This window comes from Streptomyces sp. V1I1, assembly GCF_030817355.1.
In the GTDB taxonomy this organism is placed as follows: Bacteria; Actinomycetota; Actinomycetes; order Streptomycetales; family Streptomycetaceae; genus Streptomyces.
The window spans coordinates 2,217,844-2,274,420 of sequence record NZ_JAUSZH010000001.1 but is presented as its reverse complement, the minus strand read 5'-3'; the positions used below and the strand labels follow the sequence as shown (position 1 = coordinate 2,274,420).

Sequence of the window (56,577 nt, the reverse complement as noted above, 5' to 3'; positions counted from 1 at the left end):
AACGTCGACACCGACCAGATCATCCCGGCCCACTGGCTGAAGAAGGTCACCCGCGACGGCTTCGAGGACGGGCTCTTCGAGGCCTGGCGCAAGGATTCGTCGTTCATCCTCAACCAGCCCGAGCGGCAGGGCGCCACGGTCCTGGTGGCCGGCCCGGAGTTCGGCACCGGATCCTCCCGCGAGCACGCCGTGTGGGCCCTGCAGAACTACGGCTTCAAGGCCGTCATCTCCTCCCGGTTCGCCGACATCTTCCGGGGCAACTCGCTCAAGAACGGCCTGCTGACGGTGGTTCTGGACCAGAAGGTCGTGGACGCGCTCTGGGAGGTCACCGAAGCCGACCCGACCGCCGAAATCACCGTGGACTTGGAGAAGCGACAGGTTCTGGCCACCGGAATCACGGCCGACTTCGACCTTGACGAGAACGCCCGATGGAGGCTGCTGAACGGTCTGGACGACATCAGCCTCACCCTTCAGAACGAAGCGGACATCGCGGCTTACGAGGCATCCCGACCGGCCTTCAAGCCCCGCACAATTGAGGCCTGAGCAGCGCTTTTCCCGTACTGCGCCCCCCACCGTCCGGTGGGGGGCGCAGTCGGTTGTTGAGACCCCGTCGGGCGACAACTCGCCTCAGATGGCACAATCGGTGCATGGAACGCGACAGCCAACTCGAGCTCTACGAGGCAGTCGCCGCCCGATTGAAACAAGCGCACACACGGGTGCGTGAGCTGCAAGTCCCGGAGGGCGTAAGGATGGCGCTGTCCCGGAAGCTGCTGGTCGTCACGGCCGCGGCGAAGCACGATCTCCCGGATGCGGCAAGGCGTCTGGACCGCTTCATGAAGGACCTCGACGAGGGCCGATTCCCTGAAGGCGACTGACACCCAAAGTTCCGCGACGGTCGACTTCGTTGCGGCACTAGGGTGATTAGCCCGTTTCGTGTTTGATTTGCGGTATATATCTGCCTAACGTGCGAAAAAGCCTGGACGCATTCGTTCCGGCAATGTCTCCGAAGGGGAAGACGTGAACAAGGCGCAGCTCGTAGAAGCGATTGCCGACAAGGTCGGCGGCCGTCAGCAGGCCGCCGAGGCTGTCGACGCGGTACTTGACGCGATCGTCCGCGCAGTTGTCGGCGGAGACCGGGTTTCGGTCACCGGCTTCGGCTCGTTCGAGAAGGTGGACCGTCCTGCTCGTTACGCCCGCAACCCGCAGACGGGTGAGCGCGTACGGGTCAAGAAGACCTCGGTGCCGCGATTCCGTGCGGGCCAGGGCTTCAAGGACCTGGTGAGCGGCTCGAAGAAGCTCCCGAGGGGTGGCGAGGTCGCCGTCAAGAAGGCTCCCAAGGGCAGCCTTTCGGGCGGGGCTCCCAGCCGTACGACCGCCAAGGCCGCGGCCAAGAAGGCCACCGCCAGGAAGGCGGCTGTGAAGAAGGCCGCCGTCAAGAAGACGGTGGCGAAGAAGGTCACGGCGAAGAAGGCCGCCGTCAAGAAGACGGCGGCGAAGAAGGCGACCGCCAAGAAGACCGCGGCCAAGAAGACCGCCGCCAAGAAGGCGACCGCCAAGAAGACCGCGCCGGCCAAGAAGGCCACGGCCAAGAAGGCGCCCGCCAGGAAGACGACGGCGCGCAAGACGACCGCCAAGAAGACCACTGCCAGGAAGAAGTAAGCGGCAAAGGGTCACAGAGCCACTCACGCGCCGGGCCGGGCTTCCCTTCGGGGAGCCCGGCCCGCGGCGTTGAAAAGGGCAGAGGGGGCAGCGGTCAGAGGGTCTGCAGCGTCACCAGGGTGATCCGCAGGGACGCGCCCTCGCCCTCGGTCTCGATGCGCACGCGCTGGCCGGGCCGGAGCAGCCGCAGACCGCCCGCGTCGAAGGCCGCGGCGTCGAACTCAACCGGGGTGCCGTCGTCGAGCAGCACGCTCCCGCTGCGGGTCTCGGAGTCGTAGGTGTACGAGGTCGCCTGCATGCGGGCCAGCCTAGCCGTCGCGTCAGCCGTCCAGAGCGTGGGCGCCGGCCGCCCAGCGCTCCGCGGTCCGCGGGCCCACTCCCAGGGCAAGCGCGGCCGCCAGATCGTCCCCCGTGTCCACGTCCTGCCGTACCGAATCGACGCCTTCGAGCAGGATTTCCGCGGCTCCCGATGCCGAATGCCGACGCCGGGAACGGCCGCCGAAAGCGGGACACAATTCCATGCCGGGTGCCGCCGAGAGCAATGTCGTACCGATTCCTGCCGCATCCGCCAGAAATGCCCGGGGAAATACCGAAGCGCGCGCAAGGACCCGTGCCAATTCCGCGGGACGCAATGCGGGCAGATCAGCGTTGAGTGCGGCTACCGCCGCCGCGGGCCGCAGGGCGCGCACCGCGTCCGCCCCGTGTGCCAGCGCCGCGTTGAGGCCCGCTGCCGGGGAGTCCGGCACGATCCGCGCCCCCAGTGCCGCCAGCTCGGCCGTGGCCGCCGGGTCGTCCGTGACGACTGCCACATCCCGCACGGCTTCGCAGGCCAGCGCCGCGGCCACGGTGTCCTGGGCGAAGGCGAGCGCGAGATGCGGCCGCAGAATGTCGTCCGCGGCCCTGGCGAGCCTGCTCTTGGCCAGTACAAGGGGTTTCAGCGGGACCACCAGGGACCAGCGGACCTTCGAGTCGGTGTTCGTGGCGAGCTCTCCGTCCATGCGCATCGGGCTCCATTGTGGCGCGTGCCCGCGAAGGTCCTGAGGACCGGGCCCTGGACCGGGGCGTACCGTGTCCTCGACAGACCAGGGGCCTGGGGCGACACTTGACCCCCAGCAGCCGGGCGGTGACCCGGCAATAGAGGAGGGTGTCCGAGTGTCCCGCCGTAGAATCGGCTTCTGGTACCGCCTGGCGGCGGTCATCTCGAAACCGCCGCTGTTGGTTCTGTTCAAGCGGGACTGGCGGGGGATGGAAAACATTCCGGCGGACGGCGGATTCATCACCGCCGTCAATCACAACTCGTATCTCGATATGTTCTCGTACGGCCACTTCCAGTACAACACCGGACGTGTGCCCCGATTCCTCGCCAAGGCGGTGCTCTTCGAGGCGCCCGTTGTCGGGACCCTGCTGCGAGGCACCGGCCAGATTCCCGTCTACCGCGAGTCCTCCAACGCCGTCGGCGCCTTCCGCGCCGCCGTGGATGCGGTGGAGCGCGGTGAATGCGTCGCCTTCTACCCCGAGGGCACTCTCACCCGCCATCCCGGCATGTGGCCGATGACTGCGAAGACCGGAGTCGCACGCGCGGCTCTGCTGACCAAGGCGCCCGTCATTCCGATCGCGCAGTGGGGCGCCAACTTGGCGATGCCGCCGTACGCGCAGGAGAAGAAGGTCCGCTTTTTCCCGCGTAAGACGCTTCAGGTGAAGGCGGGCCCGCCGGTCGACCTCGACCGTTTCTACGGCGAGGAGCCGACGCCCGAGGTGCTGAGGGCGGCGACTGAGGCCATCATGGCCGCGGTCACCGGTCTGCTGGAGGAACTGCGCGGCGAGCAGGCCCCCGCGGAGCCGTACGATCTGCGCCAAGTACTCGCACAGCAGCGCCGCAAGGCCGCCGAGGAGGGCACCAAGTGACGCGCGCAGCCACCAAGGCAGCGGTATTCGGAACAGGCTCGTGGGGTACGGCCTTCGGCATGGTGCTCGCGGACGCGGGCTGCGATGTGACCCTCTGGGGCCGTCGCGCCGAACTCGTCGACGCCATCAACACCACCCGCACCAACCCCGACTATCTGCCGGGAATTGAGCTCCCCTCCTCGCTCCGGGCCACCACCGACCCGGCCGAGGCGTTGCGCGGCGCTGACTTCACCGTCCTCGCCGTCCCCTCCCAGACGCTCCGCGGCAACCTCGCCGAATGGGCGGCCAAGCTGCCCGCCGAGACCGTCCTCGTCTCCCTGATGAAGGGCGTCGAACTCGGCACCGCCAAGCGCATGAGCGAGGTCATCGAAGAGGTCGCCGAGGTCCCCGCCGAGAGCGTCGCGGTGATCACGGGCCCCAACCTCGCCAAGGAGATCGCCCAGCGCCGGCCTGCCGCGGCCGTCGTCGCCTGCCGCGACGAGGCCGTCGCCCAGCGGCTCCAGTCGGCCTGCCACACCCCGTACTTCCGCCCGTACACCAACACGGACGTGGTGGGCTGCGAACTCGGCGGCGCCGTCAAGAACGTCATCGGCCTCGCCGTCGGCATCGCGGACGGCATGGGACTCGGCGACAACGCCAAGGGCTCGCTGATCACCCGCGGCCTGGCCGAGACCACCCGGCTCGGCCTCGCGATGGGCGCGGACCCGCTGACCTTCTCCGGCCTCGCCGGACTCGGCGATCTGGTGGCCACCTGCTGCTCGCCGCTCTCCCGCAACCACACCTTCGGCACCAACCTCGGCCGCGGCATGACCCTCCAGGAGACCATCGCGGTCACCAGGCAGACCGCGGAAGGCGTCAAGTCCTGTGAATCGGTGCTCGATCTGGCACGCCGGCACGGCGTCGACATGCCGATCACCGAAACGGTCGTCGGCATCGTCCACGAGGGCAAGCCGCCGGTCGTCGCGCTCAAGGAGCTGATGTCACGCGCCGCCAAGCCCGAGCGCCGCTGACCTCTTTTCGACGCACCTCTCGCACCGCTTCGCGGCTTCGAGCTGCTGCGGCGGCCTCCAGCCACCGGCCGGGGGAACCCGGACAGTCCGCCGCGCCCTGCCGCACTGGGCGACCCAGCGCGCCCCGTGCCTGCACTCCACGGCACGGGACGTGCACGGTAGTCTCATCGCGATATGAGCAGCGAGAACCTCCCCCAGAGCCCTGAGCAGCAGCTCCGCAAGCCGCGCGTAGCCGTCGTCTTCGGCGGTCGCAGCTCCGAACACGGGATCTCCGTGGTCACCGCCGGCGCCGTCCTGCGCGCCATCGACCGTACGAAGTACGACGTACTGCCGATCGGCATCACTACGGACGGCCGCTGGGCGCTGACCGCTGACGAACCGGACCGGATGGCGATCGCCGACCGGCGGACGCCGAGCGTAGACCAGCTCGCCGACTCGACCGAGGGCGGTGTCGTGCTCTCCGTCGACCCCGCCAACCGCGAGGTCGTCTACAGCGAACCCGGTGCCGTGCCCAAGGCGCTCGGCGAGGTCGACGTCGTCTTCCCGGTGCTGCACGGCCCGTACGGCGAGGACGGCACCCTCCAGGGCCTCCTCGAGCTTGCCGGGGTCCCGTACGTCGGCTCGGGCGTCCTCGCCTCGGCCGTCGGCCAGGACAAGGAGTACATGAAGCGCGTCTTCATCTCCTTCGGCCTGCCCGTCGGTCCCTACGAGGTGATCCGCCCCCGCGAGTGGGAGCTCGACCCGACCGCCGCCCGCAAGAAGATCATCGACTTCGCGGGCGAGCACGGCTGGCCGCTCTTCGTGAAGCCGGCCCGCGCCGGGTCCTCCATGGGCATCACCAAGGTCGACGACCTCTCCGGCCTGGACGAGGCGATCAGTCAGGCGCAGCGCCACGACCCCAAGATCCTCGTGGAGTCGCTGCTGCGCGGCCGCGAGATCGAGTGCGGCGTCCTGGAGTTCGAGGACGGCCCGCGCGCCAGTGTCCCGGCCGAGATCCCGTCGGTCACGGCCCATGAGTTCTACGACTTCGAGGCCAAGTACATCGACTCCGCGGCCGGTCTCGTACCCGCGCCGCTGACCGACGAGCAGACCGCCGAGGTGCGCCGCCTCGCGGTGGAGGCCTTCGACGCCGCGTCCTGCGAGGGACTGGTCCGCGCGGACTTCTTCCTGCAGGAGAACGGCGAGTTCGTCATCAACGAGATCAACACCATGCCCGGCTTCACGCCGATCTCGATGTACCCGCGGATGTGGCAGGAGAGCGGCGTCGGCTACTCCGAGCTGGTCGACCGGCTGATCCAGGCGGCGCTGCGCCGCCCGACCGGGCTGCGCTAGCGATCAAAGGGCCTACGGAACGTCGAGCGTGGCCGGCACCGTCTTCTTGACGGCGTCGGCCAGTTCGGCGAGCGGCGTGATGTCGTGGGCGTACCGCTTCTCCATCGAGACCTCGACATAGGCCTTGCGGTACGTCGTGGTGAAGCGGGGGCCCTCGGGCTCCTCCTCCAGCAGCCAGTTGACGCCGTTCGCCTCCACTCCCTGTGACTGGGGGGCGCTCATCTTCTCCGGCCGGGGGACGCCGCAGCGCAGTACGATCGCGGCATCGCCCCAGCCGGCGGTCAGTTCGGAAGCCGGCTCAGGGTCGTTACGGTCCTGCCCGGCCACGGACTTCGGAAGCTCCTTGTGCAGCGCGCCGCACAGGGCGGCTTCCTCCGCCGGGGGGCTGGGAACCGTGATCGACACCGCTGCGTCCGTGGAGGAGCAGCCCGCGGCAGCCAGCAGCATCAGCGCGGCAGCGGACAGACAGAGGGGCCGACGGCGGGAAATCGTCACCGGCCAAGCGTAGACGGGGGCTACAGGTGCACGACCGGGCAGGTCAGGGTGCGGGTGATGCCGTCCACTTGCTGGACCTTGGCGACCACCATGCGACCGAGATCGTCGACCGTCTCGGCCTGGGCACGCACAATCACGTCATACGGACCGGTCACGTCCTCGGCCTGGATCACTCCCGGAATCTTGCCGATGGTCTCGGCGACGGTCGACGCCTTGCCCACCTCGGTCTGAATGAGGATGTACGCCTGTACCACGGAACCTCCAGGGCGGCCACGAGGATCATGTGGGGGGAAGGGACGCCACGGTATCGCGTCGCCGCGGGCCGCGGGGAGACCCGCGCGCGGGGTGACGCCCGCAGCGTGGCGTACGGGAAGAAGAAGTTGACGTATCGCTTGACGGTACATATGCCGCAGACGGCTCGCGACCGCAAGCAAGCAGCACTGCCGGGCACTCCGGCAGGACGACGGAGAGGTGAGACTCGGTGAAGGGCACTGTGGGCGAGTTGGGGGAGTTCGGGCTCATCAGGGAGCTCACCTCACGGCTCACCTCCACCCCCGCGGTCCGGCTCGGACCCGGTGACGACGCCGCGGTCGTGGCCGCACCCGACCGCAGGGTGGTGGCGAGCACGGACGTCCTGCTGGAGGGACGGCACTTCCGCCGTGACTGGTCGACCGCGTACGACGTCGGCCGCAAGGCCGCCGCCCAGAATCTGGCCGACATCGCGGCTATGGGCGCGGTCCCGACCGCGCTGCTGCTCGGCCTGGTCGTACCTGCCGAACTCCCGGTCACCTGGGCCACCGAGCTGATGGACGGCATCCGCGACGAGTGCCAGGTCGCCGGAGCCGCGGTGGTCGGCGGCGATGTCGTACGCGGCGATGTCATCACCCTCGCGATCACCGCGCTCGGCGATCTGCGCAACCACGAACCGGTCACCCGGGCCGGCGCCAAGCCCGGCGATGTCGTCGCGTACACCGGCTGGTTGGGCTGGTCGGCCGCCGGGCACGCGGTGCTCTCCCGGGGCTTCCGCTCGCCGCGCGCCTTCGTCGAGGCACACCGGCGGCCCGAGCCGCCGTACCACGCGGGACCCGCGGCGGCGGGCCTCGGCGCCACCGCCATGTGCGACATCAGCGACGGACTCGTCGCCGACCTCGGGCACATCGCGGAGGCCAGCAAGGTCCGGATCGACCTGCGCTCGGGCTCCATCGACATCCCCTCGCAGATGAACGACATCGGCCAGGCCGTCGGCGTCGACCCGCTGCAGTGGGTGCTGACCGGGGGAGAGGACCACGCGATCGTCGCGACCTTCCCGCCGGACGTGAAGCTGCCGGCCCGCTGGAAGGTGATCGGCGAGGTGCTCAACCCGTCGGCGCTGCCGCAGGTGACGGTCGACGGTGCGCCGTGGACCAGCAAGGGCGGCTGGGACCACTTCGGAGACATCGAGGACGGCAAGTAGATTCGGGCGCATGGACATACCTCCCCGCGTGCCTCCTCGCGTGCTCACCGTCGCCGGGTCCGACTCCGGCGGCGGCGCGGGCATTCAGGCCGACCTCAAGACGATGCTGGCGCTCGGCGTGCACGGCATGAGCGTGCTCACCGCGGTCACGGCGCAGAACTCCCTGGGTGTGCAGGGCGCGTGGGAGCTGCCGGTCGATGCGGTACGGGCGCAGTACCGCAGCGTCGTCGACGACATCGGCGTACAGGCCGTGAAGACCGGCATGCTGGCGTCCGCGCCGCTCGTCGAGACGGTCGCCGAGCTGCTGGCCGATGTGGACGCACCGGTGGTCGTCGACCCGGTGGGGGTCTCCAAGCACGGCGACCCGCTGCTGGCCGCCTCCGCGCTCGACTCCGTACGCAAGAAGCTGCTGCCGCTCGCCACCGTCGCCACGCCGAATCTGGACGAGGTCGGTCAGCTGACGGGTGTGGTGGTCGAGGACGAGACGGGGATGCGGCGGGCCGCGGAGGCCGTGCTCGGCTTCGGGCCGCGATGGGCGCTGATCAAGGGCGGGCATCTCGCGGGCGATGCGGTGGACCTGCTGACGGACGGCGCGGAGGAGCACTGGCTGCGCGCGCCCCGGCACGACAACCGGCACACCCATGGGACGGGCTGCACCCTGGCGTCCGCGGTCGCGTCGGGTCTGGCCAAGGGGATGGGGGTCCCGGAGGCCGTGCGGGCCGCGAAGGAGTACGTCACCGGGGCGATCGCGGCCGGGTTCCCGCTGGGAGGCGGGATCGGCCCGGTCGATCACGCCTGGCGCTTCAGGTGACCGTCGTACGAGTACGAGTACGAGTACGGGCACGGGCACGGATACGGGCACGCTGAAAAGCCGGTCCACCGAGGTGGACCGGCTTTCAAGGCAACCGGAGGGGCTGCGCTACGACGAACAGTCGGCGTTAGCGCGAGACCTTGCCGGCCTTGATGCACGAGGTGCAGGCGTTGAGCCGCTTCGGCGTCCCACCGACCACGGCACGCACACGCTGGATGTTCGGGTTCCAGCGACGGGACGTACGGCGGTGCGAGTGCGAGATGCTGTTGCCGAAGCCCGGCCCCTTGCCGCAGACGTCGCAGTTGGCAGCCACGGGTCACTCCAAAGACTTCAGATGCACTTACAGTGAATTCCGGCGCGCCGGAAATCAGTGACCTGATTGGTGGCTTTGCCGGGGGAATGGCCCGACTCTCATCGGGCAACCGGAGCAGCATACAACGACTGCGTCCGAGATACGAAACTACCATGGCTTCTCCCGCCCCCGCCCCGGACCCCGCTCCCGCCCGGGGTCTACCCTGCGGTGCAACCCCGCTGCCCACGGCCCTTTCCGGGCCGCTCAAGGAGGATCACCAGGTGCCGCAGACCCTCGACGCCGCAGCGGTACGCACCTGGTGCTCACTGGCGCTGGAGGCCCTGGGCCGTGAGCGCGAGGAGATCGACGCGATCAATGTCTATCCGGTCGCGGACGGGGACACCGGCACAAATCTGTACCTGACCGTGGAGTCCGCGGCCCAGGCCGTGGAGGCGGTCTTCGCCGCGCACGAGACCGGGTCATCGGCGCCCGCGCCGGCCGACGTGGTGCGGGCGATGGCCCACGGGGCGCTGATCGGCGCCCGCGGGAACTCCGGGACGATCCTGGCGCAGCTGCTGCGGGGCATGGCGGAGCGGCTGGGAGACGGAGATCACCTGGCCGGTGCGCTGCAGCGGGCCGCCACTCTGGCGCGCGAGGCCGTCGCCCATCCCGTCGAGGGCACGATCCTGAGCGTGGCGGGGGCGGCGGCGCAGGCCGCGGACGCGTTCCCGCAGGATGCGGTGCGGGCTGCGTACGAGGGGGCGCGGCAGGCACTGGACGCCACCCCCGGGCAGCTCGCCGTGCTGGAGCGCGCGGGGGTCGTGGACGCGGGCGGGCGCGGGCTGCTCATGGTGCTCGGGGCGCTGGTCGAGGCGGTGACCGGGGAGGCCCCGGTCGCGCCCGTGCTGGCTCATGTAAGCCATGAGATCGGTGACCCGGGCTCGGAGCCGTGCGCCGACGGGGGCCCGGCCTTCGAGGTGATCTACCTCCTGGAGGCGGACGACGCGGCGGTGGCCCGACTGCGGACCCGGCTCGACGGGCTCGGCGACTCGCTCGTCGTCGTCGGCGGGGACGGCCTGTGGAACGTCCACGTACACGTCGACGACGCGGGCGCGGCGGTGGAGGCGGGCGTCGAGGCGGGGCGGCCGTACCGGATCCGCATCACACACTTCGACGCCGCGGCGGTGTCCCGGGAGCGGGAACAGGTGCAGCGGGCGGTCGTCGTGGTCGTTCCAGGGGAGGGACTGGCGGGCCTGTGCGCCGAGGCGGGCGCCACAACGGTCCTCGCCCGCCCGGGGGAGCCGCCGGCCAGCGGCGAACTCGTCGACGCGATCCGGCGCGCCCACGCGCGCGAGGTGGTCCTCCTCCCGAACTCCGCGGAGCTCCGCCACACCGCCGCGGCGGCCGCCGAACAGGCCCGCACGGAGGGCGTTCGGGTCGCCCTCATCCCGACCCGCGCGGCCGTCCAGGGCATCGCGGCCCTCGCCGTGCACGAGCCGGACCGCCGATTCGACGAGGACGTGGTCGCCATGACGGCGGCGGCGGGCGCGACGCGCTACGCCGAACTCGCCGTCGCGGAACGGCAGTCGTGGACGTCGGCGGGCGTGTGCCAGGCCGGAGACGTCCTGGGCCTGATCGACGGCGACGTGGCGGTGATCGGCGTGGACCTGGCAGCCACCGCGGAGGCGGTGCTGGACAGGATGCTGGCGGCAGGGGGCGAGCTGGTGACGCTGGTCCTGGGGGAGGACGTCCCGGACGGCGACGCGGTGGCGGACCGCCTGGAGAGGTATGTACGCGACGGCTACCTGGCGGTGGACACCCTGGTGTACCGGGGCGGGCGGGGGTCGACCCCGCTGCTCGTCGGCGTGGAGTAGGGACGGCGCAAGGGCGGCGCAGGGGCGGCGCAGGGGCGGCGCAGGGGCGGCGCAGGGGCGGCGCAGGGGCGGCGCAGGGGCGGCGTAGAGCGGCTCGCGGCACCGTGGTGACCAGCGGATATCCACAGGTGCGCGACGTCTGTCAGTGGTGTGGTGTGCAATGGATCGCGTGCCCGCGCTCGACGAACCTCTGAAGAACACGCTCGGCGCCGCCACCGCGAAGGTGATGGCCGAGCATCTCGACCTGCATACGGTCGGTGATCTCCTGCACCACTACCCCCGCCGGTACGAGGAGCGCGGCCAGCTGACCAGGCTGGCCGATCTGCCGCTGGACGAGGACGTCACCGTGGTCGCTCAAGTCGCCGACTCCCGGGTGCTGAAGTTCAACCACGGCCGGGGCCAGCGCCTGGAGGTCACCCTGACCGACGGAAGCGGCCGGCTTCAGCTGGTCTTCTTCGGACGGGGAATCCACAAGCCGCACAAGGACCTGCCGCCGGGCAGCCGCGGGATGTTCGCCGGCAAGGTGTCCGTCTTCAACCACAAGTTGCAGCTCGCGCACCCCACGTATGTACCGCTGGGCGCGGACAGCGGCGACGACGCCGTCGACGCCTTCGCGGGCAAGCTGATCCCCATCTACCCGGCCTGCAAGGGCCTGGAGTCCTGGAAGATCACCAAAGCGGTGGACGCGGTGCTGCCCAGGGCCGTGGAAGCCGTCGATCCACTGCCGCCCGCGCTGCGCGAGGGACGTGGGTTCGCATCGCTGCCCGAGGCACTGCTCAAGGTCCACCGGCCGGACACCAAGGCGGACATCGAGGACGCGCGGCAGCGCCTGAAGTGGGACGAGGCGTTCGTCCTCCAGGTCGCCCTCGCCCGCCGGCGGTACGCCGACACCCAACTCCCCGCCGTGGCACGCAGGCCCAGGCCGGACGGACTGCTCGACGCCTTCGACGCCAAGCTGCCCTTCACCCTCACCGAGGGCCAGCAGAAGGTCTCCAAGGAGATCTTCGACGATCTGGCGACCGAGCACCCGATGCACCGCCTCCTCCAGGGTGAGGTCGGATCGGGCAAGACGATGGTCGCGCTGCGGGCGATGCTCACCGTCGTTGATTCTCGCGGCCAGGCCGCGATGCTCGCGCCCACCGAAGTCCTCGCCCAGCAGCACCACCGCTCGATCACCGAGATGATGGGCGAGTTGGCGGAGGGAGGGATGCTCGGCGGCGCCGAGCACGCCACCAAGGTGGTCCTGCTGACCGGCTCGATGGGCGCGGCCGCCCGGCGGCAGGCGCTGCTCGACCTGGTCACCGGCGAGGCCGGGATCGTGATCGGCACGCACGCGCTGATCGAGGACAAGGTGCAGTTCCACGATCTGGGTCTGGTCGTCGTCGACGAGCAGCACCGCTTCGGCGTGGAGCAGCGTGACGCCCTGCGCTCCAAGGGCAAGCAGCCGCCGCACCTGCTCGTCATGACCGCCACCCCCATTCCCCGTACGGTCGCGATGACGGTCTTCGGCGATCTGGAGACCTCGGTCCTGGACCAGCTGCCGGCCGGGCGTTTGCCGATCGCCAGCCATGTGGTCCCCGCCCAGGACAAGCCGCACTTCCTTGCGCGCGCCTGGGAGCGCGTGCGCGAGGAAGTGGAGAAGGGACACCAGGCGTACGTCGTCTGTCCCCGTATCGGCGACGGCGAGGACGATCCGAAGAAGAAGTCCGCCGAGGACGAGGCCGAGAAGCGCCCGCCGCTGGCCGTGATCGAGATCGCCGAGCAGCTCGCCAAGGGGCCGCTGAGCGGCCTGCGCGTCGAGGTGCTGCACGGGCGGATGCAGCCCGACGACAAGGACGACGTCATGCGCCGGTTCGCCGCCGGCGATGTGGACGTCCTGGTCGCCACCACCGTCATCGAGGTCGGTGTCAACGTTCCCAACGCCACCGCCATGGTGATCATGGACGCGGACCGGTTCGGCGTATCGCAGCTGCACCAGCTGCGCGGCCGGGTCGGCCGTGGCTCGGCCCCCGGTCTCTGTCTGCTGGTCACCGAGATGCCCGAGGCGAGCCCCGCCCGGGCCCGGCTCGGCGCGGTCGCCGCCACCCTCGACGGCTTCGAGCTCTCCCGTATCGACCTCGAACAGCGCCGCGAGGGCGATGTGCTCGGCCAGGCCCAGTCCGGCGTGCGCTCCTCTCTGCGGATGCTCACCGTCATCGACGACGAGGAGGTCATCGCGGCCGCCCGCGAGGAGGCAGTGGCAATCGTCGCCGAGGACCCGGACCTCGAACGGCTGCCCGAACTGCGTACGGCGCTGGACGCGCTGCTCGACACGGAGCGGGAGCAGTACCTCGACAAGGGCTGAGGGCCCAGGAGGAGAGCGGTCCGCCCCGCACCGGCCGCCGCCGAAGCAATATCCTCGGGTGTGCACCCCGCCGTATCCGCACCCCCCACAACCCGACGAGGACCGACAGCCATGACCCGCGTGATCGCCGGCGCGGCCGGCGGACGCCGTATCGCCGTCCCGCCCGGCACCGGCACCCGCCCCACATCCGACCGCGCCCGCGAGGGGCTCTTCTCCAGCTGGGAGTCGCTCCTCGGCACGCTCAGCGGCATCCGAGTCGCCGATCTGTACGCGGGCTCCGGCGCCGTCGGCCTGGAGGCGCTCTCCCGCGGCGCGTCCCACGCCCTGCTCGTCGAGGCCGACAGCCGCGCCGCCCGTATCGTCCGGGAGAACGTCCGGGCGCTCGGCCTGCCCGGCGCCGAGGTGCGTAGCGGCAAAGCGGAACAGATCGTGACGGGTCCCGCCCCCGACGCCCCGTACGACGTCGTCTTCCTCGACCCTCCGTACGCCGTCACCGACGACGATCTTCGCGAGATTCTGCTCACACTCCGCGCTCAGGGCTGGATCGCGGACGATGCTCTCGCCACCGTGGAGCGCAGCACCAGAGGCGGCGAATTCATATGGCCGCAGGGCTTCGAGCCATTGCGGGCCCGTCGTTACGGCGAGGGCACGCTTTGGTACGGTCGCGCCGCCTCTACGTGCGAAGACGCACGATGACCGGACCGGAGAGCGAGGGACGTAAGTTGCGCCGCGCAGTCTGTCCGGGGTCATTCGACCCCATCACCAATGGACACCTCGACATCATTGCCCGCGCCTCCAAGCTGTACGACGTCGTACATGTCGCGGTGATGATCAACCAGTCCAAGCAGGGACTGTTCACCGTCGAAGAGCGGATGGACATGATCCGCCAGGTCACCAGTGAGTACGGGAACGTCGAGGTGGAGTCCCATCACGGCCTCCTCGTCGACTTCTGCAAGCAGCGCGACATCCCGGCCATCGTCAAGGGTCTGCGGGCGGTCAGCGACTTCGACTACGAGCTGCAGATGGCCCAGATGAACAACGGCCTCTCGGGCGTCGAGACCCTCTTCGTCCCGACCAACCCCACCTACAGCTTCCTGTCCTCCAGTCTGGTCAAGGAGGTCGCCGCCTGGGGCGGCGACGTCTCCCACCTGCTGCCGCCCGTGGTCCATGAGGCACTGACCCGGCGCCTCGCCGAGAAGTGACGGGCTGACAGTCCGTCACCCGGTGTCGGACGGGCGCCGACTGCCCGTACAGTCGTCCCGTCCGTCTCCCATCAGCTGTAGAGAGTGGCGAACACACGGTGGACGTCCAAAAGAAGCTCGACGAGATCGTCGAGGCGGTCGGGAACGCCCGGTCGATGCCCATGTCGGCCTCCTGCGTGGTCAACCGCGCCGAGCTGCTCGCCATGCTCGAAGAGGTCAGGCAGGCCCTGCCGGGATCCCTGGCCCAGGCCCAGGAGCTGATCGGCGGCCGTGAGCAGCTGGTCGAGCAGGCCCGCCAGGAGGCCGAGCGGATCATCGAGAGCGCCCACGCCGAGCGCGGCTCGCTGATCTCGGACACGCAGGTCGCCCGCCAGTCCCAGGACGAGGCGGACCGCATCCTCGCCGAGGCCCGCAGGGAAGCCGAGGAGATCCGCGCCGAGGCCGACGACTACGTCGACTCCAAGCTCGCCAACTTCGAGGTCGTCCTCACCAAGACCATCGGCTCCGTCGACCGCGGCCGCGAGAAGCTGCTCGGCCGCGGCCCCGGCCTGGACGAGCAGGGGTACGCCGACGAGGACGCCCCGGAGTACAGCGCGGACCCGCAGACCCTCATCCAGCGCGCGGACGAGTACGTCGACGCCAAGCTCGGCGCCTTCGAGGCGGTGCTCTCCAAGACCCGTGACGCGGTCGGCCGGGGCCGTCAGAAGCTGCACGGCCGGACCACCAGCGACGCTCTCGGCGAGCACATGGCCGCCCAGGACGCCGCGGGCCCGCAGCAGCACGCGAGCGACGCGGACTATCTGGCCGGTCTCGCGGAGCTGGCCGATCCGCAGGCCCAGCCGCAGCAGCACCAGTACCAGCCGCAGGCCGAGCCGCAGCCGCAGATCCCGGCCCAGGTCCCGGCCCAGGTCCCGCAGCAGGATCCGTACGCCTATCAGCCGCAGGAGGCGTACGCCGGCTATCAGACCGATCCGTACGCCGCGTACCAGCAGCAGGGCTACGACCAGCAGTACGTCCAGCAGGATCCGTACGCCTACCAGCAGCCGGTGCAGCAGCAGGACCAGCACCAGCAGCAGGTCCAGCAGGGCGCGGCCCTCGACGAGACCAGCCTGTTCGACACCAGCATGATCGACCTCGAGCAGCTGCGCCGTTATGAGCAGGGGCGCTGAAGAAGCCGCCCGGAAGTACCGGATTGGGTCTACAGCGGCCCGTCCAGTATCCTGGCTCTTCGGTCGCGCGTAGTTCCGCGATCCCGGCTGCCTGCTTCGTATCCGAATCGGGACGGCCCCTCCCCACGATCCGAAAGCAGGAAAAGCCCTGAGCACGCGCCTTGACCACCGCAACCCCCTCGTGTTCGACACACACGAGCTGGGGCGGCGTCCCGGTGCGCTCCAGCGGCTGACCCGCTCGGTCCCGGCCCCCAAGGACTTCGGTATCGAAGGGGTCATCGGCGTGCCTCTGGGCTCGCCCGTGGAGCTCGGCCTCCGCCTGGAGTCGGTCATGGAAGGTGTGCTTGTCACAGGCACCGCCCGTGCGTCGGCCGAGGGGGAGTGCGTAAGGTGTCTGGAGCCGCTCAGCCAGGAGGTTGCGGCGGATTTCCAGGAGATGTTCACGTACCCCGACGCCGATGACCGGGGCCGCAGTCGCACTGCGGAGCCGGTCGACGACGCCGAGGACGAGGACACGCTTTTCCTCGAGGACGGCCTGTTCGACCTCGAGCCCGTGCTGCGTGATGCGGTGGTGCTCGCACTGCCGATGCAGCCGGTGTGCCGGGAGACCTGTGCCGGCCTGTGCTCCCAGTGCGGGGTCAGGCTGGACGAGAACCCGGGTCACCACCACGATGCCGCCGACATTCGTTGGGCGGCTTTGCAGGGACTCGCCGAGACCATTCAGGACGGCGAGAAGGACAACATGGGCGGCGCCGAAGCGGGCGTCGACGAGAAGCAGGAGAAGTAGCCGTGGCTGTTCCGAAGCGGAAGATGTCGCGCAGCAACACGCGCCACCGCCGGTCGCAGTGGAAGGCTGCGGTCCCCAACCTGGTTTCGTGTGAGCGTTGCCAGGAGCCGAAGCTCCAGCACATCGCGTGCCCGAGCTGCGGCACCTACAACAAGCGCCAGGTCCTCGAGGTCTGAGCGGCCGGTGAGAGGCACGATGTCTGAGCTGTCCAATGCCAAGAAGCAGGCAGACGCAGTAAACACAGCCAACGCAGCCTCGTCCCACACGCTTCTGGAAGGGCGGCTCGGGTATCACCTCGAGTCCGCCCTTCTGGTGCGTGCGCTGACCCACCGTTCGTACGCGTACGAGAACGGCGGTCTGCCCACCAATGAGCGGCTCGAATTCCTCGGGGATTCGGTGCTCGGTCTGGTGGTCACCGACACGCTGTATCGCACTCACCCCGACCTGCCCGAAGGCCAACTGGCCAAGTTGCGGGCCGCGGTGGTCAATTCGCGTGCGCTGGCGGAGGTCGGTCGCGGCCTCGAACTCGGCTCCTTCATCCGGCTCGGCCGGGGCGAAGAGGGCACGGGTGGCCGGGACAAGGCGTCCATCCTCGCCGACACCCTGGAAGCGGTGATCGGTGCGGTCTATCTCGACCAGGGCCTCGAGGCGGCCTCGGAGCTGGTGCACCGGCTCTTCGACCCGCTGATCGAGAAGTCCTCGAACCTTGGCGCGGGCCTGGACTGGAAGACCAGTCTCCAGGAGCTCACCGCCGCCGAGGGGCTCGGAGTCCCGGAGTATCTCGTCACCGAGACCGGCCCGGACCACGAGAAGACCTTCACTGCTGCCGCCCGCGTCGGTGGTGTCTCGTACGGCACCGGCACCGGCCGCAGCAAGAAGGAAGCGGAGCAGCAGGCGGCGGAGTCCGCCTGGCGGGAGATCCGTGCCGCCGCGGACGAGCGTCTGGCCGCGGCGAAGGCCGAAGCCGAAGCGGCGGCCGACGCGACGCCCGAGGCGTCCGACGCTGCCGACGAAGCCGAGGAATCCGACGGAGGGGCCGCCGACACCCTTTCGACCTCGGAACCCGCGGACCGGGCCACGGCCTGAGTCGACGTTTCCGTTTTCCCTTGAGGCCCCTCGCTCCCCCTGGCGGTTTCTAGGGATCGTCGCAACACGTGATCGGTTGTGTCAGGCGGCGAGCAGTTTATGCAGGCGCTCGGCTGGGGGTTCCCAGCCGAGCGTTTTGCGTGGGCGGCCGTTGAGTTCGGCGGCGACAGCGGCCAGTTGCTCGCGGGTGTGGACGGACAGGTCGGTTCCCTTGGGGAAGTACTGCCGCAGCAGGCCGTTTGTGTTCTCGTTCGAGCCGCGCTGCCAGGGACTGGCGGGGTCGCAGAAGTAGACCGGGATGTCGGTGGCGACGCTGAAGGCATGGTGGGCGGCCATCTCCGATCCCTGGTCCCAGGTCAGCGAGCGTGTCAGATGCGACGGCAGGGTCTTCACGGTCTCCACCAGCGCGTCGCGCATGTGCGCTGCGCTGCGGCCGTCAGGCAGGTGCACCAGCATCACGTAGCGGGTCGCCCGTTCGACGAGGGTGCCGATCGCTGAGCGGTTGTCCATCCCGATGATCAGGTCCCCTTCCCAGTGGCCGGGCACCGCCCGGTCCTCCGCCTCTGCCGGGCGTTCGCTGATCATGACCATCGGATGCGTGAAGCGCGGCTGACGACAGGCCGCCTGGCGCTGCGGGCGGCGGCGGGCGCGGCCCGAGCGAAGGGCCCGGGCCAGCTCGCGGCGCAGTTCTCCGCGGCCCTGAACGTACAGGGCCTGGTAGATCGTCTCGTGCACCACGTGCATCTCCGGCTGGTCGGGGAAGGTCCGGCGCAGACTCTCGCAGATCTGTTCCGGGCTCCACTTCAGGTCCAGGCCGTCCTGGATGAAGTCCCGCAGTGCGGTGTTCCGACCGATCTTGCCGGGCTTGGGGCGGGGCCGGCGGGCATCCGCGCGGGCCTGGGCGGCGTGTGGGCGGTAGTGCCACTGGCTGCCTCGGCCGGGACTGCGGTTGCGGTGGATCTCCCGGCTGACGGTGGACGGGCTGCGGCCCAGTTCGGCGGCGATCGCCCGGACGGTGGCCTTCTCCCGCAAGCGGTCGGCGATGTGGATGCGCTCGGTCTCGCTCAAGTACCGGGACGGTGCGGCAACGGGCGCCCGCTCGATGTGAGCGGGCGCCCGAAGCCTCTGCGGATCCGTCCGGCCATGACGCCACTCGCGACCGGTCCGCTCATGCACGCCGACAAGCCGGGATGCTTCTTTGTTGCTGTAGCCCTGTTGCACGAGCCGGAAGTATTCCGCCCGCTCACCACGGAGCTTCCTGGGCCCCTGCGGCTTGCGATCCCCACGGATCTCGAAGTCCATCGCATCCCCTGAGCTGAGGCGTTGCGACGACCGCTAGAACCCAAGCCTGGAGCGCAGGGGCCTCACCGGTTTCGTCATCCGGCACAGCGGTACGCTGCGGGCACCACCGTGAGAGTTGCCCGAAGGAGCCCCGTGCCCGAGCTGCCCGAGGTCGAGGTCGTACGTCGCGGACTCCAGCGCTGGGTCAGCGGCCGTACGATCGCCGAGGTGCGGGTCCTGCACCCGCGTGCGGTCCGCCGCCATCCGGCCGGCGCCGAGGACTTCGCGGCGCGTCTCAAGGGACACAGCGTCGGCATCGCCCGCCGCCGCGGCAAGTACCTCTGGCTGCCGCTCGCGGACACGGACGCCTCGATCCTCGGTCATCTGGGCATGAGCGGGCAGCTGCTCGTCCAGCCCGAGGACGCCGACGACGAGAAGCATCTGCGGATCCGGATCCGCTTCGACGACCCTCTCGGCACCGAGCTGCGCTTCGTCGACCAGCGCACCTTCGGCGGTCTTTCGCTGCACGACAACACCCCCGAGGGGCTGCCCGACGTCATCGCGCACATCGCGCGTGATCCGCTCGACCCCGCCTTCGACGACGCGGCCTTCCATACAGCGCTGCGCCTGCGCCGTACGACCGTCAAGCGCGCGCTGCTGGACCAGTCGCTGATCAGCGGGGTCGGGAACATCTACGCGGACGAGGCGCTGTGGCGCGCGAAGCTCCACTACGAGCGCCCCACCGCGACCCTCACACGCCCCCGCTCGACCGAACTGCTCCGTCATGTACGGGACGTGATGAACGCGGCCCTGGCCGTCGGCGGCACCAGCTTCGACAGCCTCTATGTGAACGTGAACGGCGAATCAGGCTATTTCGACCGGTCGTTGGACGCTTACGGGCGAGAGGACGAGCCCTGTCGTCGCTGCGGCACACCCATACGCCGACGCCCCTGGATGAACCGGTCCAGCTACTTCTGCCCGCGCTGTCAGCGGCCGCCACGGCTGACGAGCACGCTGTCGTAACGCTCGCGCGCCGCCAGCACCTCGGGCATCCGGCCCTCCACCAGGTGGATCAGCCCGAGCAGCCGCTCGGCCACGGCGCGTCCCAGCGGGGTCAGCTCATAGTCCACCCGCGGCGGATTCGTGGGCTGCGCGTCCCTGTGAACCAGGCCGTCGCGCTCCAGGGCCTGCAGTGTCTGGGAGAGCATCTTCTCGCTCACGCCGTCGACGCGCCGCCGCAGTTCGTTGAAGCGGAGGGTCCCTTCGTACAGGGCCCCGATGGTCAAGCTGCCCCAGCGGCCCGTCACATGCTCGAGCGTGCCGCGCGAGGGGCACTGCTTCGAGAACACGTCGAAGAGGTGGCCGTCGTCCATGACGGCCACCTTACTCCGGCGCAGCGCTGACCAAGAGAAAGTGAGACGCAGGGCCTCAAAAGCCGAAGTCCTGGGTCCACCAGGGGCCGCCGTCACCCAGGTACACACCGACGCCCAGCGTCTTGTACTCGCAGTTGAGTATGTTCGCGCGGTGACCGTCGCTGTTCATCCAGGAGTTCATCACAGCGGCCGCGTCGGCCTGCCCGCGGGCGATGTTCTCGCCGCCGAGCCCCTGCACGCCCGCCTTCGCGGCGCGGTCCCAGGGGGTCGCTCCGCCCGGGTCCGTGTGGTCGAAGAAGCCGCGCGCGGCCATGTCGGCGCTGAAGTCCCCGGCGAGATCCGCCAGTGCGGCATCGGACCGCACCGGGCTGCACCCCACCTTCGCGCGCTCCTTGTTGACCAGGCTGAGCACCTCGGCCTCGATGGCCGCGGCACCCGTGGCCACGGGCTTGGCCCGCTCGGACGCACGGTCTGAGGCGCGCGTCTCGGTACGGGACGGAGGCGCGGTGCTCTCCTTCCGCTTCTCCGGGGCCTTCGTCTGCTTCGAAGGCGTCGCCGACGGCTTGGTCGGCGTGGGGGAGGGGGTCTTCGACGGCGCCTGCGGGCGGGTGACACTCGGGCTGGCGGAGGCCGAGGCCCCGTTCGTCGGCTCGGCGCTCGCGTCGCCCTGCGTCTGCAGCTTCGCCGAGCCCTCGGTGCGTACCTGCCCGCTCGACTCGCTGCCGCCGCCGACGTTGAACTTGTCGCCGCCCGGCAGCAAGCCGGACGCGACGGCCACGGCGCCTACCGCCATGGCTGCGGAAGCACCGAGCAGCCCGGTGCGCACGGGCACAGCTGCCCGCCTCTTCCGGCTATGGCGTCCCATCTGCAGTGCCTTCCTCATGCTCGACGATGCTTGACGGTCGAATATCAAAGCAGACTCACCCATACGGGTGAGTCCCATTTCGACCGGACTGTACGCCATGACGGGTGGGGGCGAAGTGCTCAGAGAGGAATTGGCCGGTTAGCTTGCACCCATGGATGATGTTGCACGGCTCACCGCCTGGGTACGCGGCCGAGTACAGGGCGTGGGCTTCCGCTGGTTCACCAGGGCAAATGCTCTGGAGATCGGCGGCCTTACGGGATTCGCCATCAATCTCGACGACGGCAGAGTGCAGGTTGTGGCAGAGGGGTCACGTGAGAATTGCCACCGTTTGCTGGAGTGGCTGCGCTCCGGCGACACACCCGGGCGGGTCGACGGTGTCACTGAGATCTGGGGCACCCCGCGAGGCGGTTACGAGGACTTCGCGATCCGCTGAAGATCACCACGGATTTCGTCGCCTCAGCGGTCCATAACGCATGCCTCAGGCCACCTGCCTTTGGTGGAATGACCTGGTGGTTGCCAAGAAGGGCTTGTCGTGCGAGGCTGCGCCAGTAAGAATGATCTCTACGCCCCAAGGGCCCCGCAGATGAGGCTCCGCCGCACGTTTCGCGGCCGGATGCCCCCGGGTTTGCCCGCTGATGCGGGGCGTGATCGTGTTGACCGTCAAACTTTTTGGTGAGACTCTGGAAGTCCCCGCGCACCTTAGCTGTTTGGCAGTAAGAACCGCAGCAATATCAGCAGTAACAAGCACTGCCGAACACCGCGGGTGCGATTCCCTCACGACCCACACCGCTTCGGTCGGTCACTCAGTGTGGAGGACCATCCATCATGGCAAAGGCGCTTCTCGGTTACGTCGGCGGTTCCGACCCGCGACTCCTCGCCGAGATGCGACGGCTTCAGCAGCGCGTCCAGGACCTGGAATCCGAGCTTGTACGGATCCAGTCCGAGAACGACGCGCTCAACGCTGCCGTCGCTCAGCACCCTGGAGAGTCGCTGCTTGACGGCATCGACATCGACGTACCCCAGGCGGAGCCTGCGCTCACCTGAGCACGGCGATCTCTGGAGATACATCGCGCAAGATATGCAAGGGACGCTTCGGCGTCCCTTCTTTCTTTGCCCCCCGCCCCGTACGGTGCTTCTCTTAACGTCTGATGTGCCCTGCACCTTCATGGGTGAAACCGCGAGTGAAAGGTAGAGTCCGGCGGCGTGCACCTCAAGGCCATGACCCTGCGCGGGTTCAAATCCTTCGCCTCCGCCACCACCCTGCGGTTCGAGCCGGGCATCACCTGTGTCGTCGGGCCCAACGGCTCCGGCAAGTCCAATGTGGTGGACGCGCTCTCCTGGGTCATGGGTGAGCAGGGAGCCAAGTCGCTGCGCGGCGGCAAGATGGAGGACGTCATCTTCGCCGGGACGACCGGGCGGCCCCCGCTCGGCCGCGCCGAGGTCTCTCTCACCATCGACAACTCCGACGGCGCGCTCCCCATCGACTACGCCGAGGTCACCATCACGCGGATCATGTTCCGCAACGGCGGCAGCGAGTACCAGCTCAACGGCGACACCTGCCGGCTCCTCGACATCCAGGAACTGCTGTCCGACTCCGGCATCGGCCGCGAGATGCACGTCATCGTCGGGCAGGGCCAGCTCGACTCCGTACTGCACGCCGATCCGATGGGCCGCAGGGCCTTCATCGAGGAGGCAGCCGGCGTCCTCAAGCACCGTAAGCGCAAGGAAAAGGCGCTGCGGAAGCTGGACGCGATGCAGGCCAACCTCGCCCGCGTACAGGATCTGACCGACGAGCTGCGCCGGCAGCTCAAGCCGCTGGGACGGCAGGCCGCCGTGGCGCGGCGGGCCGCCGTCATCCAGGCCGATCTGCGCGACGCCCGGCTGCGGCTGCTGGCCGACGATCTCGTACGGCTGCGGGAGGCGCTGCGCAGCGAGATCGCCGACGAGGCCGCGCTCAAGGAACGCAAGGACGCCGCCGAGGCGGAGCTCAAGGCGGCGCTGAGCCGCGAGGCGGAGCTGGAGGACGACGTACGGCGCCTCGCGCCGCGGCTGCAGCGGGCGCAGCAGAGCTGGTACGAGCTGTCCCAGCTGGCCGAGCGGGTGCGCGGCACGATCTCGCTGGCTGACGCGCGGGTGAAGAGCGCGACCGCGGCGCCCGCGGACGAGCGGCGCGGCCGCGACCCCGAGGACATGGAGCGCGAGGCCGCCAGGATCCGCGAGCAGGAGGCGGAGCTAGAGGCCGCGCTGGAGGCGGCCGAGCGCGCGCTGGAGGACACCGTCGCGCACCGCGCCGAACTGGAGCGGGAGCTGGCCGTCGAGGAGCGGAGGCTCAAGGACGTCGCGCGAGCGATCGCCGACCGGCGCGAGGGACTGGCCCGGCTCAACGGTCAGGTCAACGCCGCCCGTTCGCGGGCCGGATCGGCGCAGGCCGAGATCGACCGGCTGGCCGCCGCACGCGACGAGGCCCAGGAGCGGGCTGTGGCCGCCCAGGAGGAGTACGAGCAGCTGAAGGCCGAGGTCGACGGGCTCGACGCCGACGACTCCGCACTCGGCGGGCAGCACGACGCGGTCAAGCACGAACTGGCGGAGGCGGAGGCGGCACAGAGCGCGGCCCGCGAGGCCCTCACCACCGCCGAACGCAAGCGCGCAGCCGTGGCCGCCCGCCGCGAGGCGCTCGCCCTGGGCCTGCGCCGCAAGGACGGCACGGGCGCGCTGCTCGCCGCGAAGGACCGGCTGAGCGGTCTGCTCGGCCCGGCGTCCGAGCTCCTCACCGTCGCTCCCGGCTACGAGGTGCCGGTCGCGGCGGCGCTGGGCGCGGCCGCGGACGCCGTCGCCGTGTCGACCCCGGCGACCGCCGCCGAGGCGCTGCGGCTGCTCCGCAAGACGGACGCGGGGCGCGCGGCAATACTGCTGGGTGGCGCCCCCGAATCCGTACCGCCGGAGCGGCGCGCGGACGGGCACCCGTACGCCGCCGATCTGCTGCGCGGGCCCGATGAGCTGATGCCCGCCGTGCACCGGCTGCTGCGGGGCATGGTCGTCGTCGGGACGCTGGAGGACGCCGAGGATCTGGTCTACTCGCGGCCCGAACTCACCGCCGTGACCGCCGAAGGCGATGTCCTCGGGGCGCACTTCGCGCAGGGCGGCTCCGCCGGAGCGCCGAGCCTGCTAGAGGTTCAGGCATCCGTCGACGAGGCGGCCGCCGAGCTGGAGGAGCTGGCGGTCCAGTGCGAGGAGCTGGCCGCCGCCCAGCAGCTGGCCACCGGGCGTCGCCGCGAATGTGCCGCGCTGGTGGAGGAGTTGGGGGAGCGCCGCCGGGCCGCCGACCGTGAGAAGTCGGCCGTGTCGGGTCAGCTGGGACGGCTCGCCGGGCAGGCCCGCGGCGCCGCGGGCGAGGCCGAGCGGACGACCGCGGCCGTCGCCAGGGCGCAGGAGGCGCTGGAGCGGGCGCGGGAGGAGGCCGAGGAGCTGGCCGAGCGGCTGCTCGTCGCCGAAGAGGCTCCCATCGAGGAGGAGCCCGATACGCATGTACGGGACCGGCTCGCCGCCGACGGCGCCAACGCACGCCAGACCGAGATGGAGGCCCGCCTCCAGGTCCGTACGCACGAGGAGCGCGTCAAGGGGCTCGCGGGGCGCGCGGACGCACTCGACCGGGGTGCGCGCGCCGAGCGCGAGGCACGGGCGCGCGCCGAACAGCGGCGCGCCCGGCTGCGCCACGAGGCGGAGGTCGCGTCCGCTGTGGCGAGCGGTGCCCGCCAGCTGCTGGCCCATGTCGAGGTCTCGCTGGTGCGGGCCGAGGCGGAGCGGGTCGCGGCCGAGGGGGCCAAGGCCGAGCGCGAACAGGAGTTGAGCGCAGCCCGTAACCAGGGGCGCGACCTCAAGGGCGAGCTCGACAAACTCACGGATTCAGTTCACCGCGGCGAGGTACTCGGGGCGGAGAAGCGGCTGCGGATCGAGCAGTTGGAGACCAAGGCTCTGGAGGAGCTCGGCGTGGAACCCGCCGGGCTGATCGCAGAGTACGGGCCCGACCAGCTGGTGCCGCCGTCACTGCCCGCCGAGGGAGAGGACCTGCCCGATGACCCTGAGCACCCGCGCAACCAGCCGAGACCTTTCGTACGCGGTGAGCAGGAGAAGCGGCTCAAGTCCGCCGAACGGGCGTATCAGCAGCTCGGGAAGGTGAATCCGCTTGCCCTGGAGGAGTTCTCCGCGCTGGAGGAGCGCCACAAGTTCCTCTCCGAGCAGCTTGAAGACCTGAAGAAGACCAGGGCCGACCTACTCCAGGTGATCAAGGAAGTCGACGAGCGCGTCGAGCAGGTCTTCACCGATGCGTACCGGGACACGGCCCGCCAGTTCGAGGGTGTCTTCTCGCGGCTCTTCCCGGGCGGCGAGGGCCGGCTGATTCTGACCGACCCCGACAACATGCTCACCACGGGCGTGGACGTCGAGGCGCGGCCGCCGGGCAAGAAGGTCAAGCGGCTCTCGCTCCTTTCGGGCGGCGAGCGCTCGCTGACCGCCGTCGCGCTGCTGGTGTCGATCTTCAAGGCCAGGCCCAGCCCGTTCTATGTGATGGACGAGGTCGAGGCGGCGCTCGACGACACCAACCTCCAGCGGCTGATCCGGATCATGCAGGAGCTCCAGGAGTCCTCGCAGCTGATCGTGATCACGCACCAGAAGCGGACGATGGAAGTCGCTGACGCGCTGTACGGCGTCTCCATGCAGGGCGACGGCGTCTCCAAGGTCATCAGCCAGCGCCTTCGCTGACAACCGCTGAGCACCGCTGACCGATCTTCAAGTGTTGAACTCAAGTCGGTCCGCATGCGGTTCAGATCTGTTCAGTAAGGGTCTTGACTTCGAAACTTGAACGAATAGTCTCTGCAACGTTGCTTTTACCTTCAGGTGGTGGGCGACGTGAAGTTGTGCGCCACTTGAAGGGCTCGCCCTGCCCACGCCCGGCGACGCTGCCGGACGGCCCCAGGAGTACACGTGACCAGCACCTCGCAGCCGCCACCGGCATCGGGAGCCCGTGAAGCCCACCCGGAGCATCTCGCCCACGTCATCTTCATCACGGCCTCCGCCGCGATGGGCGGCTTCCTCTTCGGGTACGACAGCTCCGTGATCAACGGCGCCGTCGAGGCCATCCGGGACCGCTACGACATCGGCTCGGGAACGCTCGCCCAGGTCATCGCCATCGCCCTGATCGGCTGCGCCATCGGCGCCGCCACCGCCGGCCGGATCGCCGACCGCATCGGCCGCATCCGCTGTATGCAGATCGCCGCCGTGCTCTTCACCGTCAGCGCGGTGGGCTCCGCCCTCCCCTTCGCCCTCTACGACCTCGCCTTCTGGCGCGTCATCGGCGGCTTCGCCATCGGCATGGCCTCGGTCATCGGCCCGGCCTACATCGCCGAGGTGTCCCCGGCCGCCTACCGAGGCCGGCTCGCCTCCTTCCAGCAGGCCGCGATCGTCATCGGCATCGCCGTCTCGCAGCTGGTCAACTACGGCATCCTGCAGCTCGCCGACGGTGAGCAGCGCGGCGAGATCGGCGGGATCGAGGCCTGGCAGTGGATGCTCGGCGTCATGGTCGTCCCCGCGATGCTGTACGGTCTGCTCTCCTTCGCGATCCCCGAGTCGCCCCGCTACCTGATCTCCGTCGGAAAGGTCGACAAGGCGAAGGAGGTCCTCGGCGAGGTCGAGGGCCACAAAATCGACCTGGACGCCCGTGTCGCCGAGATCGACCTCGCGATGCGCCGCGAGCACAAGTCGAGCTTCAAGGACCTGCTGGGCAGCCGCTTCAACTTCCTGCCCATCGTCTGGGTCGGCATCGGACTCTCCCTCTTCCAGCAGTTGGTCGGCATCAACGTCGTCTTCTACTACTCCGCGGCGCTGTGGCAGTCGGTCGGCATCGACCCGGCCGAGTCCTTCTTCTACTCGTTCACCACGTCGATCATCAACATCATCGGCACCGTGATCGCGATGGTCCTGGTCGACCGGGTCGGCCGACGTCCGCTCGCCCTCGTCGGCTCCGCCGGTATGGCGATCGCCCTTGCCTTCGAGGCCTGGGCCTTCTCCGCCGACCTCGTCGACGGCAAGCTGCCCAGCACCCAGGGAGCCGTCGCCCTGATCGCCGCGCATGTCTTCGTGCTCTTCTTCGCCCTCTCGTGGGGCGTCGTGGTCTGGGTCTTCCTGGGCGAGATGTTCCCGAACCGGATCCGCGCGGCGGCACTCGGCGTCGCCGCGTCCGCGCAGTGGATCGCCAACTGGGCCATCACCGCGAGCTTCCCGAGCCTGGCGGACTGGAACCTCTCCGGCACGTACGTCATCTACACAGCCTTCGCCGCGCTCTCGATCCCCTTCGTACTTCTGTTCGTCAAGGAGACCAAGGGCAAGGCGTTGGAGGAGATGGGCTAATCCCCGCTGCCCCTCTCCTCACCACGGAACTGCCCCGGCTCAGCGTCTCCCAGAGGCCCTCGAGCCGGGGCAGTACGTGTGCGTCGGGCAGGCTCAGCCAGTGAGCCGGGGGAGCACGCTCTCGGCGAAGAGCTGAAGGCTGCGCCAGCCCTCGTCCACCGGCATGCCGCCGCACAGCGGATGCAGCACCAGGCTGTCCCCGCCGAGCGCCACGCACTCGTCCGGCGTGACGATCCGGTACACGCCCTCTTCGCGCAGCTCCTCGACCGTCGTCGCCTTCGAGCGAACCGCGGAGCGGATGTCCTTCGACTGCCAGGAGGCGTACATCCGCGCCTCGTGCAGGAAGTACCCGCCATACTCGGCCCACGCGCGGTCCGGGTCCTCCGCGAGATGCAGGAGCGGCGTCTTCTCCGCCGGCATCATCGTCCAGCCCTCGGTCCCGTACCGCTCGCGCTGCTCGTGGTAGTACGCCTCCAGCTCCGGCAGATGCGCGCTCGGGAAGAACGGCAGCCCGAGCCGGGCCGCGCGCCGGGCCGCCGCCCGCGAGGAGCCGCCCACCAGCAGCATCGGATGCGGCTGGGTGTACGGACGCGGGGTCACCCGGACGGTCCGCCCGCGGTACGTGAACGGCTCACCGGTCCACGCCGTCAGCAGTGTCTCGAGCAGCTCGTCCTGGAGCTTGCCGCGCCGGGTCCACTCCACCCCCAACTGCTCGTACTCCTCCGGCCGGTAGCCGATGCCCGCGACCGTGACCAGACGGCCCTTGCCGACCAGATCGAGTACGGCGATGTCCTCTGCCAGCCGCAGCGGATCGTAGAGCGGACCGATGATCGCGGAGACGGTGACCGCGATCCGGCGCGTGGAGCCGAGGACCGCCCCGGCGAAGACGAAGGGAGACGGCAGCCAGTTGTTCTCGGCGCCGTGGTGCTCCTCGGTCTGGATCGTGTCGAGGCCGCGGTCGTCGGCGTACGCGGCCATCTCCAGGGCGGCGCGATAGCGAGCCGCGAGGGTATCGGGCGTCGCGCCGGGATCGACGAGATTGAAGCGGGCCACTGTGAAGGCCATGGGAACGTCCCCCTCCGCCGGTGTGAACGTGGCGAAGGAGGACGGTAGCTGACGCAGCGTCAGATTGACAGGGTCGTGGACTCGGGTTCTGTGACGGGAGCGGCCGGGATCGGCTCGGGCGCCGCGGACCGGGTGCGCGGCAGCACCGCGTACAGCGCCGCCGAGACGACGATCGTGGCCGCCCAGCCCAGGCCGTGCTTCCCGATCCAGGTCGGGGCGAGCGGACCGGCGAACCAGTCGACCTTGGTGAAGAGCAGACCGACCAGCAGCGCGAGTGCCCACGCCGTCATCGCCTGCCAGGCGAAGCCGCCCCGGTACCAGTAGGCGCTGGTGCGCGTGGTATCCATCAACGCCCCACCGTCGTACGTGCGCCGGCGCAGCATGTCCACACCGAAGACGCCGATCCACGCCGAGAACGCCACCGCGAGCAGTGTCAGGAAGGAGATGAACGAGCCGATGAAGCTGGTCGCCACCACCATCAGCAGGAAGCCGAATACCAGGCTGATGACGGCGTTCACGCTGACCGCCCAGGCGCGCGGGACCTTGATGCCCAGGGTCTGCGCGGTGAAGCCCGCCGAGTACATCGACATCGAGTTGATCAGCAGCATGCCCACCAGCGCGATGAGGAGATACGGAACCGCGATCCACATCGGCAGGATCTGGCCGATGAACGCGACCGGGTCGGTGGCGCTCGCCAGATCCGGCGTCGAGACCGCCATCACCGCGCCCATCAGCACCATCGGCAGTACGACGATCCCGGCGCCGCCGACCGTCGAGCCGACCATCGCCCTGCCGGACGCGGCGCGCGGGAGATAGCGGGTGAAGTCCGGGCCCGAGGGGACCCAGCTGATGCCGCCCGCCGCGATGGTGCCGATACCCGCGACCATCATCGCCGTCGACCCGGCCGGCTTGCCGAAGACCGCGGACCAGTCGGTGTTCGCGACCAGATGGACCAGCACCAGCACGCTGAACGCGCCGAAGAGATATGTCGACCACTTGCTGCACACGCGCAGAGCATTGATGCCGAGCCCGGAGACCAGGAACGTGCAGGCGACGAAGACCAGCAGCGTGACGACGATCAGCGCGGTGTTGCTCTCCACGCCGAAGAGCAGATCCAGCACGGTCAGCACGGCGTACGCGCCGGTAACCGCGTTGATCGTCTCCCAGCCCCAGCGCGCGACCCAGATGAGCGAGCCGGGGAAGAGATTTCCGCGCTGGCCGAAGACCGCGCGGGACAGGGCCATGCCGGGGGAGCCGCCGCGCTTTCCGGCGATGGAGATCAGGCCCACGATTCCGTACGAGACGAGGGGTGCCGCGACTCCGACGACCAGCACCTGCCAGAAGTTCAGACCGTTGAAAACGATCAGGCCCGCACCCATCGTGAGCAACAACACGCTGATGTTGGCTGCGACCCAGGTGGGGAAGAGTTCGCGTACGTGGCCGGTGCGCTCGCCGTCGGGGACGGGTTCGAGGCCACGGGTCTCTATCGCGCCTTCGGATTCGGAGGCGTGGGGCATGGAAGAGCTCCGTAGAGTGGGGCGGGGGGACGCCGGGGGAGGAGTGCCGGCCGGCAGAAGACCTGAACAACCAGCATCGCCCGAACCCCCCAAAAGGTCCAAATGGAGTCCTGGGCCTTGTGGGATCCTCCGGGGCTGCTGCGGGTGAGCGGTCGTGGCCGATACTGGGTGGGTTATGGAAATCCTCATCCTTGCTGTAGTCATCGCCCTGGTCGCGGTCGGCGCGATCAGCGGGCTCGTGGTCAGCAGCCGCAAGAAGAAGCAGCTGCCGCCCTCGGCGCCGTCGAGCACGCCGACCATCACTGCCCCGCCCGCCGAGCCTCAGGTCGGTGAGGACGCGGCGCCGACGGTCGAAGAGCCACGCCGCACGATCGAGGAGGTCGACCTCCCCGACGCCGCCGAGGCCGTCGAGACCCCGGCCGCCGTCGAGGATCCGGTCGTCGCGGCGCCGCCGGTCCCCGAGATCGAGATCCCCGAGCCGACCGCCGGCCGTCTGGTCAGGCTCCGCGCCCGCCTCGCCCGGTCCCAGAACACGCTCGGCAAGGGGCTGCTCACGCTCCTGTCCCGAGACAACCTCGACGAGGAGACCTGGGAGGAGATCGAGGACACCCTGCTCACCGCGGACGTCGGCGTCGCGCCGACCCAGGAGCTGGTCGAGCGGCTGCGCGAGCGCGTGAGGGTGCTCGGTACGCGTACGCCCGAGGAACTGCGCGGCCTGCTGCGCGAGGAACTGCTGCATCTGCTAGGCACCGACTTCGACCGCGCGGTGAAGACCGAGAGCGGTCTGGACACCCCTGGCGTCGTCATGGTCGTCGGCGTCAACGGCACAGGAAAGACCACGACGACCGGCAAGCTGGCGCGGGTGCTCGTCGCGGACGGCCGCTCCGTGGTGCTCGGCGCGGCGGACACGTTCCGCGCGGCGGCCGCGGACCAGCTCCAGACCTGGGGCGAGCGGGTCGGCGCGCGCACGGTGCGCGGCCCGGAGGGCGGCGACCCGGCGTCGGTCGCGTTCGACGCGGTCAAGGAGGGCATCGCCGAGGGCGCCGACGTCGTACTGATCGACACGGCGGGCCGGCTGCACACCAAGACGGGCCTGATGGACGAGCTCGGCAAGGTCAAGCGCGTCGTCGAGAAGCACGGACCGCTGGACGAGATCCTGCTGGTCCTGGACGCCACGACGGGGCAGAACGGTCTGGTGCAGGCGCGGGTGTTCGCGGAGGTCGTGGACATCACCGGCATCGTGCTGACGAAGCTGGACGGCACGGCCAAGGGCGGCATCGTGATCGCGGTGCAGCGGGAGCTGGGCGTACCGGTGAAGCTGGTGGGCCTGGGCGAGGGACCGGACGATCTGGCGCCGTTCGAGCCGGAGGCGTTCGTGGATGCGCTGATCGGCGACTAGCTGCCGCGGGGCGGGGAACAAGCCCGCCGCAGGCGCACCCGCTCGCGGTGCGTCATGACGTACCCAAGGAAATGCCCGGCCACGTCGTGCAGACGAGGCCGGGCATTTCCGTATCGGCCGCCCGACCCAGGCTCACGAACGGTGGCAGACGTACGCCAGCGTGCCCAACAGCAGTCGCGCCTCCGGCGGCGCCGTGTCCAGAGACGGTGGGCGCAGCCAGCTGACCGGGCCCAGGCCCGCGTGGTCGGACGGCGGGGCCGTGATGTGGGCGCCCGGGCCCAGGCAGTGCAGGTCCAGGTCCGCGTCGTCCCAGCCCATCCGGTAGAGCAGGTCCGGGAGTTCGTCGGCGGCGCCGGGGGCGACGAAGAACTGGCAGCGGCCGTCCGGCGTGGCCGTCACCGGGCCGATCGGCAGCCCCATCCGCTCCAGGCGTACCAGCGCCCGCCGGCCGGCCGGGGCGGCAATGTCGAGGATGTCGAAGGTGCGGCCGACCGGCAGCAGCAGCGACGCGCCCGGCACTTCGGACAACGCCTTTGTGACCTCGTCCAGCGTCGCGCCCGCGGGCACCTCGGGAGCGAAGCCGAGTGGATGGGCCCCCGGGGACGCGCAGTCCGCCGCCTCGCAGGAACATTCGCCGGACGCCGCTCGCGCCCCCGGCGCCACGTCCCAGCCCCACAGCCCTGTGTACTCGGCCACCACTGTGCACTCTGTGGTGCGGCCGCGGCGCCGTGAGCCGGACCGCATCTCCCGGATGCCGCCGATCGTGAAGCCCATGCCCCCTCCAACGGGTCTGAATCGCCGGTGGTTACGACCCGAAGTCTCCTCGTGACACTGAGTCGCAACCGGTAAAGGTCAGGTGGCGCACAGTGGCGCAAGGGGTGGTGCGGACCAGGCTGCGCGCCTGTGTGTGCACCGCTCCGCCACATCCTGATCGTCGTATGTCAAGTGAATCGCGCCCGGCGGCAAGGGAGTTCATTCGAAGGGGTGGCGAATGGTGGCGTTTCTGCAATTGCGCTCGCGAGAGGGGTGATCGTGGGATTACTTTCAGTACACGAACCCTGGAGCTTTGCGCACCCGCGGGTATGCCGGGGGCAACTCGGTTTCCTGTTCGGTAGGGCGCAACCTCCGCACGGACGGTCTCAACTCACGGCATTCTGGTAGGGGTTCGGGGCGACAAAGGCTTCAGCGGATGGGGGCGTTCCAGTGGACGGCAGCGGCGCAAACGGTACGGATGCCGGCAAGCGCCCGAACGAGCAGTTGAGCTCGTGGTTCGTGCGCAGCGGTTGGTCGAAGGGCGAACTCGCGCGTCAAGTGAACCGCCGGGCGCGCCAGATGGGCGCACACCACATCAGCACCGACACCTCACGCGTACGCCGGTGGCTCGACGGCGAGCAGCCGCGCGAGCCGATTCCGCGCATCCTCTCCGAGCTGTTCTCCGAGCGCTTCGGCACCGTCGTCGCCATCGAGGACCTCGGACTGCGCTCGGCGCATCAGTCACCCGCAGTGTCCGGGGTGGATCTCCCCTGGGCGGGCACCCAGACCGTCGCCCTGCTCAGCGAGTTCTCGCGCAGCGACCTGATGCTGGCGCGGCGCGGTTTCCTCGGGACCTCGCTCGCCCTGGCCGCGGGACCCGCACTCGTCGAGCCGATGCAGCGCTGGCTGGTGCCCTCCCCGCCCGGTGAGCCGGGGCAGCAGGTGCCTCTCGCCGCATTGCGCAGGGCTTCGAGGCTCTCCAAGCCCGAGCTGGAGCTGCTGGAGTCCACCACCGCCATGTTCCGACAGTGGGACGCGCAGTGCGGCGGCGGGCTGCGACGCAAGGCGGTCGTGGGCCAACTGCACGAAGTAACCGATCTGCTCCAGGAGCCGCAGCCCCAGGCCACCTCACAGCGGCTGTTCAGGTGCGCCGCCGAGCTCGCCGAGCTGGCCGGCTGGATGAGCTACGACGTCGGACTGCAGCCCACCGCGCAGAAGTACTTCGTGCTCGCCCTGCACGCCGCCAAGGAGGCGGGCGACAAGCCACTCGGCTCGTACATCCTGTCCTCCATGAGCCGCCAGATGATCCACCTCGGGCGGCCCGACGACGCCCTGGAGCTCGTCCATCTCGCGCAGTACGGCAGCCGCGACTGCGCGACCCCGCGCACCCAGGCGATGCTGTATGCGATGGAGGCCCGCGCTTACGCCAACATGGGCCAGCCCAGCAAGTGCAAGCGAGCCGTCCGGATGGCCGAGGACACCTTCGCCGACACGGGTCTCGACGGCGAGTCCGAGCCCGACTGGATCCGCTTCTTCTCCGAGGCCGAGCTCAATGGGGAGAACGCCCACTCGTACCGCGATCTGGCCTATGTGGCGGGCCGCAGCCCCACCTACGCCTCGCTCGCCGAGCCGGTCATGCGGCGCGCCGTCGAGCTTTTCGGCCAGGACGACGAGCACCAGCGGTCGTACGCACTCAACCTGGTCGGCATGGCCACGGTCCATCTGCTCAAGAAGGAGCCCGAGCAGTCCACGGAGCTGGCCGGCCAGGCGCTCAAGATCGCCAAGCGGGTGCGCTCCGAGCGGGTCAACACCCGGTTGCGCAAGACGGTCGACACGGCGGCCCGGGACTTCGGCGACGTTCCCGAGGTCGCCCACTTCACCGACCAGCTGACCGCCCAGCTGCCCGAGACCGCGGAAGCGGTCTGAGCGGGCGGCGTCACCAGGCCCCGGCCGCGACGCTCACCCCGAACAACCCGACTCGGCTCCCCCGTGCCAGGTCAGGCGGGTGGGCGTCGTGGTCGGCTGGTGATGTGCGCAGAGGGTACTCCCGGCCCTCCCGCCCCACCCACCTGTTCATCGCCGCGTAACACGCCGGACCTCTTCGTCACTGCGGCGAAACATCGTGCGGCATTGGCGGAAACCGCCTTGCGTCAACTTTAGGGCGCATAACCGGCCCGCCCTTCCGCACAGGCTTCGCCCGCACGCGGCCGCACCGACGACGAGGAGACGCCGATGCCTCAAGGCATCTCGACGCTTGCCGCAGACGCCCCGACACTGTCTGCAGCCAATACCGGCTTCATGCTCATCTGTTCCGCCCTGGTGATGATCATGACGCCGGGCCTTGCCTTCTTCTATGGAGGCATGGTCCGGGTCAAGAGCACCCTCAACATGCTGATGATGAGCTTCATCAGCCTCGGGATCGTCACCATCCTGTGGGTGCTGTACGGCTTCAGCCTCGCCTTCGGCACCGACAAGGGCTCCATCATCGGCTGGAGCGCCGACTACGTCGGGCTGAGCGGCATCGGCATCACCCAGCTGTGGGACGGCTACACCATCCCGGTGTACGTCTTCGCGGTCTTCCAGCTGATGTTCGCGATCATCACGCCCGCGCTGATCAGCGGTGCGCTCGCCGACCGCGTGAAGTTCACCGCCTGGGCGCTGTTCGTCGCGCTGTGGGTCACCGTCGTCTACTTCCCGGTCGCGCACTGGGTGTGGGGTGCGGGCGGCTGGCTCTTCGAGCTCGGCGTCATCGACTTCGCGGGCGGCACCGCCGTCCACATCAACGCCGGTGCCGCGGCCCTCGGCGTGATCCTCGTCATCGGCAAGCGCGTCGGCTTCAAGAAGGACCCGATGCGGCCGCACAGCCTGCCGCTGGTGATGCTCGGCGCCGGTCTGCTGTGGTTCGGCTGGTTCGGCTTCAACGCCGGCTCGTGGCTGGGCAACGACGACGGTGTCGGCGCGGTGATGTTCGTCAACACCCAGGTCGCCACCGCGGCCGCGATGCTCGCCTGGCTGGCGTACGAGAAGATCCGCCACGGCGCCTTCACCACCCTCGGCGCCGCGTCCGGCGCGGTCGCGGGTCTGGTCGCCATCACCCCGTCCGGCGGCGCCGTGAGCCCGCTCGGCGCGATCGCCGTCGGCGTCATCGCCGGTGTGCTCTGCGCCATGGCCGTCGGCCTGAAGTTCAAGTTCGGTTACGACGACTCGCTCGACGTCGTCGGCGTCCACCTCGTCGGCGGTATCGTCGGCTCGCTGCTGGTCGGCCTCTTCGCCACCGGCGGCGTCCAGAGCGACGTCAAGGGCCTCTTCTACGGCGGCGGCCTCGACCAGCTCGGCAAGCAGGCCGTCGGTGTCGGCGCTGTACTGGCCTACTCTCTGGTGGCATCGGCATTGCTCGCCTTCGTCCTCGACAAGACGATCGGCATGCGGGTCGAGGAGGACGTCGAGGTCTCCGGCATCGACCAGGACGAGCACGCCGAGACGGCGTACGACTTCAGCGGTGCCGGCGGCGGCGCCGGTTCCCGTAAGGCCGTGCCCGCCCCGGGCGACTCCGTGGCAGCCGCGGCTCAGACCAAGAAGGTGGACGCATGAAGCTCATCACCGCCGTCGTGAAGCCGCACCGGCTCGACGAGATCAAGGAGGCCCTGCAGGCCTTCGGAGTCCAGGGGCTCACGGTCACGGAGGCCAGTGGATACGGCCGCCAGCGCGGTCACACCGAGGTCTACCGCGGTGCGGAGTACACCGTCGACCTGGTGCCGAAGATCCGCATAGAGGTACTGGTCGAGGACGGCGACGCCGAACAGCTCATCGACGTGGTCGTCAAGGCGGCCCGCACGGGCAAGATCGGTGACGGCAAGGTGTGGAGCGTCCCGGTCGAGGCAGCGGTACGGGTGCGGACCGGCGAACGCGGCCCGGACGCGCTGTAAACGCAGAGCAGAACAGGAGCTGCTGGGTGACGAGCCTTGATGTGACCACCGAAGCGGAAGACTCGGGACCCAGCGGCTATGCGGCGGCCCGGCTGCGCCTTCTCAACGAGAAGGCGCAGTCCGGGCCGCCGCGCCGTGCTGCCCTGGCCAGACTGACCGACGACTGGCTGAACGCGCTGTTCACCACCGCCTGTCTGGAGGCCGGGGTACGGGGCACGGCGCTCGTCGCCGTCGGCGGTTACGGGCGCGGCGAACTCTCCCCGCGCAGCGACCTCGATCTGCTCCTGCTGCACGACGGGCGGGCGGACGTGGGTGACATCGCCGCCCTCGCGGACCGGATGTGGTACCCGGTGTGGGATCTGGGGCTCGCACTCGACCACTCCGTACGCACTCCCGGCGAGGCCCGCAAGACCGCGGGCGAAGACCTCAAGGTGCAGCTCGGGCTGCTGGACGCGCGCCATGTCGCGGGCGATCTGGGTCTGCTGACCGGGCTGCGCACCGCCGTGCTGGCCGACTGGCGCAACCAGGCCCCCAAGCGGCTGCCCGAGCTGGACGAGCTCTGCCGCGAACGGGCCGAGCGCCAGGGCGAGTTGCAGTTCCTCCTGGAGCCGGACCTGAAAGAGGCGCGCGGCGGCTTGCGGGACGCCACCGCACTGCGCGCCGTCGCCGCCTCCTGGCTCGCCGACGCGCCCCGCGAAGGGCTCAACGAAGCCCGCCGGACGCTGATGGACGCCCGGGACGCGCTGCATCTGACCACAGGGCGCGCCACCGACCGGCTCGCCCTGCAGGAGCAGGACCAAGTCGCCGCCGATCTCGGCCTGTTGGACGCCGACGCGCTGCTGCGGCAGGTGTACGAAGCGGCGCGCACCGTCTCGTACGCCACGGACGTCACCTGGCGCGAGGTGAACCGCGTACTCAGGTCACGCGCCGTACGGCCCCGGCTGCGGGCGATGCTGGGCGGCGGCCGCGGCACCCAGCCCGAGCGCAGCCCCCTCGCCGAGGGCGTCGTCGAGCAGGACGGCGAGGTGGTGCTCGCCCGCGCAGCGCGGCCCGAACGCGACCCGGTGCTCCCGCTGCGGGCCGCCGCGGCCGCCGCCCAGTCCGGGCTGCCGATCTCCCTGTACGCGGTACGGCGGCTCGCAGCCACCGCCCGCCCGCTGCCTGTGCCGTGGCCCGCCGAAGCCCGCGAGGAACTCCTCACCCTGCTCGGCGCGGGGGAGTCGACGATCGGGGTCTGGGAGGCGCTCGAGGCCGAGGGCCTGATCACCCAGCTGCTGCCCGACTGGGAGCGCGTACGGTGCCGGCCACAGCGCAACCCCGTACACACCTGGACCGTCGACCGGCATCTCGTCGAGGCGGCGGTCAAGGCCTCCGCGCTGACCCGCCGGGTGGGCCGCCCCGATCTGCTGCTGATCGCGGCCCTGCTGCACGACATCGGCAAGGGCTGGCCGGGGGACCACTCGGTGGCGGGCGAGACCATCGCCAAGGACGTCGCCACCCGGATCGGATTCGACCGCGCCGATGTGGCCGTCATCGCCACGCTCGTACGCCACCACCTGCTGCTCATCGAGACGGCCACCCGGCGCGATCTGGACGACCCGGCCACGGTCGCGTCCGTCGCCGAGGTCGTCGGATCCGCCGGCACGCTCGAGCTGCTGCACGCCCTGACCGAGGCCGACGCACTCGCCACCGGGCCCGCCGCCTGGTCCTCCTGGCGTGGTTCGCTCGTCGGCGACCTGGTGCAACGGGTCGCGGCTGTCCTCGCGGGCGCGGCGCCGATCGAGCCGGAGCCCGCCGCGCCGAGCGCCGAGCAGGAACGTCTCGCCATCGAGGCGCTGCGTACCGGCGAACCGGTGCTCGCGCTGCACGCCCAGACCGAGCAGCCGGCGGGCGACGAACCCGAACCCGTCGGCGTCGAGCTGCTGATCGCGCTGCCCGACCAGCCGGGGGTGCTGCCCGCGGCGGCCGGCGTGCTGGCCCTGCACCGGCTGACCGTCCGGGCCGCCGACCTGCGCTCCATCGACGTGCCCAGCGAACTCGGCGGGCCCGGTGGCGTACTGCTGCTGAGCTGGCGGGTGGCGGCGGAGTACGGCTCCCTGCCGCAGGCTGCCCGGCTCCGCGCCGATCTCGTACGGGCCCTGGACGGCTCGCTCGACATCCCGGCGAGGCTCGCCGAGCGGGAGGCCGCCTATCCGCGCCGCCGCGGGGTCCAGGCCCCGCCCCCGCGCGTGACCGTCGCGCCCGCGGGCTCCCGGCTCGCCACCGTGATCGAGGTCCGCGCCCACGACGCCCCCGGGCTGCTGCACCGCATCGGCCGCGCGCTGGACGAAGCGGAGCTACGGGTGCGCAGCGCCCATGTCTCCACGCTCGGCGCGAACGCCGTCGACGCCTTCTATGTGACGGGCCCGGAAGGGGCACCGCTGCCGGCCGAGGAGGCCGCCGAGACGGCCCGTGCGCTGGAGGCGGTGCTGCGCGCCTGATGTGAGACCCCCCCACGGGGCAGACCACACCGCGCGCGGCCGGATACCCTGGGGGACACTGTCCGCCTGCTCCCGACACCTGAGGATCCGCGACCACCGTGTTCGACACCCTCTCCGACCGCCTTGCCGCGACATTCAAGAACCTCCGGGGCAAGGGCCGCCTGTCCGAGGCGGACATCGACGCCACCGCGCGCGAGATCCGTATCGCGCTGCTCGAGGCGGATGTCGCGCTGCCCGTCGTCCGGGCCTTCATCAAGCAGGTCAAGGAGCGCGCGAGTGGCGCCGAGGTCTCCCAGGCGCTGAACCCGGCCCAGCAGGTCATCAAGATCGTCAACGAGGAGCTCATCGGCATCCTCGGTGGCGAGACCCGCCGCCTCCGGTTCGCCAAGCAGCCGCCGACCGTGATCATGCTCGCGGGTCTGCAGGGTGCCGGTAAGACGACGCTGGCCGGAAAGCTGGGCCTGTGGCTCAAGGGCCAGGGGCACTCGCCGCTGCTCGTCGCCTGTGACCTCCAGCGCCCCAACGCGGTCACCCAGCTCTCCGTCGTCGCCGAGCGCGCGGGCGTCGCGGTCTACGCGCCGGAGCCGGGCAACGGCGTCGGCGACCCGGTCAAGGTCGCCAAGGACTCCATCGAGCACGCCAAGTCCAAGCAGTACGACGTGGTCATCGTCGACACCGCCGGCCGCCTCGGCATCGACCAGGAGCTGATGCAGCAGGCCGCGGACATCCGCGACGCCGTCAGCCCCGACGAGGTCCTCTTCATCGTCGACGCGATGATCGGTCAGGACGCGGTCAACACCGCCGAGGCGTTCCGCGACGGCGTCGGCTTCGACGGCGTGGTGCTCTCCAAGCTCGACGGTGACGCCCGCGGTGGCGCGGCGCTCTCCATCGCGCACGTCACCGGCCGCCAGATCATGTTCGCCTCCAACGGCGAGAAGCTGGACGACTTCGACGCGTTCCACCCGGACCGCATGGCGTCCCGCATCCTCGGCATGGGCGACATGCTGTCGCTGATCGAGAAGGCCGAGCAGACCTTCAGCCAGGAAGAGGCCGCCAAAATGGCCTCCAAGCTGGCGAGCAGCAAGGGCAAGGACTTCACGCTCGACGACTTCCTGGCCCAGATGGAGCAGGTCAGGAAGATGGGCTCCATCTCCAAGCTGCTCGGGATGCTGCCCGGCATGGGGCAGATCAAGGACCAGATCAACAACATCGACGAGCGGGACGTCGACCGTACCGCCGCGATCATCAAGTCGATGACGCCCGGCGAGCGTCAGGAGCCGACGATCATCAACGGCTCGCGCCGTGCCCGTATCGCCAAGGGCTCCGGTGTCGAGGTCAGCGCCGTGAAGGGCCTGGTTGAGCGGTTCTTCGAGGCCCGCAAGATGATGTCGAGGATGGCGCAGGGCGGTGGGATGCCGGGTATGCCCGGGATGCCCGGCATGGGTGGTGGCCCTGGCCGCCAGAAGAAGCAGGTCAAGCAGGCCAAGGGCAAGCGCAAGAGCGGCAACCCGATGAAGCGCAAGGCCGAGGAGCAGGCGGCCGCGGCGCGCCGCGAGCAGGCGGCGCAGGGCAACGCGTTCGGCCTGCCGACCGGTGAGCCGGGCAAGGACTTCGAACTGCCCGAGGACTTCAAGAAGTTCATGGGCTGACGTGCTGACACGCTGACACCAGCCCCGAAGGGCCCGCGACCGGACCGGTCGTGGGCCCTTTGCGTGCTCGGTCCGGCCGCGTGACGGCGCCCTCGCAGGGCCGGCGGCTTCGGCTGGCGACGCCTGGGGATCTGTGCGGTCATGGGCACAGGCGCCGAGTCACGGCAGAGGAGAGCAGGCGTGGTCAACCCCGTACCCCCACGCGAGCGGATCGACCAGCCGTGGCGCTCCGAGGGCGCGCCTCCGTCCAGGAAGATGCCCGGGGGCTGGGCCGGCCTGATTCTCACCGCGCTCGTCGTCTTTCTGGCCGCCAATCTGCTGCTGTCCTTCTTCGGCGGCGGGGGCGGGCCAGCCATCTCGTACACGGAGTTCAGCAAGCAGGTCAAACGGCAACGTCTCGAAGATCTACGCCAGGGGCGACACGATCCAGGGCGAGCTCAAGCGGGAGGCACCCCTTCCTGACGGCAAGGGCGACTACACCAAGTTCACGACCCATCGGCCGGGCTTCGCCGACGACAAGCTCTGGGACGAGCTGAGCAAGCAGAACGTCACCGTGACGGCCGAGCCGGTCGTCACCACGGGACGCGGCATTCTGGCCAATCTGCTGATCTCGCTCGCGCCGATGCTGTTCCTCGTACTGCTGTGGTTGTACATCGCCCGGCGGACGGGCGCGCCGCTGGGCGGCGGCGTGCTCGGGCGTAAGCCGAAGCCGGTGGAGGTCGAGCCGGGCAGGCGCACCACCTTCGATGACGTGGCCGGCATCGACGAGGTCAAGGCCGAGCTCAACGACATCGTCGAGTTCCTCAAGAACCCGCAGGCGTACCGGAAGATGGGCGCGAGGATGCCCGGCGGCGTACTGCTCTCGGGACCGCCCGGGACCGGGAAAACGCTGCTGGCGCGGGCAGTGGCGGGCGAGGCCGGGGTGCCGTTCTTCTCCGCGTCCGCCTCGGAGTTCATCGAGATGATCGTCGGAGTGGGCGCCAGCCGGGTCCGTGAACTCTTCGCCGAGGCGCGCAAGGTCGCCCCCGCCGTCATCTTCATCGACGAGATCGACACGATCGGGCGGCTGCGGGGCGGCGGCGCGGGCCTGGGCGGGCACGACGAGCGCGAGCAGACGCTCAACCAGATCCTCACCGAGATGGACGGCTTCAGCGGCTCGGAGGGAGTGGTCGTACTCGCCGCCACCAACCGCGCCGACATCCTCGACCCCGCGCTGACCAGGCCCGGCCGCTTCGACCGGGTCGTCCAGGTCTCTCCGCCCGACCGCGCCGGCCGCGAGGCCATCGTCGAGATCCACACCCGGCGGGTCCCACTGGCCGAGGACGTCGACCTGGCCCAGATCGCCGGCGCGACGCCGGGGATGACGGGCGCGGATCTCGCCAACCTGGTCAACGAGGCCGCGCTCCTCGCGGTCAAGCGCCAGCAGCCGGCAGTTACCCAGTCCGACCTCTTCGCCGCCCTGGAAAAGGTCCAGCTCGGCGCGGAACGCCCGCTGATCATGCCGGAGGAGGATCGCAGACGCACCGCCTACCGCGAGAGCGGTCACGCGCTGCTCGGCATGCTCCAGCCCGGCGCGGACCCGGTCCGCAAGGTCACCATCGTGCCGCGCGGCCGGGCGCTGGGCGTCACGCTCTCCACGCCGGACGTGGACAGGTACGCGTACACCGAGGCGTATCTCCGCGGCCGCATCGTCGGCGCGCTGGGCGGGATGGCGGCCGAGCATGTGGTCTTCGACGTGATCACGACGGGCTCGGAGAGCGACCTGGAACAGGTCACGCACCTGGCCAGGGGCATGGTCGGCCGCTGGGGCATGAGCGAACGGGTCGGCAGACTGACCGCGATCCCGAACGACGCCCAGCAGGCGTACGGGCTCTGCGCCGCCCCGGCGACGCTGGACACGCTGGAGCACGAGATGCGCAGGATCGTCGACGAGTGCTACGAGAGCGCCTGCCGCCAACTGCGAGACAACCGCGACCGTTTGGACGCGCTGGCGCGGGCGCTGCTGGAGAACGAAACCCTGGAGGAGCCCGCGGCGTACCGCGCGGCGGGCATCTCACGCCCGGACAAGGCGGAGTAGCGCGTCGGCCTGTGGCGCGCCACATGAGGTCCGTTGGCTGCCCCGGCGATCCCGGGGCCGCCCGAGCCTCAGCAGCCCGGCGCCGCGAAGCTGCCGCCGGCTCGTCGGGACGCCCGTGCGGGGCCCGGCCGAGTGCCCGCAGGCTGGCGGGCGAAGCTGCCGCTCAGGAACGCCCGCACGGCGGCGCGCAGCTGCCGCCCGCCGTGCGGGGTCCCCGTGCCCGGCCCGGGGAGAGTTCTCCGCGGGGTGGCCGCGCGCAGCGGCCGCTCATGAGCGGCCGTGCAGGCCCCGGCCGGGCGGCGGCGTGAACGGGCCCGCCGGGCATCACGCGCGCCTCTGGCGCGGGCAGTTGCTCCCGCAGGGTGCGGCGCGAAGTTGCCGTCGGCCGGGCCCGGTTCAGGGGTCCGGGCGAGCCCTCGCATGTTGGCGGCGCGAAGCTGCCGCCCCCGGGATCCGGGGCTTGCCCCGGTTGTGGGAAGGGGCGGGGAGGGGAAAGGCCCCGCGCAGCGGAACCCGCACCCGCACCCGCACCCCCGCCCACCCTCACCGCGTCCGCGCGATCAGGTACCGGAACACATTCGGCATCCACACCGTGCCGTCCCGCCGCCGATGCGCATGCAGCGCCTCCCTGATCTCCTTCTCCACCTGCGACTGGTCCGTCGCCCGCACCGCCGCCGCGTACAGCCCCGTCGACAGCAGCCCCCGCACCGCGCTCTCCATGTCCGCGTAGCCGAAGGGGCACGCCACCCGGCCCGAGCCGTCCGGCTTCAGGCCCGCCTGGGCCGCGACGTCCTCCAAGTCGTCCCGGAGCGCCGGGCGCCAGCCGCCCTTCCGCAGCCGGTCGGTCAGCCGGCCCGCCACCCGCAGCACACCCGACGTCGCGCACCGCTCCGGCGGGCCCCAGCCCGTCAGCACGACCGCGCTGCCGTGCTCCGCCAGCTCGACGGCCGCCGCGACAGCCGGTCCAAGGCCCTCCGAGTCACCCGCCGCACAGCCGATCGGCTGAAACGCGGTGATCAGGTTGTACGGACCCCGCTCCGAATCCGCCGCGGTCGCCGCATCGCCTTCCGCCAGCTCCACGTCCCGCGCAGCCGCCCCCGCGTCCGGAGCCATTCGTTCCCGCGCCAGCGCGAGCCGTTCGCGGTCCGTGTCGAGCCCGGTCACCCGCGCACCGCGCGACGCCGCGATCAGCAGTGCGAGACCGGCCCCCGCAGTCGAGGCCGAGCAGCCGCGTCCCGGAGCCGACCTCCAACCGCTCGTACACCGCCTCGTACAGCGGTACCAGCATCCGTTCCTGGATCTCGGCCCAGTCCCGGGCCCGCGCACACGCCTCCGCCGGAGACGGAGACGCAGACGACGCGTGGGGTCGGTGCTGGACGAGCGTTGGTGTCATCGAAAGCGCCCCAATCCGCCAAGAGGTCAGCAGAGCCCTGAAGGACAGCCCCCCGTGTGCGTACGCCTGCGCTCCCCCCCCCGTATGCCAGAGAACTCCGCATGCGCCCGCAAGTCCAGGGGTTGAGTGGCAATGCTTGCGTGCCCCCGGCGTGCGCCCGCAGACGCCGGCCGATTCACGCTTGGCCGCGGTGTCGCCGTACGATGCGCGCCATGGCAAAGGCACCCGTTCTCACGCCCCAGGCGGAAGACTTCCCGCGGTGGTACCAGGACCTGATCAACAAGGCCGAACTGGCGGACAACGGCCCGGTGCGCGGCACCATGGTCATCCGGCCGTACGGCTACGGCCTGTGGGAGCGGATGCAGCAGGAGATGGACGCCCGCATCAAGGACGCGGGTGCCCAGAACGCCTACTTCCCGCTCTTCATCCCACAGTCTTACCTGACTCGGGAAGCTGAGCACGTCGAGGGCTTCGCACCCGAACTCGCGGTCGTCACACACGGTGGCGGAAAGGAGCTCGAGGAGCCCGTCGTCGTACGCCCCACCTCCGAGACGATCATCAACGACTACTTCTCGAAGTGGGTGCAGAGCTACCGCGATCTGCCGCTCCTGATCAACCAGTGGGCCAATGTGGTCCGTTGGGAGATGCGCCCGCGCGTCTTCCTGCGTACGACCGAGTTCCTCTGGCAGGAGGGCCACACCGCCCACGCCACTTACGAGGACGCCCGCGACTACGCCGCCTACATCCACAAGCACGTCTACGCGGACTTCATGATCAACGTCCTGGGCATCGACGTGGTGCTCGGCCGCAAGACGCCCAAGGAGCGCTTCGCCGGCGCCATCAACACCCTTACGCTCGAAGCCATGATGGGCGACGGCAAGGCCCTTCAGATGGGTACGAGCCATGAGCTCGGCACCAACTTCTCCAAGGCCTTCAACACCACGTATCTGTCGAAGGACGGCAAGCAGGAGCTTGCCTGGCAGACCTCCTGGGGCTCGTCCACCCGGATGGTCGGCGGCCTGATCATGTCGCACGGCGACGACAACGGACTGCGCGTCCCGCCGCGTCTCGCGGCCGTCCAGGTCGTCGTCATGGCCATCAAGGGCGACGAGGCGGTCGCCAAGGTCCGCGAGATCGGCGACCGGCTGAAGGCCGCGGGCCTGCGCGTGCAGATCGACGACCGCACCGACACCCCCTTCGGCCGCCGCGCGGTCGACTGGGAGCTCAAGGGCGTTCCGGTACGCGTCGAGGTCGGCCCGCGCGACCTGGAGGCGGGCACCGCGATGCTGGCCCGCCGCATCCCCGGGGGCAAGGAGCCGGTGCGGATCGAGGCGCTGGCCGGGCTGCTGCCCAAGCTCCTCGAGGAGGACCAGGCGCAGCTGCTGAAGGAGTCGCGCGACCGCCGCGAGTCCCGTACGACCGACGTGACGACGATCGAGGAGGCCGCCGAGGCCGCGGTCGCCGGCGGCTGGGCCCGTATCCCCTGGTCGACCCTGGGCCAGGAAGGCGAGGACAAGCTCGCCGAGCAGGCCGTGTCCGTACGGTGTCTGGTCGCCGAGGACGGGTCGGTTCCTGAGGCCGATGACGCGCCGGGTACTGTCGCGATCGTGGCCCGCGCGTACTGACCCGGCCTGCTGAGGCGCACGCGGCCCGGAATCGGGCAGCCGCCCCGGCGCACGGCCCTTGTCTATGCGCTGGGGCGTACGCGCCGCTACGTACCACCTTGATGTGAGCTGTGAAGCTTCTCCGCAGATCGGCGCACCCGCCCTCGTCCGGACGCATCAACGGCAACTGACGGGTACGTGCAAATTATTTGGGATGCCCCGGAATGGAACCCGCGAGCGCCCCGGCTCGTTATCACGACGTGAGCACGACACCACCTGTTCTCGCCGCAGAGCTGGCACAGGCGTGGGCCGATATTCAGCGGCACCACCCCGAGCTGCCGGATCTTGCCGCGCCAGAGTCCCTGATCGGAGAGTCCTCGTCCGCCTGCGGCCACGAGCTCTCCTTCGAGCGACTGCTCCACGAGGCAGTCCATGGCATCGCCGCCGCCCGAGGTGTCCGCGACACCTCCCGCGCCGGCCGCTATCACAACCGCCGATTCCTGGCGATCGCCGAGGAGATGGGGCTGGACCATGTCGACGAGCCGCACCCCAGCAGCGGCTTCTCGCTGGTCGCGCTCAACTCCGAGGCGAAGCGGCGGTACCGACCCACGATCGAGAGACTGCAGCGCGCCCTCAAGGCGCACACCGTCGCGACGGCCTCCGACACCAAGCGCACCTTCCGCGGGCCGGCCGCCCGGCACGGCTCGTCCGGCCGGTGGCGTGCGGGTCAAGGCCGTGTGCGACTGCGGCCGCAATGTCCGCGTCGTCCCGTCCGTTCTCGCCCAGGCCCCCATCGTCTGCGGCGGCTGCGGCAAGCCTTTCCGTATCCCGGAAGTAGTCGCCGCCGCGAGCTGATGGCCTCCGCCCGCCGGGTCGGGCCGCCGACGGGGGCGGTGCGACACCGGCCGGGTGCAAGCCCGCCGCAGGTCTGTGGCACAATGGCTAGCTGTACTCGACAGCCGCACAGGAACCCTCTCGCCTCCGGCTGACGCGTCCATCGGGCACCCGAGTACCGCAACCCCACGTGGCATCTCGTTGTGCCCAACCACGTCAAGACCAGGAGACACCACTCCCGTGGCAGTCAAGATCAAGCTGAAGCGTCTGGGCAAGATCCGTTCGCCTCACTACCGCATCGTCGTCGCCGACTCCCGTACCCGCCGTGACGGCCGGGCCATCGAGGAGATCGGCCTGTACCACCCGGTGCAGAACCCCTCGCGCATCGAGGTCAACTCGGAGCGTGCGCAGTACTGGCTGTCCGTCGGCGCCCAGCCGACCGAGCCGGTTCTCGCGATCCTGAAGCTCACCGGTGACTGGCAGGCGCACAAGGGTCTGCCGGCCCCGGCGCCGCTGCTCGTCGCGGAGCCGAAGGACAAGCGCGCCGCGTTCGATGCCTTCACCAAGGGCCTCGAGGGTGACGAGCCGAAGGGTGAGGCCATCACCCCGAAGGCGAAGAAGGCCGACAAGAAGGCGGACGAGGCTGCTGAGGCCCCGTCCACCGAGTCGACCGAGGCCTGAGCATGCTCGAGGAGGCTCTCGAGCACCTCGTGAAGGGCATCGTCGACAACCCGGACGATGTGCAAGTGGCCTCGCGCAATCTGCGCCGCGGTCGCGTGCTCGAGGTCCGGGTCCACCCCGACGATCTCGGTAAGGTGATCGGCCGCAATGGCCGCACCGCACGCGCCCTGCGCACCGTCGTGGGCGCCATTGGTGGCCGTGGCATCCGCGTCGACCTCGTCGACGTGGACCAGGTTCACTGACATACGCAGCACCGGCACGGGCCGGGGAGGGCCTTATGGCCGTCCCCGGCCCGTAGTCGTCGACAGGAGAGAGTGCTAAGTGCAGTTGGTAGTCGCGCGGATCGGCCGCGCCCACGGCATCAAGGGCGAGGTCACCGTCGAGGTGCGTACGGACGAGCCGGAACTGCGGCTCGCGCCCGGCGCCGTACTGGCCACCGACCCGGCCACCACCGGACCGCTGACCATCGAGACCGGCCGGGTGCACAGCGGCCGGCTGCTGCTGCGCTTCGAGGGCGTCCGGGACCGCAACGCCGCCGAAGCCCTGCGCAACACCCTGCTGATCGCCGAGGTGGACCCGGCAGAACTCCCCGAGGACCCCGAGGAGTTCTACGACCATCAGCTGATGGACCTCGATGTCGTCCTCGCCGACGGCACCGAGATCGGCCGGATCACCGAAATCAACCATCTGCCCTCGCAGGACCTGTTCATCGTCGAGCGGCCCGACGGCAGCGAGGTGATGATCCCCTTCGTCGAGGAGATCGTGACCGAGATCGACCTCGAGAAGCAGCGCGCCGTCATCGACCCGCCGCCCGGGCTCATCGACGACAGCGAGGCGGAGATCGCATCGTCGCGCGATGCCGAGGACGATTCGTGATGCGGCTCGACGTCGTCACGATCTTCCCCGAGTACCTGGAACCGCTGAACGTCTCGCTCGTCGGCAAGGCACGCACGCGTGGGCAGCTCGATGTCCATGTGCACGACCTGCGCGAGTGGACGTACGACCGGCACAACACCGTCGACGACACCCCCTACGGCGGCGGCCCCGGCATGGTCATGAAGACCGATCCCTGGGGCGACGCCCTCGACGACGCGCTGGCGAGCGGCTACGAGGCGGGCGCGCACGGCCCGGTCATGGTCGTGCCCACACCCAGCGGCCGCCCCTTCACCCAGGAGCTCGCCGTCGAGCTCTCCGAGCGACCGTGGCTGATCTTCACCCCCGCTCGGTACGAAGGCATCGACCGCCGGGTCATCGACGAGTACGCCACCCGGATACCGGTCTACGAGGTGTCCATCGGCGACTACGTCCTGGCCGGCGGCGAGGCGGCCGTACTGGTGATCACCGAGGCCGTGGCGCGGCTGCTGCCCGGGGTTCTGGGCAACGCCGAGTCGCACAGGGACGACTCCTTCGCGCCCGGCGCGATGGCCAATCTGCTCGAAGGCCCCGCCTACACCAAGCCGCCCGAGTGGCGCGGACGCACCATTCCGGAGGTGCTGATCAGCGGGCACCACGGGAAGATCGCGCGCTGGCGGCGGGACGAGGCGATCCGCCGTACGGCCCTCAACAGGCCCGACTTGATTGAGCGTTGCGACCCCGCCGCCTTCGACAAGAAGGACCGCGAGATGCTCTCCATCCTGGGCTGGGCGCCGGAGCCCGGCGGCCGATTTTGGCGCAGGCCCGAGGCCGTGGAAGAATAGGCCGCTGCTGTACGTCCAGTGGGCGCCCCTGCCACAGGGGGAACGACGCCCGCTCGACGTGGACGGCACTCTGACTCTCATCTCGATCATTCCGCTGATGACCTGTGGCATCGGCGAGGAAGCAGACCTACATGGCCAGCCTGCTCGACTCCGTCAACTCCGCGTCGCTGCGCAGCGACGTCCCCGCCTTCCGTCCCGGCGACACCGTGAACGTCCACGTTCGCGTCATCGAGGGCAACCGCTCGCGTATCCAGCAGTTCAAGGGCGTTGTCATCCGCCGCCAGGGCTCGGGCGTCAGCGAGTCCTTCACGGTCCGTAAGGTCTCCTTCTCCGTCGGCGTCGAGCGCACCTTCCCGGTGCACAGCCCGATCTTCGAGAAGATCGAGCTCGTCACCCGCGGTGACGTCCGTCGCGCGAAGCTGTACTACCTCCGCGACCTGCGCGGCAAGGCCGCCAAGATCAAGGAGAAGCGCGACAACTGAGCTTCGGCTCGCCTCTCGCGCCTGAGCTTCGGCTCACACTGACGCCGGGTTCACAGGGCGGCCGGATAGGCTCTGGCCCCGATGGACACCGAAGCGAAGCACACGGAGCGCGACCGCTCTTCCGCCCCCGAAGCCGGGGAAGAGGGAGAGGGGTCGCGTTCTGTGCGTTCATCGAGCCCCTCCGAATCGCTGGGAAAACGTCTCTCCGGGATGTCCTGGCGCAGGGCCGGGCTGCTCGGCGTCCTCTGCACCGTCGTCGTGCTGCTGTTCAGTCACTTTGTGGTGCAGCCTTTTCAGATCCCCAGCAGCTCCATGGAGCCCACCCTTCAGGTCGGCGACCGGGTGCTAGTGAACAAGCTGGCGTACCGTTTCGGTTCCGGGCCCCAGCGGGGGGACGTCGTCGTCTTCGACGGCACAGGATCCTTCGTACAGGAGGGCCTGGAGGAGAACCCGGTCAGCGCCCTTTCGCGCGGTGCGCTCGCGGCGCTGGGGCTGGCCGAACCCGCCGAGACCGACTTCGTCAAGCGGGTCGTCGGTGTGGGCGGTGACAGAGTGGTCTGCTGCGACAAGGGGGGCAGGGTCGAGGTGAACGGCGTACCGGTCGACGAGAGATATCTCCATCCCGACGACGTCCCGTCCGAGGTCCCCTTCGACATCGTCGTTCCGCAGGGCACTCTGTGGGTCATGGGAGACCACCGGAGCCACTCGCGTGACTCCCGCGACCATCTCGGGGAACCCGGAGGCGGGATGGTGCCCGTCGAGAGGGTGATCGGACGGGCTGACTGGATCGGCTGGCCGATCGGGCGCTGGACCTCGCTGGAGGGGGCCGACGTCTTCGTGAGCGTTCCGGAGGCGGAACGAATGCCGGGCGGCGCCCATGGGTAACCGCGGGCGTCGTGCGAGTCACCGGGCCGACACCCGGCTGCCGACCGGGACCCGGCCGACGGACGGCGCCAGGACGCTGCCCGGCCGGGCGGAGCGGCGCAGGCTTGCGCAGAAGGTGAAGCGCAAGCGCCGCCGGTCGGCCGTGAAGGAGATACCCCTCCTGATCACCGTGGCGCTGATGATCGCGCTGGTCCTGAAGACGTTCCTGGTGCAGGCCTTCGTGATCCCGTCGGGCTCGATGGAGCAGACCATACGGATCCAGGACCGGGTACTGGTGGACAAGTTCACCCCGTGGTTCGGCTCCAAGCCGCAGCGCGGGGATGTCGTCGTCTTCAAGGATCCAGGCGGCTGGCTCCAGCAGGAGCAGACCCCCAAGAAGGACGACCCGATCGTCGTCAAACAGGTCAAGCAAGGCCTGACCTTCATTGGGCTGCTGCCATCCGACGACGAGCAGGACCTGATCAAGCGGGTGGTCGCGGTCGGCGGGGACACCGTCAAGTGCTGCGACAAGGACGGGCGGGTGACCGTCAACGGCGTACCGCTCATCGAGCCGTATCTGAACCCCGGAAACGTTCCCTCAACGCTCAAGTTCGAGGTCGAGGTGCCGGCCGGGCGGATCTTCGTGATGGGCGACCACCGGGCCAACTCGGCGGACTCGCGCTTCCACCTCGACGAGAAGGACCGGGGCACCGTCTCGGAGGACGAGGTCGTCGGGCGAGCGGTCGTCATCGCCTGGCCGGTCAGCCACTGGCGAAAACTGGAAGAGCCGGAGACATACGCATCCGTCCCGAACGCGCGTGCCGGGTCGACCTCGGCGCTCTCCCCGTCGAATAGGGTGTCACCTCAGGATCTGAACGGGATGATCCTGCTCCCGAGCCCTGCGGAACTCCCGCTCGTTATGGGAGTGGTGGGCTTGCTCCGACTTCGGGGCAGGCGGTTCGCACGGAGTGAGGAGTGGACGTGGGGGATGTGGCCGTCGGCGCACGATCCGGACACGATGAGCCGGAGGAAGGGCCGGGGAAGCTCGCCGAGCCGCCCGCGGCTGTGACGGACGAATCGGCGGCTCGGACGCCGGGGACGGCGGGAACGGTGGACGCCGAGAGCGGATCCTCCGAGGACAGTGGTACGGGACAGAAGAAGCAGCGATCCTTCTGGAAGGAACTGCCGCTCCTGATCGGTATCGCGCTGCTTCTCGCGCTCCTCATCAAGACGTTCCTGGTGCAGGCCTTCTCGATCCCCTCCGACTCGATGCAGAACACCCTGCAGCGCGGCGACCGGGTGCTGGTCGACAAACTCACCCCGTGGTTCGGCTCGGAGCCCGAGCGCGGTGAGGTCGTCGTCTTCCACGACCCGGGCGGCTGGCTGGAGGGTGAGCCCACCCCCGAGCCGAACCCTGTGCAGAACTTCCTCAGCTTCATCGGCCTGATGCCGTCGTCCGAGGAAAAGGACCTCATCAAGCGGACGATCGCGATCGCCGGCGACACGGTGGAGTGCAAGAAGGGCGGCCCGGTCAAGGTCAACGGGAAGGCGCTCGACGAGCCGTACATCTACCCCGGCGACACCCCCTGCGACGACCAGCCCTTCGGCCCGTTCAAGGTGCCCAAGGACCGGATCTGGGTGATGGGCGACCACCGCCAGAACTCCAGGGACTCCCGCTACCACATGGAAGACGTGAACAACGGCTTCGTACCGGTCGACAAGGTCGTCGGACGTGCTGTCGTGGTGGCCTGGCCGCTGAACCGCTGGTCGACGCTGCCGGTGCCCGGCACCTTCGACCAGCCCGGGATCAACACCGCTGCCGCTGCCATGTCGGCCGGTCCCGTCCTCGGCGTTCTGCCCTTCGCGCTGTGGCGCCGCAGGAGGCTGACCGCGGGGCATACCGCCGGGTAGGGTGCCGTCCCAGATCGCCGATCTCCGAGGATGGCTCTCGGGGACCGAATCTCCGAGGTGGGAGCGCTGGGATGAGCGGAACAGTACGTACGGACGACGGCCGCCGCCGGCTCGGCAGCGCATTGTCGGGCCTGGCCGTGGCCGTCGGCTGTGTGCTCTTCCTCGGGGGGTTCATCTGGGGAGCCGTGGTCTACCAGCCGTACACAGTGCCGACCGACTCGATGTCCCCGACCGTGATGGCGGGTGACCGGGTACTGGCACAGCGGATAGACGGCGACCAGGTGCGACGCGGCGACATCGTGGTGTTCCGCGATGCGCAGTGGGGCGATATGCCGATGGTGAAGCGGGTGGTCGGCGTAGGCGGCGACAAGATCGCCTGCTGTGGCGACGGCGGCAAGCTGACGGTCAACGGCACGGCGGTTGAGGAACCGTATCTGCCCAACAAGGGGCTCGCTTCGCCGGACCGCTTCACGGCCACGGTCCCCAAGGGGCAGCTGTTCCTGCTGGGCGACGAGCGCAGAGGCTCGCTGGACTCCCGCGTACACCTCCAGGACCCGGGGCAGGGGTCGGTGCCGCGCTCGGCGGTGACGGCGCGGCTGGACGCCGTGGCATGGCCGCTGGACGGCGGTCTGCTGGACCGGCCGCAGGGCTTCGCGGCGCTGCCGGGCGGAGTGTCGCAGCTGGGCCCGGTGAAGCTGGTGGTCGGGTCGGTGGCGGTCGGGGCCCTGTTGATCGTGGGCGGTGCGATGTACGGTCCGATCGCGCGACGGTTTTCGAGGAAGGGGCACGGGGCCGCGGGCGCCGGTGGCGGCGGACGCGGGGGCTCGGGGCGCGGAACGGCGGCCTCCGGTGTCGGCTGAGGGCCGCGAGGGCGGGGACCACGAGAGGGAGCTGCGGGACGGTGATGGCGGGCCGGCCCCTGGGGGCGAGCTGCGGGATCCCGAGGGCGAGCTGCGGAAGGTCGCACGGGTCGTGCTGCTCGATCCGCAGGACCGCATTCTGCTGATGCACGGGTACGAGCCCGAGGATCCGGCCGACCGCTGGTGGTTCACACCGGGCGGCGGCCTGGAGGGCGACGAGACCCGACAGGAGGCCGCGCTGCGCGAGCTGGCCGAGGAGACCGGGATCACAGAGGTGGAGCTGGGCCCTGTGCTGTGGCGCCGGACCTGCTCATTCCCGTTCGACGGACGGCGCTGGGACCAGGACGAGTGGTACTTCCTGGCACGTACCGCACAGACGGTCACGGTCCCGCACGGACTGACGGAGCTTGAGCAACGCAGTGTCGCTGGGCTGAGGTGGTGGACCTACGCCGAACTGTCGGCGGCGCGTGAGACGGTGTATCCGACCAGGCTCGCCGAGCTGCTGCGCACGCTGTTCGACGAGGGTCCTCCGAGTGCGCCGGTGGTCCTGGCCCCAGAAATCGTCTAGGGGCGCAGGGGGCTGGAGCACAATAGGGGGACGCACGGCTGAAGGGGAACATGCCATGAGCGCCGAGGACCTCGAGAAGTACGAGACCGAGATGGAGCTGAAGCTCTACCGGGAGTACCGAGACGTCGTCGGGCTGTTCAAATACGTGATCGAGACCGAGCGTCGCTTCTACCTCACCAACGACTACGAGATGCAGGTGCACTCCGTACAGGGCGAGGTCTTCTTCGAAGTATCGATGGCGGATGCCTGGGTCTGGGACATGTACCGACCGGCCAGGTTCGTCAAGCAGGTACGCGTGCTCACGTTCAAGGACGTGAATATCGAGGAGCTCAACAAGAGCGATCTCGAGCTTCCCGGCGGCTGACGCTCGGGTGGCTGAGTTATCCACAACGGATGGGTTATCCACCAAGATCCACTAGAGGTGGTCTGACGCGTCACAGTCGGTGCCGGAGGTGGTGCCGATATGAACGCGACGGGGGCACTGGGGCGGTACGGCGAGGATCTGGCGGCGCGGCTGCTGGCCGGTGCCGGCATGACTGTGCTGGCACGGAACTGGCGCTGTGGGCGTGCCGGTGAGATCGACATCGTCGCCCGGGACGGCGATGCGGTGGTTGTCTGCGAGGTCAAGACCCGCAGAGCCGGTGCGTACGGACCGTACGAGCATCCGATGGCCGCGGTCACGCCGACGAAGGCGGAGCGGCTGAGACAGCTCGCCGAATGCTGGCTGGAGCGGCACGGCGGACCGCCGCCCGGCGGGGTGCGTATCGATCTCGTGGGCGTGGTGCTGCCCAGACGTGGCGCACCGCTCGTCGAGCATGCGCGGGGGGTGGCCTGATGGGGTTCGCGCGTTCCTGTTCCGTGGCGCTGGTGGGCGTCGAGGGCGTGGTGGTCGAGGTCCAGGCGGACCTGGAGCCGGGCGTGGCCGCGTTCACGCTGGTGGGGTTACCGGACAAGAGCCTGGTGGAGAGCCGGGACCGGGTCAGGGCGGCGGTGGTGAACTCCGGCGCCGAGTGGCCGCAGAAGAAGCTCACCGTGGGGCTCAGTCCGGCGTCCGTGCCGAAGGGCGGAAGCGGGTTCGATCTTGCTGTGGCCTGTGCCGTGCTGGGCGCGGCGGAGCGCATCGACCCCAAGGACATCGCCGATCTGGTGCTGATCGGCGAGCTGGGCCTGGACGGCCGGGTGCGGCCGGTGCGCGGGGTGCTGCCCGCCGTCCTCGCGGCCGCCGAGGCGGGCTACCGGCAGGTGGTCGTCCCCGAGCAGACTGCGGGGGAGGCCTCACTGGTGCCGGGAGTTTCGGTCCTCGGTGTGCGGAGCCTGCGGCAGCTCATCGCCGTACTGACCAATGAACCGGTGCCCGAGGAGGAGCCGGTCCCGGAGGGCAGCCCGGACCCCATGCTGGCCGGGCTGATGGTGCCCGGCGCGGGGGTGGGCACGGGGCTGGCGAGGGAGCCGGCGGACGGCCCCGACCTGGCCGATGTCGCCGGGCAGCGCGCGGCACGCACGGCTCTGGAGGTCGCCGCCGCGGGCGGCCACCATCTGCTGCTGCACGGACCGCCGGGCGCGGGCAAGACCATGCTGGCGGAACGGCTGCCCGGGGTGCTTCCGCCGCTGACCAGACGGGAGTCCCTGGAGGTCACGGCGGTGCACTCGGTGGCGGGCATCCTGCCGCCGGGGGAGCCCCTGGTGCGTACGCCGCCGTACTGCGCGCCCCACCACTCGGCGACGATGCAGTCGCTGGTCGGCGGGGGCAACGGGCTGCCGAGGCCCGGAGCGGTGTCGCTGGCCCACCGGGGCGTGCTGTTCCTCGACGAGACTCCCGAGTTCTCGGGCAAGGCGCTGGACGCCCTGCGGCAGCCGCTGGAGTCGGGGCACGTGGTGGTGGCGCGCAGCGCGGGGGTGGTGCGGCTACCGGCCCGCTTTTTGATGGTCCTCGCGGCCAACCCCTGCCCCTGCGGGCGGCACACCCTGCACGGGGCGGGGTGCGAGTGCCCACCATCGGTGATCCGGCGGTATCAGGCGCGGCTGTCCGGGCCGCTGCTCGACCGGGTCGATCTGCGGGTAGAGGTCGAGCCCGTCAACCGCAGCGATCTGCTCTGCCAGGGCGGCCGGGGCGAGCCGACGGCGGCCGTTGCGGCACGGGTCCGGGAGGCCAGGGAGCGCGCCGCGGCCCGGCTGCGGGACACCCCCTGGAGCGCCAACAGCGAGGTGCCGGGCCATGAGCTGCGTACGCGCTGGCTGGTCGCGCCCGGGGCACTGGCCGCGGCCGAGCGGGACCTGGAGCGGGGCCTGCTCACCGCGCGCGGACTCGACCGGGTGCTGCGGGTGGCGTGGACGATCGCGGACCTGGCGGCACGGGACCGGCCGCAGGCGTACGACGTGGACCTGGCACTGGAGCTGCGCACCGGGATCTCGCGAGGTGCGCCCATGCCGGTCGGCGGGGGAGGGCACTGATGCGCGAATCGGGGGCGGGCACGGCGGAGCAGGAGCGGATCGCGCGGGCCGCGCTGACGCGGGTGATCGAGCCGGGCGACGAGCACGGTGGGCGGTGGCTGCGCGAGTTCGGGGCCAGGGAGCTCGTGGCACGGCTCACCTCGGCGGAGCACAAGGACGCGGCGCTCGCCGGGGCCACGGCGCGGCGGCTGGCGGGCTACCGGATACGGGCAGTGGCGGCCGAGCCGGACCGGGATCTGGCGGCGGTCGCCGCGGTCAAAGGGCGCTTCATCTGCCCCGGCGACCAGGAATGGCCCACCCAGCTCGACGACCTCGGGGACGCCAGACCCATCGGACTCTGGACGCGAGGAGGGGCCGACCTGCGGAAATGGGCGCTGCGCTCCGTCGCCGTCGTGGGGGCCAGAGCCTGCACGCCGTACGGGGCACACATGGCGGCCAGCCTCGGTTCCGGGCTCGCGGAGCGCGGCTGGGTCGTGGTGTCGGGGGCGGCGTTCGGGGTCGACGGCTCCGCGCACCGCGGCGCACTGTCCGCGGGCGGGGCCACCGTCGCCGTTCTCGCCTGCGGTGTCGATGTCGTCTATCCGCGCGGCCATGCCGAATTGATCGGGCGCATCGCGGAACAGGGGCTGGTCATCGGGGAGTTGGCGCCGGGCAGTCATCCCACGCCCAGCAGATTCGTCCTGCGCAACCGGGTGATCGCAGCGCTGACCAGGGGCACCGTCGTCGTCGAGGCCGAGTACCGCAGCGGTTCGCTGGCCACGGCGCGCAGCGCGCAGAAGCTCGGCCGCTTCACGATGGGAGTTCCAGGGCCTGCCACCAGCGGGCTCTCGGCCGGTGTGCACGAACTCCTGCGTGGTGAGGGCGTGCTGGTCACCGATGCCGACGAAGTGGCCGAGCTGGTCGGCGGCATCGGCGAGCTGGCACCGGACAGACGTGGTCCTGTGCTCCCCAGGGATCTGCTGGATCCCATGAGCGCACGGGTTCTTGAGGCCCTTCCGGCCCGTGGCGCGGTCGGCGGGGAGCAGG

General features: G+C 70.1%; 52 protein-coding genes and 4 pseudogenes (2 of these 56 cut by a window edge). 44 read left to right on the top strand and 12 right to left on the bottom strand.

Going from position 1 to position 56,577, the window contains the following annotated elements; genetic code table 11:
• The 3 genes from leuD to QFZ67_RS10830 form a co-directional block, all read left to right on the top strand.
• Positions 1–543 carry the 3' portion of a 3-isopropylmalate dehydratase small subunit gene (leuD, locus tag QFZ67_RS10840; protein WP_307660881.1) on the top strand. It extends 51 nt beyond the left edge of the window, so the window shows 543 of its 594 coding nt (coding positions 52–594); the start codon falls outside the window, past its left edge; the stop codon is at positions 541–543.
• Positions 544–647: 104 nt separating this feature from the next.
• On the top strand, positions 648–875 hold the full coding sequence (locus tag QFZ67_RS10835) for a hypothetical protein (protein WP_307660880.1): 228 nt from the start codon (positions 648–650) through the stop codon (positions 873–875).
• Positions 876–1,017: 142 nt separating this feature from the next.
• The gene (locus tag QFZ67_RS10830; protein WP_307660879.1) at positions 1,018–1,659 is read left to right on the top strand and encodes an HU family DNA-binding protein; all 642 of its coding nucleotides are present in this window, start codon (positions 1,018–1,020) and stop codon (positions 1,657–1,659) included.
• 94 nt (positions 1,660–1,753) lie between these two features.
• Here QFZ67_RS10830 and QFZ67_RS10825 read toward each other — a convergent pair whose 3' ends face one another.
• Both QFZ67_RS10825 and cofC read right to left on the bottom strand, forming a co-directional pair.
• Positions 1,754–1,957, bottom strand: coding sequence for a hypothetical protein (locus QFZ67_RS10825; RefSeq protein WP_307660878.1), 204 nt, complete (start codon positions 1,955–1,957; stop codon positions 1,754–1,756).
• A 22-nt stretch (positions 1,958–1,979) separates the two neighbouring features.
• Positions 1,980–2,663: a 2-phospho-L-lactate guanylyltransferase gene (gene cofC / locus QFZ67_RS10820; protein ID WP_307660877.1), complete on the bottom strand. Its 684-nt coding sequence runs from the start codon at positions 2,661–2,663 to the stop codon at positions 1,980–1,982.
• Positions 2,664–2,811: 148 nt separating this feature from the next.
• Between cofC and QFZ67_RS10815 the strand changes: the two genes are divergently transcribed.
• The 3 genes from QFZ67_RS10815 to QFZ67_RS10805 all read left to right on the top strand — a co-directional run bounded on the left by QFZ67_RS10815 (position 2,812) and on the right by QFZ67_RS10805 (position 5,906).
• A complete protein-coding gene (locus tag QFZ67_RS10815; RefSeq protein ID WP_307660876.1) occupies positions 2,812–3,564 on the top strand; it encodes a 1-acyl-sn-glycerol-3-phosphate acyltransferase in 753 nt (250 codons plus the stop codon).
• Positions 3,561–4,574, top strand: a complete 1,014-nt coding sequence (locus tag QFZ67_RS10810; protein WP_307660875.1) for an NAD(P)H-dependent glycerol-3-phosphate dehydrogenase — start codon at positions 3,561–3,563, stop codon at positions 4,572–4,574. The genes QFZ67_RS10815 and QFZ67_RS10810 overlap by 4 nt, the downstream gene beginning before the upstream one ends.
• Positions 4,575–4,748: 174 nt before the next feature.
• On the top strand, positions 4,749–5,906 hold the full coding sequence (locus QFZ67_RS10805; RefSeq protein WP_307660874.1) for a D-alanine--D-alanine ligase family protein: 1,158 nt from the start codon (positions 4,749–4,751) through the stop codon (positions 5,904–5,906).
• 12 nt (positions 5,907–5,918) lie between these two features.
• Here the strand turns inward: QFZ67_RS10805 and QFZ67_RS10800 are convergent, their stop codons facing one another.
• Both QFZ67_RS10800 and QFZ67_RS10795 read right to left on the bottom strand, forming a co-directional pair.
• The gene (locus QFZ67_RS10800; RefSeq protein ID WP_307665798.1) at positions 5,919–6,353 is read right to left on the bottom strand and encodes a DUF3515 domain-containing protein; all 435 of its coding nucleotides are present in this window, start codon (positions 6,351–6,353) and stop codon (positions 5,919–5,921) included.
• 68 nt (positions 6,354–6,421) lie between these two features.
• Positions 6,422–6,655, bottom strand: coding sequence for an Lrp/AsnC family transcriptional regulator (locus tag QFZ67_RS10795; protein ID WP_108152814.1), 234 nt, complete (start codon positions 6,653–6,655; stop codon positions 6,422–6,424).
• Between the two features lie 227 nt (positions 6,656–6,882).
• Between QFZ67_RS10795 and QFZ67_RS10790 the strand changes: the two genes are divergently transcribed.
• Both QFZ67_RS10790 and thiD read left to right on the top strand, forming a co-directional pair.
• A complete protein-coding gene (locus tag QFZ67_RS10790; RefSeq protein WP_307660873.1) occupies positions 6,883–7,854 on the top strand; it encodes a thiamine-phosphate kinase in 972 nt (323 codons plus the stop codon).
• A 10-nt stretch (positions 7,855–7,864) separates the two neighbouring features.
• Positions 7,865–8,665 carry a bifunctional hydroxymethylpyrimidine kinase/phosphomethylpyrimidine kinase gene (thiD, locus tag QFZ67_RS10785; RefSeq protein ID WP_307660872.1) on the top strand — a complete coding sequence of 267 codons (801 nt, stop codon included), beginning with the start codon at positions 7,865–7,867 and terminating at the stop codon, positions 8,663–8,665.
• 127 nt (positions 8,666–8,792) lie between these two features.
• On the opposite strand, the gene rpmB is transcribed toward thiD, so the two are convergent.
• Complete coding sequence (gene rpmB / locus QFZ67_RS10780; RefSeq protein WP_307660871.1) at positions 8,793–8,978, bottom strand: 50S ribosomal protein L28; 186 nt, start codon at positions 8,976–8,978, stop codon at positions 8,793–8,795.
• Positions 8,979–9,238: 260 nt separating this feature from the next.
• On the opposite strand from rpmB, the gene QFZ67_RS10775 reads away from it, so the two are divergent.
• From QFZ67_RS10775 to rnc, 8 genes are all read left to right on the top strand, one after another.
• Positions 9,239–10,831 carry a DAK2 domain-containing protein gene (locus tag QFZ67_RS10775; RefSeq protein ID WP_307660870.1) on the top strand — a complete coding sequence of 531 codons (1,593 nt, stop codon included), beginning with the start codon at positions 9,239–9,241 and terminating at the stop codon, positions 10,829–10,831.
• 160 nt (positions 10,832–10,991) lie between these two features.
• Positions 10,992–13,175: an ATP-dependent DNA helicase RecG gene (gene recG / locus QFZ67_RS10770; protein ID WP_307660869.1), complete on the top strand. Its 2,184-nt coding sequence runs from the start codon at positions 10,992–10,994 to the stop codon at positions 13,173–13,175.
• A 111-nt stretch (positions 13,176–13,286) separates the two neighbouring features.
• Entirely contained in the window at positions 13,287–13,871 is a 585-nt protein-coding gene (gene rsmD / locus QFZ67_RS10765) for a 16S rRNA (guanine(966)-N(2))-methyltransferase RsmD (protein WP_307660868.1), read from the top strand.
• 26 nt (positions 13,872–13,897) lie between these two features.
• Positions 13,898–14,377, top strand: coding sequence for a pantetheine-phosphate adenylyltransferase (gene coaD, locus QFZ67_RS10760; protein WP_307665797.1), 480 nt, complete (start codon positions 13,898–13,900; stop codon positions 14,375–14,377).
• Between the two features lie 98 nt (positions 14,378–14,475).
• On the top strand, positions 14,476–15,546 hold the full coding sequence (locus tag QFZ67_RS10755; RefSeq protein WP_307660867.1) for an ATP synthase F0 subunit B: 1,071 nt from the start codon (positions 14,476–14,478) through the stop codon (positions 15,544–15,546).
• 148 nt (positions 15,547–15,694) lie between these two features.
• Positions 15,695–16,333, top strand: a complete 639-nt coding sequence (locus tag QFZ67_RS10750) for a DUF177 domain-containing protein (RefSeq protein ID WP_307665796.1) — start codon at positions 15,695–15,697, stop codon at positions 16,331–16,333.
• Positions 16,334–16,335: 2 nt separating this feature from the next.
• On the top strand, positions 16,336–16,509 hold the full coding sequence (rpmF, locus tag QFZ67_RS10745) for a 50S ribosomal protein L32 (protein ID WP_053675094.1): 174 nt from the start codon (positions 16,336–16,338) through the stop codon (positions 16,507–16,509).
• Positions 16,510–16,528: 19 nt separating this feature from the next.
• Entirely contained in the window at positions 16,529–17,419 is an 891-nt protein-coding gene (gene rnc / locus QFZ67_RS10740) for a ribonuclease III (RefSeq protein WP_307660866.1), read from the top strand.
• A gap of 81 nt (positions 17,420–17,500) precedes the next feature.
• On the opposite strand, the gene QFZ67_RS10735 is transcribed toward rnc, so the two are convergent.
• On the bottom strand, positions 17,501–18,721 hold the full coding sequence (locus QFZ67_RS10735; protein WP_307660865.1) for an IS30 family transposase: 1,221 nt from the start codon (positions 18,719–18,721) through the stop codon (positions 17,501–17,503).
• A 132-nt stretch (positions 18,722–18,853) separates the two neighbouring features.
• Here QFZ67_RS10735 and mutM point away from each other — a divergent pair, with 132 nt between their 5' ends.
• Positions 18,854–19,723, top strand: a complete 870-nt coding sequence (gene mutM / locus QFZ67_RS10730) for a bifunctional DNA-formamidopyrimidine glycosylase/DNA-(apurinic or apyrimidinic site) lyase (protein WP_307660864.1) — start codon at positions 18,854–18,856, stop codon at positions 19,721–19,723.
• Here mutM and QFZ67_RS10725 read toward each other — a convergent pair.
• Both QFZ67_RS10725 and QFZ67_RS10720 read right to left on the bottom strand, forming a co-directional pair.
• Positions 19,687–20,073: a helix-turn-helix domain-containing protein gene (locus QFZ67_RS10725; protein ID WP_307660863.1), complete on the bottom strand. Its 387-nt coding sequence runs from the start codon at positions 20,071–20,073 to the stop codon at positions 19,687–19,689. The genes mutM and QFZ67_RS10725 overlap by 37 nt on opposite strands.
• A gap of 55 nt (positions 20,074–20,128) precedes the next feature.
• Positions 20,129–20,938: a CAP domain-containing protein gene (locus QFZ67_RS10720; protein WP_373429978.1), complete on the bottom strand. Its 810-nt coding sequence runs from the start codon at positions 20,936–20,938 to the stop codon at positions 20,129–20,131.
• Between the two features lie 151 nt (positions 20,939–21,089).
• On the opposite strand from QFZ67_RS10720, the gene QFZ67_RS10715 reads away from it, so the two are divergent.
• From QFZ67_RS10715 to QFZ67_RS10700, 4 genes are all read left to right on the top strand, one after another.
• The gene (locus QFZ67_RS10715; protein WP_307660861.1) at positions 21,090–21,371 is read left to right on the top strand and encodes an acylphosphatase; all 282 of its coding nucleotides are present in this window, start codon (positions 21,090–21,092) and stop codon (positions 21,369–21,371) included.
• A 392-nt stretch (positions 21,372–21,763) separates the two neighbouring features.
• Positions 21,764–21,982 (top strand): hypothetical protein, encoded by a 219-nt coding sequence (locus tag QFZ67_RS10710; RefSeq protein WP_215097132.1) that lies wholly within the window; start codon positions 21,764–21,766, stop codon positions 21,980–21,982.
• A 159-nt stretch (positions 21,983–22,141) separates the two neighbouring features.
• Entirely contained in the window at positions 22,142–25,696 is a 3,555-nt protein-coding gene (gene smc / locus QFZ67_RS10705; RefSeq protein WP_307660860.1) for a chromosome segregation protein SMC, read from the top strand.
• A 222-nt stretch (positions 25,697–25,918) separates the two neighbouring features.
• Complete coding sequence (locus QFZ67_RS10700; protein WP_307660859.1) at positions 25,919–27,340, top strand: sugar porter family MFS transporter; 1,422 nt, start codon at positions 25,919–25,921, stop codon at positions 27,338–27,340.
• A 93-nt stretch (positions 27,341–27,433) separates the two neighbouring features.
• Here QFZ67_RS10700 and QFZ67_RS10695 read toward each other — a convergent pair whose 3' ends face one another.
• On the bottom strand, positions 27,434–28,405 hold the full coding sequence (locus QFZ67_RS10695) for an LLM class flavin-dependent oxidoreductase (protein ID WP_307660858.1): 972 nt from the start codon (positions 28,403–28,405) through the stop codon (positions 27,434–27,436).
• 59 nt (positions 28,406–28,464) lie between these two features.
• Complete coding sequence (locus QFZ67_RS10690) at positions 28,465–29,922, bottom strand: cytosine permease (RefSeq protein WP_307660857.1); 1,458 nt, start codon at positions 29,920–29,922, stop codon at positions 28,465–28,467.
• A gap of 175 nt (positions 29,923–30,097) precedes the next feature.
• On the opposite strand from QFZ67_RS10690, the gene ftsY reads away from it, so the two are divergent.
• Positions 30,098–31,321, top strand: coding sequence for a signal recognition particle-docking protein FtsY (gene ftsY / locus QFZ67_RS10685; protein WP_307660856.1), 1,224 nt, complete (start codon positions 30,098–30,100; stop codon positions 31,319–31,321).
• A gap of 132 nt (positions 31,322–31,453) precedes the next feature.
• Here ftsY and QFZ67_RS10680 read toward each other — a convergent pair whose 3' ends face one another.
• On the bottom strand, positions 31,454–32,095 hold the full coding sequence (locus tag QFZ67_RS10680; protein WP_307660855.1) for a bifunctional DNA primase/polymerase: 642 nt from the start codon (positions 32,093–32,095) through the stop codon (positions 31,454–31,456).
• A gap of 429 nt (positions 32,096–32,524) precedes the next feature.
• Here QFZ67_RS10680 and QFZ67_RS10675 point away from each other — a divergent pair, with 429 nt between their 5' ends.
• From QFZ67_RS10675 to ftsH, 6 genes and pseudogenes are all read left to right on the top strand, one after another.
• Complete coding sequence (locus tag QFZ67_RS10675) at positions 32,525–34,000, top strand: hypothetical protein (RefSeq protein WP_307660854.1); 1,476 nt, start codon at positions 32,525–32,527, stop codon at positions 33,998–34,000.
• A 306-nt stretch (positions 34,001–34,306) separates the two neighbouring features.
• Positions 34,307–35,665, top strand: a complete 1,359-nt coding sequence (locus QFZ67_RS10670; RefSeq protein ID WP_307660853.1) for an ammonium transporter — start codon at positions 34,307–34,309, stop codon at positions 35,663–35,665.
• Entirely contained in the window at positions 35,662–36,000 is a 339-nt protein-coding gene (locus tag QFZ67_RS10665) for a P-II family nitrogen regulator (protein WP_307660852.1), read from the top strand. Before QFZ67_RS10670 ends, QFZ67_RS10665 begins: the two co-directional genes overlap by 4 nt.
• Positions 36,001–36,026: 26 nt before the next feature.
• Positions 36,027–38,480: a [protein-PII] uridylyltransferase gene (locus tag QFZ67_RS10660; protein WP_307660851.1), complete on the top strand. Its 2,454-nt coding sequence runs from the start codon at positions 36,027–36,029 to the stop codon at positions 38,478–38,480.
• 98 nt (positions 38,481–38,578) lie between these two features.
• Positions 38,579–40,129, top strand: coding sequence for a signal recognition particle protein (gene ffh / locus QFZ67_RS10655; protein ID WP_307660850.1), 1,551 nt, complete (start codon positions 38,579–38,581; stop codon positions 40,127–40,129).
• Between the two features lie 255 nt (positions 40,130–40,384).
• A pseudogene (gene ftsH, locus QFZ67_RS10650) lies at positions 40,385–42,206 on the top strand (ATP-dependent zinc metalloprotease FtsH).
• A 543-nt stretch (positions 42,207–42,749) separates the two neighbouring features.
• Here ftsH and QFZ67_RS10645 read toward each other — a convergent pair.
• Positions 42,750–43,599: pseudogene (locus tag QFZ67_RS10645) on the bottom strand (methyltransferase domain-containing protein).
• A gap of 212 nt (positions 43,600–43,811) precedes the next feature.
• On the opposite strand from QFZ67_RS10645, the gene proS reads away from it, so the two are divergent.
• The 16 genes and pseudogenes from proS to dprA form a co-directional block, all read left to right on the top strand.
• Positions 43,812–45,224, top strand: coding sequence for a proline--tRNA ligase (gene proS, locus QFZ67_RS10640; protein ID WP_307660849.1), 1,413 nt, complete (start codon positions 43,812–43,814; stop codon positions 45,222–45,224).
• A gap of 203 nt (positions 45,225–45,427) precedes the next feature.
• Positions 45,428–46,058: pseudogene (locus QFZ67_RS10635) on the top strand (hypothetical protein).
• 219 nt (positions 46,059–46,277) lie between these two features.
• Entirely contained in the window at positions 46,278–46,718 is a 441-nt protein-coding gene (gene rpsP, locus QFZ67_RS10630) for a 30S ribosomal protein S16 (RefSeq protein WP_307660848.1), read from the top strand.
• A gap of 2 nt (positions 46,719–46,720) precedes the next feature.
• The gene (locus QFZ67_RS10625; RefSeq protein ID WP_018850017.1) at positions 46,721–46,960 is read left to right on the top strand and encodes an RNA-binding protein; all 240 of its coding nucleotides are present in this window, start codon (positions 46,721–46,723) and stop codon (positions 46,958–46,960) included.
• A gap of 79 nt (positions 46,961–47,039) precedes the next feature.
• Positions 47,040–47,594, top strand: a complete 555-nt coding sequence (gene rimM / locus QFZ67_RS10620; RefSeq protein WP_307660847.1) for a ribosome maturation factor RimM — start codon at positions 47,040–47,042, stop codon at positions 47,592–47,594.
• A complete protein-coding gene (trmD, locus tag QFZ67_RS10615; protein WP_307660846.1) occupies positions 47,594–48,415 on the top strand; it encodes a tRNA (guanosine(37)-N1)-methyltransferase TrmD in 822 nt (273 codons plus the stop codon). Before rimM ends, trmD begins: the two co-directional genes overlap by 1 nt.
• Positions 48,416–48,546: 131 nt before the next feature.
• Entirely contained in the window at positions 48,547–48,897 is a 351-nt protein-coding gene (rplS, locus tag QFZ67_RS10610) for a 50S ribosomal protein L19 (protein ID WP_307660845.1), read from the top strand.
• A gap of 81 nt (positions 48,898–48,978) precedes the next feature.
• A complete protein-coding gene (gene lepB / locus QFZ67_RS10605) occupies positions 48,979–49,782 on the top strand; it encodes a signal peptidase I (protein WP_307660844.1) in 804 nt (267 codons plus the stop codon).
• Positions 49,775–50,780, top strand: a pseudogene (gene lepB, locus QFZ67_RS10600) (signal peptidase I); the annotation flags it as partial. The gene lepB (QFZ67_RS10605) and the pseudogene lepB (QFZ67_RS10600), both read left to right, overlap by 8 nt.
• Entirely contained in the window at positions 50,743–51,672 is a 930-nt protein-coding gene (gene lepB / locus QFZ67_RS10595; protein WP_373429977.1) for a signal peptidase I, read from the top strand. The pseudogene lepB (QFZ67_RS10600) and the gene lepB (QFZ67_RS10595), both read left to right, overlap by 38 nt.
• A 71-nt stretch (positions 51,673–51,743) precedes the next feature.
• Entirely contained in the window at positions 51,744–52,532 is a 789-nt protein-coding gene (lepB, locus tag QFZ67_RS10590; RefSeq protein WP_307660843.1) for a signal peptidase I, read from the top strand.
• A gap of 70 nt (positions 52,533–52,602) precedes the next feature.
• Complete coding sequence (locus QFZ67_RS10585) at positions 52,603–53,100, top strand: NUDIX hydrolase (protein WP_307665794.1); 498 nt, start codon at positions 52,603–52,605, stop codon at positions 53,098–53,100.
• A 55-nt stretch (positions 53,101–53,155) separates the two neighbouring features.
• Positions 53,156–53,464, top strand: a complete 309-nt coding sequence (locus tag QFZ67_RS10580; RefSeq protein WP_003965949.1) for a DUF2469 domain-containing protein — start codon at positions 53,156–53,158, stop codon at positions 53,462–53,464.
• Between the two features lie 99 nt (positions 53,465–53,563).
• Positions 53,564–53,935: a YraN family protein gene (locus QFZ67_RS10575; protein WP_307660842.1), complete on the top strand. Its 372-nt coding sequence runs from the start codon at positions 53,564–53,566 to the stop codon at positions 53,933–53,935.
• Positions 53,935–55,551 carry a YifB family Mg chelatase-like AAA ATPase gene (locus tag QFZ67_RS10570; RefSeq protein ID WP_307660841.1) on the top strand — a complete coding sequence of 539 codons (1,617 nt, stop codon included), beginning with the start codon at positions 53,935–53,937 and terminating at the stop codon, positions 55,549–55,551. The genes QFZ67_RS10575 and QFZ67_RS10570 overlap by 1 nt, the downstream gene beginning before the upstream one ends.
• On the top strand, positions 55,551–56,577 hold the 5' portion of the coding sequence (gene dprA / locus QFZ67_RS10565) for a DNA-processing protein DprA (protein ID WP_307660840.1). The gene runs 149 nt beyond the window's last position; 1,027 of the gene's 1,176 nt are visible here — the first part of the coding sequence; it begins with the start codon at positions 55,551–55,553; its stop codon lies beyond the right edge, outside the window. The genes QFZ67_RS10570 and dprA overlap by 1 nt, the downstream gene beginning before the upstream one ends.

Excerpts from the sequence above, each read along its gene's own strand:
- QFZ67_RS10835 (WP_307660880.1), top strand. The coding sequence starts at position 648 with ATGGAACGCGACAGCCAACTCGAGCTCTACGAGGCAGTCGCCGCCCGA.
- QFZ67_RS10825 (WP_307660878.1), bottom strand. The coding sequence starts at position 1,957 with ATGCAGGCGACCTCGTACACCTACGACTCCGAGACCCGCAGCGGGAGC.
- cofC (WP_307660877.1), bottom strand. The coding sequence starts at position 2,663 with ATGCGCATGGACGGAGAGCTCGCCACGAACACCGACTCGAAGGTCCGC.
- QFZ67_RS10805 (WP_307660874.1), top strand. The coding sequence starts at position 4,749 with ATGAGCAGCGAGAACCTCCCCCAGAGCCCTGAGCAGCAGCTCCGCAAG.
- QFZ67_RS10800 (WP_307665798.1), bottom strand. The coding sequence starts at position 6,353 with ATGCTGCTGGCTGCCGCGGGCTGCTCCTCCACGGACGCAGCGGTGTCG.
- thiD (WP_307660872.1), top strand. The coding sequence starts at position 7,865 with ATGGACATACCTCCCCGCGTGCCTCCTCGCGTGCTCACCGTCGCCGGG.
- recG (WP_307660869.1), top strand. The coding sequence starts at position 10,992 with ATGGATCGCGTGCCCGCGCTCGACGAACCTCTGAAGAACACGCTCGGC.
- rsmD (WP_307660868.1), top strand. The coding sequence starts at position 13,287 with ATGACCCGCGTGATCGCCGGCGCGGCCGGCGGACGCCGTATCGCCGTC.
- rnc (WP_307660866.1), top strand. The coding sequence starts at position 16,529 with ATGTCTGAGCTGTCCAATGCCAAGAAGCAGGCAGACGCAGTAAACACA.
- QFZ67_RS10735 (WP_307660865.1), bottom strand. The coding sequence starts at position 18,721 with ATGGACTTCGAGATCCGTGGGGATCGCAAGCCGCAGGGGCCCAGGAAG.
- QFZ67_RS10725 (WP_307660863.1), bottom strand. The coding sequence starts at position 20,073 with ATGGACGACGGCCACCTCTTCGACGTGTTCTCGAAGCAGTGCCCCTCG.
- QFZ67_RS10720 (WP_373429978.1), bottom strand. The coding sequence starts at position 20,938 with ATGGGACGCCATAGCCGGAAGAGGCGGGCAGCTGTGCCCGTGCGCACC.
- QFZ67_RS10715 (WP_307660861.1), top strand. The coding sequence starts at position 21,090 with ATGGATGATGTTGCACGGCTCACCGCCTGGGTACGCGGCCGAGTACAG.
- QFZ67_RS10710 (WP_215097132.1), top strand. The coding sequence starts at position 21,764 with ATGGCAAAGGCGCTTCTCGGTTACGTCGGCGGTTCCGACCCGCGACTC.
- QFZ67_RS10695 (WP_307660858.1), bottom strand. The coding sequence starts at position 28,405 with ATGGCCTTCACAGTGGCCCGCTTCAATCTCGTCGATCCCGGCGCGACG.
- QFZ67_RS10690 (WP_307660857.1), bottom strand. The coding sequence starts at position 29,922 with ATGCCCCACGCCTCCGAATCCGAAGGCGCGATAGAGACCCGTGGCCTC.
- ftsY (WP_307660856.1), top strand. The coding sequence starts at position 30,098 with ATGGAAATCCTCATCCTTGCTGTAGTCATCGCCCTGGTCGCGGTCGGC.
- QFZ67_RS10680 (WP_307660855.1), bottom strand. The coding sequence starts at position 32,095 with ATGGGCTTCACGATCGGCGGCATCCGGGAGATGCGGTCCGGCTCACGG.
- QFZ67_RS10670 (WP_307660853.1), top strand. The coding sequence starts at position 34,307 with ATGCCTCAAGGCATCTCGACGCTTGCCGCAGACGCCCCGACACTGTCT.
- QFZ67_RS10665 (WP_307660852.1), top strand. The coding sequence starts at position 35,662 with ATGAAGCTCATCACCGCCGTCGTGAAGCCGCACCGGCTCGACGAGATC.
- proS (WP_307660849.1), top strand. The coding sequence starts at position 43,812 with ATGGCAAAGGCACCCGTTCTCACGCCCCAGGCGGAAGACTTCCCGCGG.
- QFZ67_RS10625 (WP_018850017.1), top strand. The coding sequence starts at position 46,721 with ATGCTCGAGGAGGCTCTCGAGCACCTCGTGAAGGGCATCGTCGACAAC.
- trmD (WP_307660846.1), top strand. The coding sequence starts at position 47,594 with ATGCGGCTCGACGTCGTCACGATCTTCCCCGAGTACCTGGAACCGCTG.
- rplS (WP_307660845.1), top strand. The coding sequence starts at position 48,547 with ATGGCCAGCCTGCTCGACTCCGTCAACTCCGCGTCGCTGCGCAGCGAC.
- lepB (WP_307660844.1), top strand. The coding sequence starts at position 48,979 with ATGGACACCGAAGCGAAGCACACGGAGCGCGACCGCTCTTCCGCCCCC.
- lepB (WP_307660843.1), top strand. The coding sequence starts at position 51,744 with ATGAGCGGAACAGTACGTACGGACGACGGCCGCCGCCGGCTCGGCAGC.
- QFZ67_RS10580 (WP_003965949.1), top strand. The coding sequence starts at position 53,156 with ATGAGCGCCGAGGACCTCGAGAAGTACGAGACCGAGATGGAGCTGAAG.
- QFZ67_RS10575 (WP_307660842.1), top strand. The coding sequence starts at position 53,564 with ATGAACGCGACGGGGGCACTGGGGCGGTACGGCGAGGATCTGGCGGCG.
- QFZ67_RS10570 (WP_307660841.1), top strand. The coding sequence starts at position 53,935 with ATGGGGTTCGCGCGTTCCTGTTCCGTGGCGCTGGTGGGCGTCGAGGGC.